Annotated in this window: 52 protein-coding genes, 5 tRNA genes and 1 riboswitch (1 of these 58 running past the window's edge); of the genes, 27 read left to right on the plus strand and 30 right to left on the minus strand. The window is 59.2% G+C overall.

What is annotated here, in order from left to right; all coding sequences use genetic code 11:
* Positions 1 to 391 precede the first annotated feature (391 nt).
* Positions 392 to 1972, plus strand: a complete 1581-nt coding sequence (nadB, locus tag HWX34_RS01095; RefSeq protein WP_178970600.1) for an L-aspartate oxidase — start codon at positions 392 to 394, stop codon at positions 1970 to 1972.
* 75 nt (positions 1973 to 2047) lie between these two features.
* On the opposite strand, the gene HWX34_RS01100 is transcribed toward nadB, so the two are convergent.
* Positions 2048 to 4327, minus strand: coding sequence for a PAS domain-containing sensor histidine kinase (locus HWX34_RS01100; RefSeq protein ID WP_178970601.1), 2280 nt, complete (start codon positions 4325 to 4327; stop codon positions 2048 to 2050).
* A gap of 167 nt (positions 4328 to 4494) precedes the next feature.
* Between HWX34_RS01100 and HWX34_RS01105 the strand changes: the two genes are divergently transcribed.
* The 6 genes from HWX34_RS01105 (at position 4495) to HWX34_RS01130 (ending at position 11310) form a co-directional block, all read left to right on the plus strand.
* Positions 4495 to 5499, plus strand: coding sequence for a TRAP transporter substrate-binding protein (locus HWX34_RS01105; RefSeq protein WP_178970602.1), 1005 nt, complete (start codon positions 4495 to 4497; stop codon positions 5497 to 5499).
* A 65-nt stretch (positions 5500 to 5564) separates the two neighbouring features.
* Positions 5565 to 6158 (plus strand): TRAP transporter small permease, encoded by a 594-nt coding sequence (locus HWX34_RS01110; RefSeq protein WP_178970603.1) that lies wholly within the window; start codon positions 5565 to 5567, stop codon positions 6156 to 6158.
* Positions 6158 to 7486 carry a TRAP transporter large permease gene (locus HWX34_RS01115; RefSeq protein WP_178970604.1) on the plus strand — a complete coding sequence of 443 codons (1329 nt, stop codon included), beginning with the start codon at positions 6158 to 6160 and terminating at the stop codon, positions 7484 to 7486. The genes HWX34_RS01110 and HWX34_RS01115 overlap by 1 nt, the downstream gene beginning before the upstream one ends.
* A gap of 151 nt (positions 7487 to 7637) precedes the next feature.
* Positions 7638 to 9923: an NADP-dependent malic enzyme gene (locus tag HWX34_RS01120; RefSeq protein ID WP_045847196.1), complete on the plus strand. Its 2286-nt coding sequence runs from the start codon at positions 7638 to 7640 to the stop codon at positions 9921 to 9923.
* Positions 9924 to 9998: 75 nt separating this feature from the next.
* Positions 9999 to 10250: a PhaM family polyhydroxyalkanoate granule multifunctional regulatory protein gene (locus HWX34_RS01125; protein ID WP_178970605.1), complete on the plus strand. Its 252-nt coding sequence runs from the start codon at positions 9999 to 10001 to the stop codon at positions 10248 to 10250.
* A gap of 139 nt (positions 10251 to 10389) precedes the next feature.
* Positions 10390 to 11310: a VirK/YbjX family protein gene (locus HWX34_RS01130; protein ID WP_178970606.1), complete on the plus strand. Its 921-nt coding sequence runs from the start codon at positions 10390 to 10392 to the stop codon at positions 11308 to 11310.
* A gap of 66 nt (positions 11311 to 11376) precedes the next feature.
* Here HWX34_RS01130 and HWX34_RS01135 read toward each other — a convergent pair whose 3' ends face one another.
* Positions 11377 to 11991, minus strand: a complete 615-nt coding sequence (locus tag HWX34_RS01135) for a flavin reductase family protein (RefSeq protein WP_218645009.1) — start codon at positions 11989 to 11991, stop codon at positions 11377 to 11379.
* A 171-nt stretch (positions 11992 to 12162) separates the two neighbouring features.
* Here HWX34_RS01135 and dnaE point away from each other — a divergent pair, with 171 nt between their 5' ends.
* From dnaE to HWX34_RS01170, 7 genes are all read left to right on the plus strand, one after another.
* Positions 12163 to 15597, plus strand: a complete 3435-nt coding sequence (gene dnaE, locus HWX34_RS01140) for a DNA polymerase III subunit alpha (protein ID WP_178970607.1) — start codon at positions 12163 to 12165, stop codon at positions 15595 to 15597.
* Between the two features lie 199 nt (positions 15598 to 15796).
* Entirely contained in the window at positions 15797 to 17581 is a 1785-nt protein-coding gene (locus HWX34_RS01145) for an ABC transporter ATP-binding protein/permease (RefSeq protein WP_178970608.1), read from the plus strand.
* 251 nt (positions 17582 to 17832) lie between these two features.
* Positions 17833 to 19452, plus strand: a complete 1620-nt coding sequence (locus tag HWX34_RS01150) for a methyl-accepting chemotaxis protein (protein ID WP_178970609.1) — start codon at positions 17833 to 17835, stop codon at positions 19450 to 19452.
* 358 nt (positions 19453 to 19810) lie between these two features.
* Positions 19811 to 20917, plus strand: coding sequence for a PfkB family carbohydrate kinase (locus tag HWX34_RS01155; RefSeq protein WP_178970610.1), 1107 nt, complete (start codon positions 19811 to 19813; stop codon positions 20915 to 20917).
* Entirely contained in the window at positions 20914 to 21840 is a 927-nt protein-coding gene (locus tag HWX34_RS01160) for a pseudouridine-5'-phosphate glycosidase (protein WP_178970611.1), read from the plus strand. Before HWX34_RS01155 ends, HWX34_RS01160 begins: the two co-directional genes overlap by 4 nt.
* Positions 21841 to 21919: 79 nt before the next feature.
* Complete coding sequence (locus tag HWX34_RS01165) at positions 21920 to 22585, plus strand: HD domain-containing protein (RefSeq protein WP_178970612.1); 666 nt, start codon at positions 21920 to 21922, stop codon at positions 22583 to 22585.
* Between the two features lie 82 nt (positions 22586 to 22667).
* Positions 22668 to 23084 (plus strand): VOC family protein, encoded by a 417-nt coding sequence (locus HWX34_RS01170; protein WP_178970613.1) that lies wholly within the window; start codon positions 22668 to 22670, stop codon positions 23082 to 23084.
* A 148-nt stretch (positions 23085 to 23232) separates the two neighbouring features.
* Here the strand turns inward: HWX34_RS01170 and HWX34_RS01175 are convergent, their stop codons facing one another.
* The 5 genes from HWX34_RS01175 to HWX34_RS01195 form a co-directional block, all read right to left on the minus strand.
* Entirely contained in the window at positions 23233 to 24042 is an 810-nt protein-coding gene (locus HWX34_RS01175) for a MetQ/NlpA family ABC transporter substrate-binding protein (protein WP_178970614.1), read from the minus strand.
* Positions 24043 to 24149: 107 nt separating this feature from the next.
* Positions 24150 to 24836 carry a methionine ABC transporter permease gene (locus HWX34_RS01180; RefSeq protein ID WP_045847186.1) on the minus strand — a complete coding sequence of 229 codons (687 nt, stop codon included), beginning with the start codon at positions 24834 to 24836 and terminating at the stop codon, positions 24150 to 24152.
* Positions 24836 to 25573, minus strand: coding sequence for a methionine ABC transporter ATP-binding protein (locus tag HWX34_RS01185; RefSeq protein WP_178970615.1), 738 nt, complete (start codon positions 25571 to 25573; stop codon positions 24836 to 24838). The genes HWX34_RS01180 and HWX34_RS01185 overlap by 1 nt, the downstream gene beginning before the upstream one ends.
* A gap of 339 nt (positions 25574 to 25912) precedes the next feature.
* Positions 25913 to 26659 carry an endonuclease/exonuclease/phosphatase family protein gene (locus HWX34_RS01190; protein WP_178970616.1) on the minus strand — a complete coding sequence of 249 codons (747 nt, stop codon included), beginning with the start codon at positions 26657 to 26659 and terminating at the stop codon, positions 25913 to 25915.
* 135 nt (positions 26660 to 26794) lie between these two features.
* On the minus strand, positions 26795 to 27082 hold the full coding sequence (locus HWX34_RS01195; RefSeq protein WP_062789713.1) for a metal/formaldehyde-sensitive transcriptional repressor: 288 nt from the start codon (positions 27080 to 27082) through the stop codon (positions 26795 to 26797).
* Positions 27083 to 27156: 74 nt separating this feature from the next.
* Between HWX34_RS01195 and HWX34_RS21470 the strand changes: the two genes are divergently transcribed.
* Positions 27157 to 28329 (plus strand): sulfite exporter TauE/SafE family protein, encoded by a 1173-nt coding sequence (locus tag HWX34_RS21470; RefSeq protein ID WP_178970617.1) that lies wholly within the window; start codon positions 27157 to 27159, stop codon positions 28327 to 28329.
* 1 nt (position 28330) lies between these two features.
* Here the strand turns inward: HWX34_RS21470 and HWX34_RS01205 are convergent, their stop codons facing one another.
* Complete coding sequence (locus HWX34_RS01205; protein ID WP_178970618.1) at positions 28331 to 28933, minus strand: phosphatase PAP2 family protein; 603 nt, start codon at positions 28931 to 28933, stop codon at positions 28331 to 28333.
* A gap of 140 nt (positions 28934 to 29073) precedes the next feature.
* Here HWX34_RS01205 and chrA point away from each other — a divergent pair, with 140 nt between their 5' ends.
* Positions 29074 to 30411 carry a chromate efflux transporter gene (chrA, locus tag HWX34_RS01210; RefSeq protein WP_178970619.1) on the plus strand — a complete coding sequence of 446 codons (1338 nt, stop codon included), beginning with the start codon at positions 29074 to 29076 and terminating at the stop codon, positions 30409 to 30411.
* Here the strand turns inward: chrA and nudB are convergent.
* From nudB to HWX34_RS01245, 7 genes are all read right to left on the minus strand, one after another.
* Positions 30408 to 30860, minus strand: coding sequence for a dihydroneopterin triphosphate diphosphatase (nudB, locus tag HWX34_RS01215; RefSeq protein ID WP_178970620.1), 453 nt, complete (start codon positions 30858 to 30860; stop codon positions 30408 to 30410). The genes chrA and nudB overlap by 4 nt on opposite strands.
* Positions 30850 to 31485 (minus strand): response regulator transcription factor, encoded by a 636-nt coding sequence (locus tag HWX34_RS01220; protein ID WP_178970621.1) that lies wholly within the window; start codon positions 31483 to 31485, stop codon positions 30850 to 30852. The genes nudB and HWX34_RS01220 overlap by 11 nt, the downstream gene beginning before the upstream one ends.
* The gene (locus HWX34_RS01225) at positions 31482 to 32789 is read right to left on the minus strand and encodes a mechanosensitive ion channel family protein (protein ID WP_178970622.1); all 1308 of its coding nucleotides are present in this window, start codon (positions 32787 to 32789) and stop codon (positions 31482 to 31484) included. Before HWX34_RS01225 ends, HWX34_RS01220 begins: the two co-directional genes overlap by 4 nt.
* Positions 32790 to 32816: 27 nt before the next feature.
* A complete protein-coding gene (gene lolD, locus HWX34_RS01230) occupies positions 32817 to 33506 on the minus strand; it encodes a lipoprotein-releasing ABC transporter ATP-binding protein LolD (RefSeq protein ID WP_178970623.1) in 690 nt (229 codons plus the stop codon).
* Positions 33499 to 34746 carry a lipoprotein-releasing ABC transporter permease subunit gene (locus HWX34_RS01235; protein ID WP_178970624.1) on the minus strand — a complete coding sequence of 416 codons (1248 nt, stop codon included), beginning with the start codon at positions 34744 to 34746 and terminating at the stop codon, positions 33499 to 33501. The genes lolD and HWX34_RS01235 overlap by 8 nt, the downstream gene beginning before the upstream one ends.
* A 13-nt stretch (positions 34747 to 34759) precedes the next feature.
* Complete coding sequence (locus HWX34_RS01240; RefSeq protein ID WP_370459652.1) at positions 34760 to 34972, minus strand: hypothetical protein; 213 nt, start codon at positions 34970 to 34972, stop codon at positions 34760 to 34762.
* Positions 34973 to 35047: 75 nt separating this feature from the next.
* Positions 35048 to 35821 (minus strand): C40 family peptidase, encoded by a 774-nt coding sequence (locus HWX34_RS01245; RefSeq protein ID WP_178970626.1) that lies wholly within the window; start codon positions 35819 to 35821, stop codon positions 35048 to 35050.
* 60 nt (positions 35822 to 35881) lie between these two features.
* On the opposite strand from HWX34_RS01245, the gene HWX34_RS01250 reads away from it, so the two are divergent.
* The 3 genes from HWX34_RS01250 (at position 35882) to HWX34_RS01260 (ending at position 38930) form a co-directional block, all read left to right on the plus strand.
* Positions 35882 to 37564: an AarF/ABC1/UbiB kinase family protein gene (locus HWX34_RS01250; RefSeq protein ID WP_178970627.1), complete on the plus strand. Its 1683-nt coding sequence runs from the start codon at positions 35882 to 35884 to the stop codon at positions 37562 to 37564.
* Entirely contained in the window at positions 37565 to 38344 is a 780-nt protein-coding gene (locus HWX34_RS01255) for a hypothetical protein (protein WP_178970628.1), read from the plus strand. It begins immediately after the preceding gene.
* Positions 38345 to 38585: 241 nt separating this feature from the next.
* Positions 38586 to 38930, plus strand: coding sequence for a DUF2325 domain-containing protein (locus tag HWX34_RS01260; RefSeq protein WP_178970629.1), 345 nt, complete (start codon positions 38586 to 38588; stop codon positions 38928 to 38930).
* Between the two features lie 72 nt (positions 38931 to 39002).
* Here HWX34_RS01260 and HWX34_RS01265 read toward each other — a convergent pair whose 3' ends face one another.
* The 8 genes from HWX34_RS01265 to hpnC are packed head-to-tail and all read right to left on the minus strand — an operon-like array spanning position 39003 to position 45566.
* Entirely contained in the window at positions 39003 to 39182 is a 180-nt protein-coding gene (locus HWX34_RS01265) for a zf-HC2 domain-containing protein (protein WP_178970630.1), read from the minus strand.
* Positions 39179 to 39739, minus strand: a complete 561-nt coding sequence (locus HWX34_RS01270; protein WP_178970631.1) for a sigma-70 family RNA polymerase sigma factor — start codon at positions 39737 to 39739, stop codon at positions 39179 to 39181. Before HWX34_RS01270 ends, HWX34_RS01265 begins: the two co-directional genes overlap by 4 nt.
* A 2-nt stretch (positions 39740 to 39741) precedes the next feature.
* The gene (radA, locus tag HWX34_RS01275) at positions 39742 to 41106 is read right to left on the minus strand and encodes a DNA repair protein RadA (protein WP_131354823.1); all 1365 of its coding nucleotides are present in this window, start codon (positions 41104 to 41106) and stop codon (positions 39742 to 39744) included.
* Positions 41107 to 41128: 22 nt separating this feature from the next.
* The gene (locus tag HWX34_RS01280; RefSeq protein ID WP_178970632.1) at positions 41129 to 41728 is read right to left on the minus strand and encodes a hypothetical protein; all 600 of its coding nucleotides are present in this window, start codon (positions 41726 to 41728) and stop codon (positions 41129 to 41131) included.
* A gap of 56 nt (positions 41729 to 41784) precedes the next feature.
* Positions 41785 to 42543, minus strand: coding sequence for an SDR family oxidoreductase (locus HWX34_RS01285; RefSeq protein ID WP_178970633.1), 759 nt, complete (start codon positions 42541 to 42543; stop codon positions 41785 to 41787).
* A 20-nt stretch (positions 42544 to 42563) separates the two neighbouring features.
* Positions 42564 to 43871 (minus strand): hydroxysqualene dehydroxylase HpnE, encoded by a 1308-nt coding sequence (hpnE, locus tag HWX34_RS01290; RefSeq protein ID WP_370459651.1) that lies wholly within the window; start codon positions 43869 to 43871, stop codon positions 42564 to 42566.
* Positions 43872 to 43875: 4 nt separating this feature from the next.
* Positions 43876 to 44721 (minus strand): presqualene diphosphate synthase HpnD, encoded by an 846-nt coding sequence (gene hpnD / locus HWX34_RS01295; RefSeq protein ID WP_178970634.1) that lies wholly within the window; start codon positions 44719 to 44721, stop codon positions 43876 to 43878.
* Between the two features lie 32 nt (positions 44722 to 44753).
* Complete coding sequence (gene hpnC / locus HWX34_RS01300) at positions 44754 to 45566, minus strand: squalene synthase HpnC (RefSeq protein WP_178970635.1); 813 nt, start codon at positions 45564 to 45566, stop codon at positions 44754 to 44756.
* Between the two features lie 130 nt (positions 45567 to 45696).
* Here hpnC and HWX34_RS01305 point away from each other — a divergent pair.
* From HWX34_RS01305 to HWX34_RS01325, 5 genes are all read left to right on the plus strand, one after another.
* Positions 45697 to 45772: transfer RNA gene (locus HWX34_RS01305), tRNA-Ala, on the plus strand.
* A gap of 25 nt (positions 45773 to 45797) precedes the next feature.
* A tRNA-Glu gene (locus tag HWX34_RS01310) sits at positions 45798 to 45873 on the plus strand.
* Between the two features lie 21 nt (positions 45874 to 45894).
* Positions 45895 to 45970 (plus strand) — tRNA-Ala (locus tag HWX34_RS01315).
* Between the two features lie 51 nt (positions 45971 to 46021).
* Positions 46022 to 46097, plus strand: a tRNA-Ala gene (locus tag HWX34_RS01320).
* 53 nt (positions 46098 to 46150) lie between these two features.
* Positions 46151 to 46226: transfer RNA gene (locus HWX34_RS01325), tRNA-Ala, on the plus strand.
* 46 nt (positions 46227 to 46272) lie between these two features.
* Here the strand turns inward: HWX34_RS01325 and HWX34_RS01330 are convergent.
* The 3 genes from HWX34_RS01330 to HWX34_RS01340 form a co-directional block, all read right to left on the minus strand.
* Positions 46273 to 46935 (minus strand): hypothetical protein, encoded by a 663-nt coding sequence (locus HWX34_RS01330; RefSeq protein ID WP_178970636.1) that lies wholly within the window; start codon positions 46933 to 46935, stop codon positions 46273 to 46275.
* Between the two features lie 298 nt (positions 46936 to 47233).
* Entirely contained in the window at positions 47234 to 47857 is a 624-nt protein-coding gene (ribA, locus tag HWX34_RS01335; protein WP_045847162.1) for a GTP cyclohydrolase II, read from the minus strand.
* A gap of 83 nt (positions 47858 to 47940) precedes the next feature.
* A complete protein-coding gene (locus HWX34_RS01340; RefSeq protein ID WP_178970637.1) occupies positions 47941 to 48648 on the minus strand; it encodes a GAF domain-containing protein in 708 nt (235 codons plus the stop codon).
* A 123-nt stretch (positions 48649 to 48771) separates the two neighbouring features.
* On the opposite strand from HWX34_RS01340, the gene HWX34_RS01345 reads away from it, so the two are divergent.
* Positions 48772 to 49851, plus strand: a complete 1080-nt coding sequence (locus HWX34_RS01345; protein WP_178970638.1) for a hypothetical protein — start codon at positions 48772 to 48774, stop codon at positions 49849 to 49851.
* Positions 49852 to 49921: 70 nt separating this feature from the next.
* Here the strand turns inward: HWX34_RS01345 and HWX34_RS01350 are convergent, their stop codons facing one another.
* From HWX34_RS01350 to HWX34_RS01365, 4 genes are all read right to left on the minus strand, one after another.
* A complete protein-coding gene (locus tag HWX34_RS01350) occupies positions 49922 to 51013 on the minus strand; it encodes a polyamine ABC transporter substrate-binding protein (RefSeq protein WP_178970639.1) in 1092 nt (363 codons plus the stop codon).
* Between the two features lie 194 nt (positions 51014 to 51207).
* A complete protein-coding gene (gene hslO / locus HWX34_RS01355) occupies positions 51208 to 52086 on the minus strand; it encodes an Hsp33 family molecular chaperone HslO (protein WP_178970640.1) in 879 nt (292 codons plus the stop codon).
* Positions 52087 to 52088: 2 nt separating this feature from the next.
* On the minus strand, positions 52089 to 52676 hold the full coding sequence (locus HWX34_RS01360; RefSeq protein ID WP_045847157.1) for an MFS transporter: 588 nt from the start codon (positions 52674 to 52676) through the stop codon (positions 52089 to 52091).
* A gap of 127 nt (positions 52677 to 52803) precedes the next feature.
* On the minus strand, positions 52804 to 53631 hold the full coding sequence (locus HWX34_RS01365) for a L,D-transpeptidase (protein ID WP_255496529.1): 828 nt from the start codon (positions 53629 to 53631) through the stop codon (positions 52804 to 52806).
* Positions 53632 to 53844: 213 nt separating this feature from the next.
* Here HWX34_RS01365 and rlmD point away from each other — a divergent pair, with 213 nt between their 5' ends.
* Both rlmD and HWX34_RS01375 read left to right on the plus strand, forming a co-directional pair.
* Entirely contained in the window at positions 53845 to 55434 is a 1590-nt protein-coding gene (rlmD, locus tag HWX34_RS01370; protein ID WP_178970642.1) for a 23S rRNA (uracil(1939)-C(5))-methyltransferase RlmD, read from the plus strand.
* A 335-nt stretch (positions 55435 to 55769) separates the two neighbouring features.
* A riboswitch (cyclic di-GMP riboswitch) is annotated at positions 55770 to 55858 on the plus strand.
* A 61-nt stretch (positions 55859 to 55919) separates the two neighbouring features.
* Positions 55920 to 57005, plus strand: partial view of a putative Ig domain-containing protein gene (locus tag HWX34_RS01375; protein WP_178970643.1) — the beginning only. The gene runs 1647 nt beyond the window's last position; only the first 1086 of its 2733 coding nucleotides appear in the window; its start codon is at positions 55920 to 55922; its stop codon lies off the right edge, out of view.

Consider the following 57005-nt stretch of genomic DNA (forward strand, 5'->3'; position numbering starts at 1 on the left):
TGAACTATACGTCACAGCCCCACCCTCGTCAACACTTTGTGCGAAGAAATCTGCAGATTTTGCTGAGATCCCGCTCCGCCACACGCTAAGTGACTGAGGGTAAAAGACTTATGCAATGAGGGTTTTATGACTGTTTTACTGCGAGTGCGCAGCACGGAGCGTACTGGCGTTCTGGATAGAAGGTGAAAGCTGGTTCCGATATATTGAAACCACCCACTGATTGACCTTCTCAAGCCGATAGCGCGTCTGGACAACAGGGCGACGACGCATTTGCAATGCCTAGTTGGGATAGCTGCATATATATAGCCAACGCAGATGCCGCCTGACGACGGTTCTGCTACTCTTTATCCTTCTGCAAACTGCCCTACTCCGCCTGATGGCGGCATCTGCCATGCTCAAGTTTGATGTATTGATTATCGGTAGCGGTCTGGCCGGCATGACCCTGGCCTTGCATTTGGCTACCACGCGTAAAGTTGGCCTGATTACCAAACGCGATCTGCTGGAAGGCAGTTCGACTTATGCCCAGGGTGGCATTGCCGCGGTGCTGGATACAGAAGACTCTGTTGAAGAACACATTCGCGACACCCTGATTGCCGGTGCCGGCTTATGTAATGAAGAAGCCACGCGCTTTATTGTGGAGCATTCCAAAGAGGCCATTGACTGGCTGATTGCGCTGGGTGTGCCTTTTACCCGCGATGATACCCACAAGACGGGTTATCACCTGACCCGCGAGGGCGGCCACAGCCATCGCCGTATTATTCATGCTGCAGATGCGACTGGAGCGGCGGTGACGTCCACCCTGGGCCAGAAGATCAAGGCGCATCCGAACATTACCGTGCTGGAAGATTTCCTGGCGATTGATCTGATTACCTCACGCAAGCTGGGTCTGGAAGGCAAGCGCTGTTATGGCGTGTATGCACTGGACAAGACGCTGGATCAGGTGGTGACCATTGCGGCACAACACACCATTCTGGCATCCGGTGGTGCGGGCAAGGTTTACCTGTACACAACCAACCCGGATACAGCGACTGGCGACGGCATTGCCATGGGCTGGCGCGCCGGTTGCCGGGTGGGGAATATGGAATTCATCCAGTTCCACCCTACCTGCCTTTACCATCCGCATACCAAGTCTTTCCTGATTTCCGAAGCGGTACGCGGTGAGGGCGGCATTCTGAAGCTGCCAGACGGCACCCGCTTCATGCCAGATCACGACCCGCGTGGCGAACTGGCACCACGCGACGTGGTGGCGCGCGCGATTGACTTTGAAATGAAGAAGCATGGTCTGGATTGTGTATATCTGGATATTTCCTACAAGCCGGCCAACTTCATCAAAGAGCACTTCCCCAATATCTATGCACACTGTCTTGAGCTGGGCATCGACATTACCCAAGAACCCATTCCGGTAGTACCGGCCGTGCACTTTACCTGCGGTGGCCTGGTGACGGACCTGACCGGCCATACTGATGTCGACGCGCTGTATGCAGTGGGTGAAGTAGCTTGCACCGGCTTGCACGGCGCCAACCGGCTGGCCAGCAACTCCTTGCTGGAGTGTCTGGTGATTGGCAAGGCAGCGGCGGAAGACATTCTGGCCGAGCCGGTCATCACCTTGCCGCCTATCCCGGCATGGGATGACAGTCAGGTGACGGACACTGATGAAGAAGTAGTGATTTCGCACAACTGGGACGAGTTGCGCCGTGCCATGTGGGACTATGTGGGCATTGTGCGCACCAACAAGCGGCTGATGCGGGCACTGAGCCGGATTCGCCTGCTGTCCGAAGAAATCAACGAGTACTACAGCAACTTCCACGTCACCAACGATCTGATCGAGCTGCGCAATCTGGTGCAGACCGCCGAGCTGATCGTGCGCTCGGCCCTGCTGCGTAAGGAAAGCCGTGGCTTGCACTACAGCCGCGACTACCCGGACACACTGCCGGAGACGCAGGAAACCGTGCTGGAGCCGCCGCTGCGCTGAGCGCACAGCCCGCAAGGTACACACTGACTGCACTATCAGGAAACGGCACCCGGCGGGTGCCGTTTTTCGTGCAGCTTACACGTCGCGACGCAAAGGCAGGGTGAACCAGAACACGCAGCCTCCGCTCACCCCGGTGCTGACACTGAACTCGCCACGATGAAACTCGACGATGGAACGGCAGATATTCAAGCCAATCCCCATGCCGTCCGGCTTGGTGGAATAAAACGGCGTAAACAGCTCGTTCTTGATGTTATCGGCCAGCCCCGGTCCGTTATCGGCCACCTCCACCCGCCAGAAAGCGGCACCGACGGCAGTGCGCACGATGATGTGCGGGCGGCGGGTTTGCGCCTCCACCATGGCTTCGATGGCGTTCTTCATCAGATTGAGCAATACCTGCTCGATCAACACCGGGTCCATGTCCAGTCGGCAATCGGTGTCATCTTGCTCAATCAGCAATTGTACCCCTGCCTTGAAGGCCATCATTTCCGCCAGGCCGGCAGCCCGCGCCACCACGCGGGATGGATCCACCGTTTCCAGCTGTGGTTCGTGCTTTTTCACAAAGGCACGGATGCTCTTGATGATTTGCCCTGCACGTTGTGCTTGCTGACTGATGGCGGACACGGCATCGCGCACGCCAGTGGGCAATTCCAGCGTATCCGGCAAGCGCCTGGCCAGCCCGGCCGAATAGGTGGAAATGGCGGTCAGTGGCTGGTTCAGCTCGTGCGCCAGACTGGAGGCCATCTCACCCATGGCAATCAGGCGCGAGGTGGTCTGGAAGCGCTCTTGCTGCGCCTGCGCCCGCCCTTCCCGCTCACGCTCTTCGGTGACATCGGTGAGAATCACCAGCCAGGCCGATTCACCACTCACCCACTCCAGCCTGCGCCGCTGCATCTGGAACCATTGCTTGCCATCCTGCAGGGTGAACTCAGTGGCCATGTCGTCCTGTTCCGGATCATGACGCAATCCCGGCAACAACAGGCAGCATGGCGCATCCGGCTCTTCCGCCAGCCACAGATAAGCAAACGTCGGGTTGCCATACAACAGCTGGCCACTGGCCTGGCTGACCACACACACCCCGGCCTGCATGCCGTTAAGCACGGTGAGAAAGCGCTGATGCGAAGCATTGAGCGCCAGACGCTGACGCTTGCGTTCTGTAATGTCAAACAGCGCGGCAATCCAGCCACGGTGGCTACCATCTCGCTCTATCAGCGGGGTGGCATACAGACGGACTTCAATAAACTCGCCATTCTGGCAGGCAAAGCGCAATTCAAAACCCTGTTCTGGTTGCATACCCTGCCGCACGGCATCCATGGCAGCGCGCATTTGCTGATGATCGCTGGCGGGCCAGAACACATGCGGCGGCCGCTGCCCTACCAGCTGCTCTGGCGCATAGCCCAGCATTTCACAGAAAGCCCGGTTCACCCGCAAGATTTCGCCTTGCAGGCTGATGGCCACCAGCCCGCTCTTCATGCAGTCCTCAATGGCCTGCCGTAGCGCCACTTCGGTAGACAAGGCCTGCTCGGCGCGTGAGCGCTCGCGCATGTGCCGACGAATCCGCCAGATGGAATACAGCAAGGCCGCCGCCAGCAGGGTAATCAGGCCGGTGAGCACAGGCAGGGTCAGCCCCAGGCCGGAGCGGTAGCTGACCGCGCGCAGGTAAACGCCGAAGCCGGGCGGATCGAAGCTGGTCTGGTGCGAGATATTGCCGGGATGCTCTGACGGGTCGAACTTGCTGGCCAAGGTGCGGCCACCGACATCGACAAAACTGATGTAATTCTTGGAGGCAATCCACCACGGCACCTGACGGTGCAGCAGCTGATCGAACTGATACACCAGCCGGATGCTGCCCAACACTTTTTCGTTGGCAACGATGGGCACGGCAAGGTCAAAGCGGTATTTGCCATCCGGCCTGCGGTAAGGCTGGCCGTAGGATGAGCGGCGCAAGCGCATGGCACGCCATACCGCATCGTATTCGTCACCATGCAGCACCCGCCCCGGCGCAACCTGACCGTGCTGGTCGCGCAGCAACATGGCTTGTGCGTCGATTTGCTGCACCAGCAACACTTCCGGGCTTTCGCGCATGAAAAACGCGGCATTGGAAATAAAGCGTTCCGGACTCAGTCTGCCATTGGCGATATCCGCCGCCACCCCTTCGGCCCACTCTTGCTGACCTTCCATGTGCAGCCGCATCGACTGTTCCAGCCAGAGTACTTCCTGAATCAGATTATCCCGCTGCTCATCCACCCAATCGCGATACACCAGATAAAACAGGCCACCCAGGGCAAGTACCAGGGCAATCAGGGTGAGGGAGGTGCCCAGCCACAACAGGCGGGGGGAACGGCGGCGGGCTAGCATATCAATCACGTGCATAAATGAGTTAGGGAAAACCCCAATGATGAAGTCCCCAATGGCATGTTGTTGGCGCGCCTTCTACTTTACACGGTATTAACAGCCCGCTGATAAGGGTTGTGATGACAAAGCAAAAACATTCAACGCTAACAGAAATGCAAACGGAGAGACGTATGAAACTGAAGATTGCTGCACTTTTGATCGGAGCTTCTTTTGGTGTAGCCGGCATGGCCCAGGCTGCTGGTGAAATCGTCATCAAGTTCAGCCACGTGGTATCGCCGGACACCCCCAAGGGCAAGGCTGCGGAATATTTCAAAAAGCTGGCGGAAGAACGTACCCACGGCAAGGTCAAGGTACAGGTTTACCCCAACAGCCAGCTTTATAAAGACAAGGAAGAACTGGAAGCCCTGCAACTGGGCGCGGTTCAGATGCTTGCCCCGTCGCTGGCCAAGTTTGGCCCGCTGGGCGTGAAGGAATTCGAAGTTTTCGATCTGCCGTATGTATTCGACAACTACGACGAAGTGAACAAGGTGATGCACGGTGCCATCGGCAAGCAATTGCTGGGCAAGCTGGAAAGCAAGGGCATCAAGGGCCTAGCTTACTGGGATAACGGCTTCAAGAACTTCTCGGCCAACAAGCCGATCCGCACCCCGGCCGACCTGAAGGGCATGAAGATCCGTATCCAGTCCTCCAAGGTGCTGGAAGAAGAAATGCGTTCGGTAGGTGCACTGCCGCAGGTAATGGCCTTCTCGGAAGTGTATCAGGCACTGCAAACCGGCGTGGTGGACGGCACCGAGCTGGAAGCTTCCAACCTGTACACCAGCAAGGCCTATGAGGTACAGAAGCAACTGACCCTGACCCAGCACGGTTTCCTGGGTTACGCCGTTATCGTCAACAAGAAGTTCTGGGACGGCCTGCCGGCTGATATCCGCAGCGAACTGGACAGCGCCATGACCGATGCATCCAAGTACGCCAACGACATCGCCAAGAAAGAAAACGACCGCGCACTGGCCGCCATCAAGGCTTCTGGCAAAACGCAGGTTTACACCCCCACCGTGGCAGAGCGCAATGCCTTTAAGAAGGCCATGCTGCCGGTTCATGCCAAGATGTCCAGCCGTATCGGTCCGGACTTGCTGAAAGCCATTTACAAAGAAACCGGTTTCAACCCCAACAACTGATCAGCCCTGAATCGAGCGTGCGTGCAGCATTGCACCCACGCTCTTTTTGCGAAAAGAGAACAATCATGCTGAAATTCCTCGACCATCTGGAGGAGTGGATGATTGCCCTGTTGATGGGAAGTGCCACCCTCATCACCTTCGTGGCGGTACTCCACCGCTACGGCTCGGGCATCGAAACCCTGCAACCCTATCTGGCCCATATCAATATGGCGTGGGCCCAGGAACTCACCATCTACCTGTTTGTATGGATGGCCAAGTTTGGCGCGGCTTACGGCGTGCGCACCGGCATCCACGTGGGGGTGGACGTGTTGATCAATCGCCTGTCCGACAAGACCCGCGCCAAATTCATCGTGTTCGGCCTGCTGGCCGGTGCGCTGTTTACTGGCGTCATTGCCGTGCTGGGCGGCAATTTTGTCTGGGAAATCGCCCATACCGATCAGACATCGCCTGACCTGGAAGCGCCGATGTGGCTGGTATACCTGGCCATTCCTTGCGGCTCCACTCTGATGTGCTTCCGCTTCCTGCAAGTAGCCTGGAACTTCATCAAGACTGGCAGTCTGCCCAAGCATGACCATGGTCATGTTGAAGGCATCGAAGAAGGTGCCGAGGATCTGGACAACCTGCACCCGCACGACCTGAACCACGGAGGCAAGCACTAATGACCACGCTCATCATTTTCGGTCTGCTGCTTACCCTGATGCTAACCGGCATGCCGATCTCCATCTCGCTGGGTCTGACGGTTCTGACCTTTTTATTCACCATGACCCAGGTTCCGATCGAATCGGTGGCACTCAAGCTGTTCACCGGCATCGAGAAGTTCGAAATCATGGCGATTCCCTTCTTCATTCTGGCTGGTAACTTCCTGATGCATGGCGGTGTGGCCAAACGGATGATCCGCTTTGCCACCACCCTGGTAGGCCACTGGTATGGCGGCCTGGGTCTGGCTGGCGTGGTGTCCTGTGCACTGTTTGCCGCCATTACCGGCTCTTCCGTTGCCACCGTGGTGGCCGTGGGCTCCATCATCCTGCCGGCCATGGTCAAGCAGGGCTATCCGCAACGCTTTGGCGCGGGCGTCATCACCACCTCCGGCGCGCTGGGCATTCTGTTCCCGCCGTCCATCAACCTGGTGATGTACTCCATCGCCACTGCGGGCATGGACGTGACCGGCCCGGATGGCATGAGCGTGTCCACCGCATCGGTCGGTCAGTTGTTCATGGCGGGTGTATTGCCCGGCCTGTGCCTGTCGGTATTGCTGGGCCTGACCACCTGGTACCGTGCCAAGAAGTTTGACTACCCGCGCCTGCCGCGCGCCAGCTGGAGCGAGCGTCTGCAAGCCTTCCGCGAATGCGTGTGGGGACTGTTGCTGATCGTGCTGGTGATTGGCGGTATCTACAGCGGCATCTTCACCCCGACCGAAGCTGCAGCCATGGCAGCGGTATACGCCTTCGTGATTGCCGTGTTCGTTTACAAGGACATGGGACTGAAGGATGTGCCGCGCGTGCTGATCAACGCTGCGTCGATGAGCTCGATGCTGCTTTACATCATCACCAACGCCGTGCTGTTCTCCTTCCTGATGGCCTCCGAGCAGATTCCGCAAGCCATGGCCGCGTGGATGACGGCGCAGGGCCTGGGTGTGGTGGCCTTCCTCTTGCTCACCAACATCCTGTTGCTGGCAGCCGGTAACTTCATGGACCCATCAGCCATTGTGCTGATCATGGCACCCATCCTGTACCCGGTGGCAGTCAAACTGGGGGTGAATCCGGTACACTTCGGCATTCTGATTGCGGTAAACATGGAAGTGGGCATGTGCCATCCGCCGGTGGGGCTTAACCTGTATGTGGCCTCCGGCATCACCAAGATGGGCATTACCGAGCTGACTGTGGCCGTATGGCCGTGGCTACTCACCATGCTGGGCTTCCTGATTGCCGTGACCTACCTGCCCGGGATATCCCTGTGGCTGCCACGAATGTTAGGTATGATGCAGTAATAGCAGGACAGGACAAACAACGCGGCAGAGGTGAAAACCTCTTGCCGCGTACTTTGTCTGACAGGACCATAGCCCCGATAGAGGGTTAGCCCTTATAATATTCAGCTAAATTATTCAAAACGACCATAAGAAACCACCCAGGAGTTCACGAATGGACGAGCAACTGCGCCAAGCCGCACTCGATTTCCACCAGTTTCCTCAGCCCGGCAAGATCCAGGTGTCCCCGACCAAACCGCTGGCTACCCAGCGTGACCTCGCCCTTGCCTACTCCCCCGGTGTGGCCGCCCCGTGTGACGCCATCGTGGAAGACCCGCTCAATGCCTACAAGTACACCGCACGCGGTAATCTGGTAGCTGTCATCACCAACGGTACTGCCGTACTGGGCCTGGGCAATATCGGCCCGCTGGCCGGTAAGCCGGTGATGGAAGGCAAGGGTGTGCTGTTCAAGAAGTTTGCCGGCATCGACGTTTTCGACATTGAACTGAACGAAAACGACCCGGACAAGCTGGTGGACATGATCTGTGCGATGGAGCCGACTTTCGGCGGCATCAACCTGGAAGACATCAAGGCCCCCGAGTGCTTCTACATCGAGAAGAAGTGCCGCGAACGCATGGGCATTCCGGTCTTCCATGACGACCAGCACGGCACCGCCATCGTGGCCGCTGCCGCTGTACTGAACTCGCTGCGCCTGGTCAACAAGGACATCGCCAATGTCCGCGTGGTGGCCTCCGGTGCCGGCGCTGCCGCCATCGCCTGCCTGGACCTGCTGGTCGCGCTGGGCGTGAAGCGTGAAAACATCACCGTCTGCGATTCCAAGGGCGTGATCTACCACGGCCGTGACGAGAAGCTGGACGAATCCAAGCTGCGTTACGCCATTGCCGACAACGGCTGGCGCAAACTGGCCGACGCCATGGTTGGCGCCGACATCTTCATGGGTCTGTCCGGCCCGCGTCTGGTGTCGCAGGAAATGGTCAAGAGCATGGCTGCTCACCCGGTTATTCTGGCGATGGCCAACCCGGAACCGGAAATCCTGCCGCCGCTGGTGAAGGAAGTCCGCCCGGATGCCATCATTGGTACCGGTCGTTCCGACTACCCGAACCAGGTGAACAACGTACTGTGCTTCCCCTTCATTTTCCGTGGCGCGCTCGACGTGGGTGCCACCACCATCAATGAAGAAATGAAGCTGGCCACCGTGCGCGCCATTGCCGACCTGGCCATGGCCGAACAGTCCGACGTGGTTGCCTCCGCCTACGGCGACCAGGAACTGTCCTTTGGCCCGGAATACGTGATTCCGAAGCCCTTCGACCCGCGCCTGATCGTCAAGATCGCCCCGGCCGTCGCCAAGGCCGCCATGGATTCCGGCGTAGCCACCCGCCCGATCCAGGATTTCGACGCCTACGCCGACCAGCTCACCCAGTTCGTGTACAAGACCAACCTGTTCATGAAGCCGGTGTTCGCCCAGGCCAAGAAGGAAAGCAAGCGCGTTGTCCTGACCGAAGGTGAAGACGAGCGCGTACTGCACGCCACTCAGGAAATCGTGCTGGCAGGCCTCGCCCGCCCCATCCTGATCGGCCGTCCGAGCGTGATCGAAAAGCGTATCGAAAAACTGGGCCTGAAGCTGGAACCGGGCAAGGATTTCGAACTGGTCAACAACGAATCCGACCCGCGCTTTGCCGAATACTGGAAGGACTACTACAACCTGATGAAGCGCAAGGGCGTTTCCCAGGAGCAGGCCCGTCGCCGCGTAATCGGCAATACCACGCTGATTGGCGCGCTGATGGTTCGCCGCGGTGATGCAGATGCGATGATTTGCGGTACCTATGGTACTTACCGTCAGCATTTCGACATCGTGGAAACCGTGCTGGGCTACGACAATGCCGACAAGGTGGCCGGTGCCATGAACGCACTGATCCTGCCGACCGGCAACATCTTCATCACCGACACCTACGTGAATGCCAAGCCGGATGCAGTACAACTGGCCGGCATCACCAAGATGGCGTCCGAAGCGATGAAGCGTTTCGGTATTGCACCGAAAGCCGCCCTGCTGTCCAACTCCAGCTTCGGCACCATCAACGGTGAATCCGCCGACAAGATGCGCTCCGCACTGGAACTGATCCGCGAAGCCCAGCCTGACCTGGAAATCGATGGCGAAATGCAGGGTGATGCCGCCCTGGTGGAAGCCATCCGCACCCAGGCCATGCCGGAAACGACGCTGAAGGGTTCGGCCAACCTGCTGATCATGCCGAACGTTGAAGCTGCCAACATCAGCTACAACCTGCTGCGTGTTTCGGCATCCGACGGTGTGACCATCGGCCCCATCCTGATGGGCATGAGCAAGCCGGTACACATCCTGACCCCGATCTCCTCGGTACGCCGCATTGTCAACATGGTAGCCCTGGCTGCCGTGGATGCGCAGGTAGCAGCCAACAACAGCTAAGCTGTCGTCTTTGGTCTTATACTGAACGGGCAAGCCAGTCTTGCCCGTTTTCTATTTCCGACCAGGAGAAATGTCATGAGCGCCGACTTCAACCCGAACGACCCATTCGCCATGTTCCGCCAGTTCTGGCAAACTGCCACTCCTGCCAGCGCCCAGCCCTTTCTCCCACCAATGAGCGAGGAAGAAATCGACCGCAAACTGGCAGAGCTGCGGGTAGTGGAAGGCTGGCTGACCATGAATCTGGGCATGCTGTCCATGCAAATGAAAACGCTGGAAATGCAGCGGGCAGCGCTGTCTGCCCTCAAACCACGCGAAGAAAAAAAGTAAACCAGCGCAAAAATAAAAACGTCACAAGAAAGTTAACCGTCACAAACGGTAACGACCAAGGGACAAGCCGGCCAAAGACGCTGGCACCCGGATAAACAATAATGCACGCCGTGCATGAACGCTTTTAGAAGAACCCTGTGTGAAAACAATCGAATCAGCGTCCCGACCTCACCCGGTCCGACTGCTAGGCCAGTTGGCAAGCGGCAATTTTTCCCAGCGCGACTATCTGGATGAACGCAAGAACCGCATCAAACTGGTCTTGCGCAGTCTGCTGTCACTATCCAGCAGCTACCGCTGGCTGGGTTTTCTCAGTAGCCAGCCCTTGCTGCTGGACTACCTGAAGCTGGCACCACGCCTTTCGCAAAAACTGCACCGCCCCTATTTGCACCGCGGGCTGGGCAACGCCGCCAAGGTAGAAATGCTGCAACAGCACTATGGCCAGGTATTGCAACTGCCGGCAGCGGTGCGCAGCCAATTGTTGTCGCTGGACAATATCTGCATTGCCAGCGTCAGCGGCAAGGATGAAAGCCACTTCAACTGGGTACTGGGACATAACCATTACTTCGACAAGGAAGGCGAACTGTCGCTGCAATTTGTCGATGCCCAGCAAGTGGCGCTAGCCACCCTCACCTTTACCTTGTGCCAGTATCAGGGGCAGCCGGTGGCCCTGATTGGCGGCTTGCAAGGCCCGCGCAAGGAATTTGGCCATGAGTGCATCCGCACCGCCACCAAGGCCTGTCACGGCCTGTTTCCCAAACGGCTGGTACTGGAAGCATTGACCGTCATTGCGCGTGAGATGGGTTGCCAGCAAGTGCTGGCCGTATGCAAGGACAGCCATATCTACAGCTCCTGGCGCTACCGGAAGGAGTTCCAGGCTGATTACGACAGCTTCTGGCTGGATATCGGTGCCGAGAAAATCAATACCGAATACTTCCGCATCCCCTTCCCCATCCCACGCAAGCCGATGGAAGAAATTGCCAGCAAGAAGCGCAGCGAATACAACCGCCGCTATGCCTTGCTGGATGAAATGGCAGAAAAAATCAGCCTTGCACTGCGCTGATGACAGTTTGGCAGATACCAAAAAAGCACCGCAAGGTGCTTTTTTTCTGGGCCTGGTCAGCAACAATCAGGGGCGTGCCAAAGAAAAATCCGCATGCACCAGGGTGTAGGCATCCCCCGCCAGCTTGCCAATGGGGTGCAGTGCCTGTACATCAATCCGGCCATCCTGATACACCGTATCTGCCACATGTACATGGCGGATTTCACCCAGCACCAGCGTGCTGCCACCCGCACCATGGCCAAGGTCGAGACAGCTGTGCAGCACACACTCATAGCGTACCGGCGAACGTGCCACACCGGGGGCCTTCACCTGCTTGCTGCGCACTTTGGCGAGCCCGGCCAGGTCGAACTCATCCACTTCCGCCGGATAGGCGGCACAGGACTGGTTCATTTCCTCCACCAGTTCCTGGCTGACAATATTCACCACGAATTCCCCGGTAGCGCGGATATTGGCCAGGCTGTCCTTGTCGCTGCCATCCGGCTTTTTCAGAATGGTGACGGCCAGTACCGGAGGATTGAGACTGGCGACGGTAAAAAAGGAAAACGGTGCCAGGTTGGCCCCCCCCAGCAAATCCTGCGTGCTGAGCCAGGCAATGGGGCGCGGCAGCACGCTGCCAGTGAGTAATTTGTACAGGCTGGTGCCATCCAGCTCTCTGACATCACAATCCATCTTGCTCACCATTTTGCTGATTCCTGATGCCACCATTCTAATGCTGCGACGCAGCACAAGAAAAGAAGGAATGACAGGCTGGTGACAGACACCATAAACAATGGTGCAGGCTACCGGTACCGGCATGCGATTTATCTTGCCGCACGCATGGTGCAGATGCCGCGCTGCCGGTAAAATGCCGCCATGAACGCACCCCGCTTTATCCATCTTCGCCTCCATTCGGAGTTTTCCATTACCGACGGCATTGTCCGCCTCGACGACGCGGTAAAACGTGCGCAGAAGGACAATATGCCCGCCATGGGCATGTCGGACCTGATGAATCTGTTCGGCATGGTCAAGTTTTACAAGTCCTGCCGCAACAAGGGCATCAAGCCCATCGTCTCGGCCGATATCTGGCTGGAAAACGAAGAAGACCGCGATAAGCCCACCCGCCTGATGCTGACGGTGAAAAACCGTGAGGGTTATCGCCGGCTATGTGAACTGCTGACCCAGGCCTTCACCCACAACCAGTACCGTGGCCGCGCGGAAATCAAGCGCGCCTGGCTGGAACAGGGCGATAACAGCAATCTGCTGTGCCTGTCCGGAGCGCATCTGGGTGATGTCGGCATGGCACTGGCCATGGGCCAGCGCGAAGAAGCCATGCGCCGGGCGCAGTATTGGGAAAGCCTGTTCCCAGGCAGCTTCTATCTGGAAGTCCAGCGCGTGGACAATGCACAGGTGGAAAGCGTGGTGCAGGCTACTTTGTGGCTGGCTGGCGAAACCGGCCTGCCGGTAGTGGCGACCCATCCCATCCAGTTCATGGACCCGGACGACTTCAAGGCGCACGAAGCACGGGTGTGCATTGCCGAGGGCTATACGCTGGGCGACAAGCGCCGTCCGCGCAATTTCTCCGAATGCCAGTATTTCCTCTCCACAGAGCAGATGCTGGAGCGTTTTGCCGATATTCCGGAGGCGCTGGAAAACACGGTGGAAATTGCCAAACGCTGCAATATTTCGGTGGTGCTGGGCAAGAACTACCTGCCGCTGTTCCCCACGCCGGAAGGCATGACGCTGGATGACTTTCTGGTGTACGAAGCCAAGCGCGGGCTGGAAGTGCGGCTGGAGCAGCTGTTTCCCGACCCGGCTGAGCGTGAGGCACGTCGCCCGGAATACGATGCCCGGCTGAAGTTCGAGTGCGATACCATCATCCAGATGGGTTTCCCCGGTTACTTCCTGATTGTGGCGGACTTTATCCAGTGGGGTAAGGGCAATGGCTGCCCAGTGGGCCCGGGCCGGGGTTCCGGTGCCGGTTCGCTGGTGGCCTACAGCCTGAGCATTACCGACCTCGACCCGCTGCGCTACGCCTTGCTGTTCGAGCGTTTTCTGAACCCGGAACGGGTATCCATGCCCGACTTCGACGTGGACTTCTGCCAGGAAAACCGCTGGCGCGTGATCGAATACACCCGGCAGAAATACGGCGAAGAAGCCGTCAGCCAGATTGCCACCTTCGGCACCATGTCGTCCAAATCGGTGATTCGCGACGTGGGCCGGGTGCTGGACCTGCCCTTCGGCCTGTGCGACCGCCTGTCCAAGCTGATTCCGCTGGAGGCCAACAAGCCCCTTGGCCTGGAAAAGGCCATGGAAGTGGAACCGCAAATCGGTGAAGTCATTGAATCGGAAGGTGCCAATGAGCTGATCGAACTGGCAATGAAGCTGGAAGACCTCACCCGCGGCATCGGCATGCACGCCGGTGGCGTGCTGATTGCCCCAGGCAAGCTGACCGACTTCTGCCCGCTGTACATTGCCAGTGCCGATGGCGCTTCGCCGGTGTCGCAGTTCGACAAGGATGACGTGGAGCAGATCGGCCTGGTGAAGTTCGACTTCCTGGGCTTGCGCAACCTCACCATCATCGAACTGGCCCAGCGTTACATCAAGCAGGTCAGCAATGAGGACGTAGACGTTGCCCATCTGCCGCTGGACGATGCCGACGCCTACAAGATTTTTGCCAGCGCCAACACCACCGGCGTGTTCCAGTTTGAATCCTCCGGCATGAAAAAAATGCTGGTAGAAGCCAAACCCAGCAAGTTCGAAGAAATTATCGCCTTCGTGGCGCTGTACCGTCCGGGCCCGATGGACCTGATTCCCGACTTCATCCAGCGTATGCACGGCGCCAAGTTCGAATACCTGCATCCGCTGCTGGAGCCGGTACTGGCCCCCACCTACGGCATCATGGTGTATCAGGAACAGGTGATGCAGTCCGCCCAGGTGATTGGCGGCTACTCGCTGGGTGGTGCCGACTTGCTGCGCCGCGCCATGGGCAAGAAGAAGGTGGAGGAGATGGTGGCGCAGCGCGCCATGTTCGTGCAGGGCGCGGCCAAGCAGGACATTCCGGAATCCAAGGCCAACGAAATCTTCGACTACATGGAGAAGTTCGCCGGCTACGGTTTCAACAAATCGCACGCCGCCGCCTATGCGCTGGTGGCCTACCACACCGCCTGGCTGAAAGCACACCACTGCGCCGCCTACATGGCGGCCACCATGTCTACCGAACTGGACAATACCGACCAGCTCAAGGTGTTCTATGACGACGCCACTGATGCCAAGAACGGCCTGCGTTTCTTGCCACCGGACGTCAATCACAGCTTCTACCGCTTTGTGCCGGTCAGCCGGCAGGAAATCCGCTACGCGCTGGGTGCCATCAAGGGCAGTGGCGAATCGGCCGTAGACCATATCGTCGCGGTGCGTGAAGCCAGCGGCCCTTACACCAGCCTGTTCGACTTCTGCCAACGTACTGACAAGAAACTGGTCAACAAGCGGGTGATCGAAGCGCTGATCCGCGCCGGAGCCTTCGACAGCATAGAGCCCAACCGCGCCCTGCTGTTTGCCAATGTCGGCCTGGCGATGGAAGCGGCCGATCAGGCCCATGCCAATGCCAACCAGGGCGGTCTGTTCGACATGTTTGGCGATGACGTGGCCCCGGCAGTGGAAATGGTGGCCACCCGGCCATGGAATGACGCCGTCAAACTGGCGGAAGAAAAACTGGCCATCGGCTACTACCTGTCCGGCCACCCGTTCTCGGCCTATGCGCAGGAAGTGCGTGCCTTCATCAAGACCACACTCTCGCGCCTGACCCCGCGCAAAGAGCCACAGCTGCTTGCCGGTTTTGTCACCGGCATCCGCGTCAAGATGGGTAATCGCGGCAAGATGGCCTTTGTCGAACTGGACGATGGCAGCAGCAAGCGCGAAATCGGCCTGTTTGGCGACAGCTACGAAGTCAACCGCAACAAGCTGAAAGAAGACATCGTGCTGGTGGTGCAAGGCAAGGTGAGCGAGGACAGCTTCTCTGGCGGCCTGCGCATCATGGCTGACCGCATTTATGATCTGGGCGAAGCACGCAGCTGCTTTGCCCGCGGCCTGTCCTTGCAGATGAACGGCAATGCCGATATCAACCGCTTGAAAGCCTTGCTCACCCCCTATCGGGACGAGGAAAACGGCGGCCTGGTTCGCATCAGCTACAGCAATGCCCAAGCCCGTGGCGATGTGGCCCTGTCACAGGGCTGGGCCGTGCGGCTGGATGACAGCCTGCTGCTGGCCTTGCAGGACTGGCTGGGCGACAGTGCGGTGAAGATATTGTGGTAAGGCCAACCTGCATTCCGACATCACGCAGCGGCAGACTGGCAACAATTATTCATCATTAAGCGCCTGCTACCGTTTGGCAGCGGGCAGGCAGCATCGTAAGCTGTGCTGCTGCCCACAAGGCAGCGTCTCACCATCCACCCATGCCGTGTGCTTGCGCTGTGCCGGCACACGGCATGTCTGATTGCATCAAAGGGGAAACATGGACTGGAATCAGGAACTGGGCAGCAGCCTGGTGTGGGTAGCCAAAGCCTATGGCATTACCTGCCTGCTGTTTGTCATTGCAGTCTGGAGCCTGACCCGGCTGACCAGCTGGGGCCGGCAATTCTGGCACCTCAGTGGCGGCTATTTCAGCCTGCGGCGTAGCGCCAAGCCACTGTTGGCCATTGCGCTGATTCTGCTTCTGACTCTAGCCGGTGTGCGGCTGGACGTGGTGCTATCCAACTGGAGTAACGGTCTATACAACTCGCTGCAGCAACTGAATGAAAGCCTGTTCTGGAGTTTTGTCCGCATCTTCTGCATCCTGGCCAGCCTGCATGTGCTGCGCAGCCTGTTCAGTTTTTACGTCAACCAGAGCTTTTCCATCCACTGGCGAGCCTGGCTGAACGAACAACTGCTACAAAGGTTGTTGAATCAGCAAGCCTTTTACCGCCTGCAATACCTGCCGCAGCATAGCGACAACCCCGACCAGCGTATCCAGCAGGATGTCAGCAGCTTTGTCGACAGCTCGCTCGGCCTGTCAATGGGCGTGGTCAGATCACTGGTTTCCACCCTGGCCTACACGCTGATCCTGTGGAATTTGTCCGGTCCCTTGCAGTTGCTGGGGGTGGAAATACCACGCGCCATGGTGTTTGCCGTGTTTGTCTACGTGCTGATTGCCACGGTACTGGCGGTGAAGATAGGCCGCCCCTTGGTGCGCTTGAACTTCCTGAACGAGCAATACAACGCCAACTATCGTTACCTGCTGGTGCGCTTGCTGGAATACGCAGAGAGCATTGCATTCTATGCCGGTGAAAAAGTGGAAGGCATGCTGCTGCGCAGCCGCTTTGGCCAGATCATCCACAACAACTGGCGCATCGTGTTCCGGTCGCTGAAATTCCAGGGCTTCAACCTGATTGTCAGCCAGACCGCGGTAGTGTTTCCGCTCATCGTGCAGGCCCATCGCTTTTTCACCAAGCAGATTACCCTGGGCGACCTGATGCAAACCTCACAGGCCTTTGGCACACTGCACGACAATCTGTCCTTCTTCCGTAATGCCTACGACGACTTTGCCGGTTATCGCGCGGTGCTCAACCGTCTGTCCGGCTATTGCGACTCCATGCGGGAAGCGGCCAGCCTGCCACGTCCGGCCATCAGCCATCAGGGCAAACGGCTGGCACTGCAAGCCTTCAGCCTGCACAGCCCGGCTGGCGACTGCCTGCTGGACAATGTCTCGTTGGAGATTCCGGCAGGCAGTGCGCTGCTGATTCGCGGTCGTTCCGGCTCCGGCAAAACCACGCTGCTGCGTAGCCTGGCCGGCTTGTGGCCCTACAGCAAGGGGCAAATCACCCTGCCGGCAAGCGGTGTGATGTTCCTGTCGCAAAAGCCTTACCTGCCGGGCGGTAGCCTGCGTGATGCGCTGTACTACCCGGCCACACCACCACAAGGCAATAGTGCAGAGCTGGAACAAGCACTTCACACCATCCAGCTGGGCCATCTGCTGGGCAAGCTGGATGAAGAGCGCGACTGGAGCCACAGCTTGTCGCTGGGCGAACAGCAGCGTCTGGCCTTTGGGCGTTTGTTACTGAACAAACCGGATATTGCGTTTTTGGATGAGGCCAGTTCAGCGCTGGACGAGGGGCTGGAAGATGCCATGTACCGGCTGTTGCGCGAGCAGTTGCCTGCCACCACGCTGGTGAGCGTCGGCCATCGCAGCAGCCTGCTGCAATACCATCAGCAGCAATTGCAGATTCTGGGCCAGGGCCGCTGGGAGATACTGACAGCATAAATCCACCCGTCTTCAGCTACACGACCGCACGGTGCAAGCCGCTGCGGTCTTTTTTTGCCTGTTTTTCCGGAATTTCTACTGGTATCAAAAGCAGATATTTGGGCTTTTTAAACCATAACTACATAATCATAAAAAAATTAAAAACTTTTCTGCAAACGTCATGACGAGCTGCTATAGGTACATTTACGTAGCACGGTTACATATGCCAATGACGAATAACAACAAGATCAACACTTGCAAGGAAAACACTCATGACCATCATCCGCCGCCTTATCCTCACCCTTGCCATTGCCCTGCTCGCCCTCTTGCTGGTGGGTGGCTTTGGTGCTTATCAACAAAAACAGGCCAGCAAGCGCTTTGAAGACACTGTCTCCAATCTGGCTCCCAGCGTGCGTGATCTCAACGGCATGGTGTATGCCTTTATGGATATTCGCGGCGCGGTAACCAAACATTCTGTCTCCCACACACCAGGTGAAAAGGCAGCGGCAGAAGCGATGTCCGGTGAGGCGGACAAAAAGCTGGAGGATCTGTTCAATGACTACGAAAAGAACCTGATTTCAGATGATCAGGACCGCCAACTATTGCAGGATGACAGAGTTAAGTTGGCAGCTTACCGTGCAGAACGCAGCAAATTCTTTGAATTATCTCGAAGTGGCAAACAGGATCTGGCCGACGCCATGTTGCGTGATGGCTCACTGAACACAACCAGCACGGCTTTTCGCAAAGCCTTGAACGACCACACCGAATACAACCTTAAACTGGCTTTCGATACATTGGAAACCAACAAGGCCGCCTATAACAGCGCCTTGCTGCAAACCGCTGGCGTGATCGGCGCTGTCTTGCTACTGGTACTGTTCATGGGCTTCACCCTGTTCCGTACCATCAGCCGGGGCCTGTCTTCTATCCAGCAGACCATGCAACAGGTCAGCCAGTCGCTGGATTTCACCCAGCGCGCCCCGGTCATCAGCCAGGATGAAATCGGCCATACCGCCACGGCCTTCAATAATCTGCTGGCCGGCTTGCAGACCAATCTGAAATCCATTCTGGAAGGAGCCCGCTCGGTAGCGGCTGCCTCGGAAGACCTGTCGCAAACTGCCACACAAGTTGCCGCAGCCGCCGATGCGCAGTCTTCGTCTTCTGCCAATATGGCCGCAACCATCGAACAAATGACCGTCAGCGTGAATCACGTGGCCACCCGTGCCGAAGAATCGCGCGATCTGGCACACAGCGCAGGCACGTTGGCACACCAGGGCTCCACCACCATCAGCCAGACCATTCACGACATCCGCGACATTTCCAGTGCAGTGGACAACGCAGCTGGCAGCATCCGCGAACTGGACACCTACAGCGCCCAGGTAGACACCGTGGTGGGGGTGATCAAGGACATTGCCGACCAGACCAATCTGCTGGCACTCAATGCCGCCATTGAAGCTGCACGGGCAGGCGAAATGGGACGTGGCTTTGCTGTGGTGGCCGACGAAGTGCGCAAGCTGGCGGAACGCACCAGCAGCTCTACCCAGGAAATATCTTCCACCATCAATGCCATGCGCGACCGATCGCGCCAGGCCACCGAGCAGATGCATGCCGCCGAAGAACTGGTACGCAACGGCGTAAGCCGTGCCGACCATGCCGACCACGCCATCAAGCAGATTGGCGATGCCACCGGCAATACCGTGCACATGGTCACCGAGATCTCCGATGCCATCAAGGAACAGGGCAAGGCCACCAACAATATTGCGGTACAGGTAGAACAGATTGCCCAAATGACGGAAGAAGCCTCATCAGCAGCACAGGAAGCCGCCAGCAGTGCCCGCCATCTGGACGAACTGGCCCGTCATCAGATCAGTACCTTGCAACTGTACCGCCTATAAAACACCTTCCTTGCAGTCGTGGCCGCCAATGTTACGCTGGCGGCATTTTTTTTGCAGTTGGCCAACAGAACAAAAAAGAAACCCGCCCGGATGCCGGACGGGTGATTCACCGTAAGGGTGAAAGTCTGCCCGAGCCAGTCGCAGCCAGGGCAGTAAGGTATTTATAGCCCTAACAAGCACGAACAAAAAGCCTGTCACACCGTCGTACAGCTTGCACTGCCAGCGTCGTCGCGCCTTGCCCCAGAAACACGCCCTTGCTGTCAGCGGCACTGAGCGCGGCGGCCTGCCCTCTATACTTGACCAGAAGCTGGCCTGGCCATTAATATAAACAAATGTTTTACAAACAAACATAAGTTTAATGACCGAACGCGAACTGGAAATCCTGCAATGGCTGCGCCAGAACCCGCTGATTCCGCAGCAGGAACTGGCAGACCAGCTAGGTATCAGCCGCTCAGCCGTGGCTGGCCACATCATGAAGCTGATGCAAAAAGGCCAGATTCTGGGCAAAGGCTATATCCTGGCCGACAGCCCTTATGTGGTGGCACTGGGCGGCGCCAATATGGATATTCGTGGCTGTACCACGGCCACGCTACGCCAGGGTGACTCCAACCCGGGCAAGGTCAGCTGCTCTGCCGGTGGCGTGGCGCGCAATATCGCGGAAAACCTGGCCCGACTGGGCGCGGATTGCCGGCTGATCAGCGCCGTGGGGGATGACCTCTATGGCCGTGCGCTGCTGGAAACCACGCAACGCGCCGGGGTTGATGTCCGCCACGTCCTGCTGCTGCCGGACGCAGCTACATCCACTTACTTGTCGATACACGGCCCGGATGGCGACATGGCCATTGCCATCAATGACATGGATATCCTGAACCGGCTGGATGCCACCCGCCTGGCACCACAGCGCGAACTCCTGCGCCACGCCGGGCTGATTGTGGCCGATGCCAATCTCTCGGCCGATGCCCTGGCCTGGCTGTTTGCCGAAGCCGGCGACACCCCGGTGTTCATGGACACCGTGTCCGCCTTCAAGGCCGACCGTCTGCGCCCCTGGCTGGGCCGCATCCACACCCTCAAACCCAACCGGCTGGAAGCCGCCCGCCTGTCTGGCCTGCCACTGGATACGCCAGACCAGGCCGCTGCCGTCGCCAACTGGTTTCATCAGCAGGGCGTGCAGCAGCTGCTTATCAGCCTGGCGACAGACGGGGTGTTTTACAGCCATCTGGATGGAAGCCATGGCTGGAGCCCAGCCCCTGCCTGCGACATCGTCAACACTACCGGTGCCGGCGATGCCCTGATGGCCGGGCTGGCCTGGGGCGCGCTGCAAGGCATGCCGTTCCACCAGGCCGTCGAGTTGGCCCAGGCTTGCGCCGCCCTTACCCTGAGCTGTGCCGCCACCAACAACCCCACCCTGTCACTGACAGCCGTACTACAGCTGTGTCCCAATTTGCCTTATCCGGAGCAATCATGAGCCAACACCCTTACCTGGACATCCATCCCGAAGTCGCCGCTGCGCTGGCAGCCGGTCAGGCCGTCGTGGCACTGGAATCCACCATCATTTCCCACGGCATGCCCTACCCGCAAAACGTGGCAACGGCATTGCAAGTGGAAGCCGAAGTACGTGCCCATGGCGCGGTACCGGCCACCATCGCTATTATCGATGGCCGCCTGAAAGCAGGCCTCAGTGCCGATGAAATCGAACTCTTGGGCAAGCGTGGCCGGGAAGTGGTCAAGGTCAGCCGCCGCGACCTGCCCTTCATTGTGGCAGGCCGCCAGACCGGTGCCACCACCGTTGCCTCCACCATGATCATCGCCGCCATGGCCGGGATACACGTGTTTGCCACCGGTGGCATTGGTGGCGTGCACCGGGGCGCGGAACGCAGCTTCGACATTTCCGCCGACCTGCAAGAACTGGCCCAGACCCCGGTCACCGTGGTGTGTGCCGGGGCCAAGTCCATTCTGGACCTGGGGCTGACGCTGGAATACCTGGAAACCCACGGTGTGCCGGTCATTGGCTACCAGACTGCCACCCTGCCCGCCTTCTTTACCCGTGAAAGTGCATTCAAGGTGGACTACCGCCTGGACAGCCCGGCCAACATTGCCGCCGCCATGCACGCCAAATGGGCAATGCAGCTGAAAGGCGGCATGGTGGTGACCAACCCGATTCCGCATGAATACGCGATGCCGTCGGACAAGATCGACGCCGCTATCGAACAAGCATTGCAAGAAGCCAGCGATCAGGGCGTCAGCGGCAAGGAGTCCACCCCCTTCCTGCTGGCACGGGTATGCGAGCTGACCGGCGGCAACAGTCTGGCGTCCAACATCCAGTTGGTACTGAACAATGCGCGCCTGGCCGCCGCCATTGCCCGCGACTACTGCCAGCTCAACGCCTGACACCGGCCACGCTGCCAGCATGGTTGACGTGTGCTGGCAGCAGCGGTGTAATCCTCGCCCCACCCTCTGGAATGCCGCCATGTCACCGCTTGACCTCACCCCGCAGCTGCAACACTGGCAACAGCTACTGATCGGCTTATTGCAACAACAAGACCCGGATGCCGACGGTGCCCATGACCTGACCCACTTTCACCGGGTATGGGCAGTGGCACGGCAGATTCTGCCGCATCACCCGCAGGCCGATGCCCTGGTAGTGCTGGCTGCCTGTTATTTGCACGATCTGGTCAATCTGCCAAAAAATCACCCGGACCGGGCACAAGCCTCCAGACAAGCTGCCATCAAGGCCAGCCAGCTGCTGGCGGATGCCGGTTTCCCGGCCGACAAACTGGCTGCCGTGGTCCATGCCATCGAGGCGCACAGTTTTTCCGCCAATATCCCGCCGCAATCCGACGAAGCGCGCATCGTGCAGGACGCAGACCGCATGGACGCGCTGGGTGCCATTGGCCTGGCGCGCATGTTTTACACCTCAGGTCGCATGGGTCGGCAGCTGGCACATCCGGACAATCCATCAGGTGATGGCCGTGTGCTGGATGACCGTGAATACGCGCTCGATCACATCGAAGTGAAGCTGGAAAAACTGCCATCCATGATGCAAACCGAGGCAGGCCGCGCCATGGCGGCCGAGCGGGTGGCGCGCCTGCACGCCTTCCGCCAGCAGTTTATCGAGGAGTGGCTGGCGCGCTGAGGCCGTACTTCACCGGATGGGCAAGCCAGGTGGCTGCGGCGTATGATGGGACAAAAGCTGTCAATAACAGAGGAGATGTCCCATGCACTATCACAACACACGTCTGCTGGAACAGGTCCACGTGGTGGTGGCAGATCTGGCTGCCAGCAAACGCTTTTACCAGGCCGTACTGCATGAACTGGGCCGCACGCTGAGTGCGGAAGGGGCGGACTACTTCCGCGCGGACGAACTGCTGGTAACGGCCGGCAAGCCGGAGCAGCGCAGCCACGTTCACCTGGTATTCCGTGCCGCCGGGCCGCAGTTGCTGCCAGGCTTTGTGGCAGCGGGCCTGGCTGCCGGTGGGCGGCCTGCCCCCAACCTGGTCCTTGGTGATGACAACAATCGCTGCAGCCTGCTGGACCCGGATGGCAATCCGGTCCATGCCCTTGTTGATCAGTCCCCGGTCAGCGACAAGCCCGGCCTGCTGGATCACAAGGCACCTTTCACCGTGTGTGAATAAACCCGGCACGCCTGCAGCCCGCTATCTGACCTGACCATAAAAAAACGGAGGGCATTGCCCTCCGTACAAGTCTTGTAGCCAGGAGTGTTACAAGAAAACCTGTCTGCCCCATCACGATCCGGACGGGGCCTCATGCATGGGTTACGGCTTATTTCCAGCTTTGCGGGAATTTGTAACCGGCATATTTCTGTTTGGCCCAGTTGCTGAAGGCCTTGCTGTTGTACGCAGCAATCACATCGCGTGCCCACGGCTTGCCTGCATCGGCAGCACGCACCACACCCCAGTTGACATAGGCGTAGCTCTTTTCCTGGAACACGGCCTCGGTCAGCTTGATGCCGGAGCTGGTAGCGTAGTTGCCGTTGATGACGGCAAAGTCCACATCATTGCGCGAGCGCGGCAGCTGGGCGGCTTCCAGCTGGACAATTTTCAGCTTCTTCACGTTCTGGGCGATATCACGCTCGGAGGCGGTCAGCGGGTTGATACCCGGCTTGAGCTTGACCCAGCCCAGATCGCTCAACATCACCAGTGCACGGGCAAAATTGGACGGATCGTTCGGCGCGGAAATGGTGCTGCCTTCCTTCACGTCCTTGAGCGACTTCAGCTTGCCCGGATAAATGCCCAGCGGAGCCGTCGGCACCTGGAATACTTCCTTCAGGCTGAGCTTGTGCTCCTTGACGAAGTTGTCCAGGTAAGGCTTGTGCTGGAATACATTCACATCCAGCGCACCTTCCTGCAGCGCCATATTGGGGCGTACATAGTCGGTGAATTCCACCAGCTTCACAGCATAGCCCTGCTTTTCCAGGATGGGCTTGATCGACTGCTTCACCATGTCGCCAAAGTCACCCACAGTGGTGCCAATCACGATTTCCTTTTTGGCAGGGTCGGCCGCCAGTGCCGGACCGGCAATGGCCAGACCCAGACAAGATACGGCCAGTGCCTTGATGACGAATCTACGCATGTGAACTCCTTGCAATGATGGATAAGGGAATACAGCTGGCCTGCCCGTCAGGCAGCACACCAGCCGGTTTGCCGGGCTGACGCTGTCGCCCGGTCTGTAGGATTGATTCAGCGCTTGTCCAGTCGGGCCGCCAGCCGGTTGCCCAGCAGCTGGATGATCTGCACGATCACCACCAGCAACAGCACCATGGCCACCATCACGTCGGTCTGGAAACGGTAGTAGCCATAGCGGATGGCCAGATCGCCAATGCCGCCGCCACCCACCACCCCCGCCACGGCGGAATAACTCAGAAAGCTGATGGTGAGAATGGTCAGGCTGGAAATCAGCCCGGAACGCGCCTCGTTCAGCAGCACCTTGATGATGATTTGCAAGGGGCTGGCCCCCATGGCCTCGGCCGCCTCCACCACGCCGCGCGGAATCTCGCGCAAGGTTTGCTCCACCAGCCGGGCAAAATACGGAATGGCAGCAAAAGACAGCGGCACGGCAGCCGCCACCGGGCCGATGGTACTGCCTACCAGCAGTCGGGTCAGCGGCACCAGCGACACCATCAGGATGATGAAGGGGAAGGAGCGCACCAGGTTCACCGTCCAGCCCAGTACACCATTGACCAGACGGTTGGCAAACAGCTGGCCCGGCTGCGACAGATACAGCCAGATACCCAAGGGGCCGCCCAGCAGAATGGCGGCAGCCAGTCCCACGCCCAGCATCAGGCCGGTTTCCTGACAGGCCTGCCAGATTTCCGGGGCCATGCCGGCCAGGTCGGCCAATGCCGCAGCAAAAGTCATTTCTTCCATCACGCGGCCTCCAGCAAAGAACGGGCGAGGTCTGAACGGGCATCCACCGTGCCATCGCTCACCTCCACCACTTCCACCACCTGGCCGGCGTCCAGCACGGCCGCGCGGTGGCAGATGGAACGCACCACATGCATTTCGTGGGTGACAATCACCACGGTCACGCCAAAGCGCTGATTGATGTCGCGCAGGCAGTCTAGAATGGACTGGGTGGTTTTCGGGTCCAGTGCCGAAGTGGGTTCATCTGCCAGAATCACCTTGGGGCGTGGAGCCAGTGCGCGGGCAATGCCTACCCGCTGCTTTTGTCCGCCAGATAGTTGCGCCGGATAGTGCTGGGCACGGTCGCTGAGGCCGACTACTTCCAGGCATTCGGCAACGCGCTGGGCAATATCCCCCCTGGACCAGCCGGCAATTTCCAGCGGAAAGGCGATGTTGTCGGCCACGGTACGGTTGGCCATCAGGTTGAATTGCTGGAACACCATGCCCAGATGCTGGCGGGCACGCCGCAAAGCAGGCGCGTTCATGGCGGTAAGGTCCTGTCCGTCCACAATCACCGCGCCGCTGTCCGGGCGCTCCAGCAGATTGATCAAGCGCAGCAGGGTGGATTTGCCGGCACCGGAAAAACCGATCAGGCCGAACACTTCTCCAGCGGTAATCGAGAGCGAGGTATCTTGCACGGCGTCGAACCAGCCGCCATCTGGGCGGCGAAAACGCTTGCGGATGTTTTGCAGATGAATCATTCAAATACTCCGGAATGCATAAAGCCCGCCGATGACGCTGGCGGGCTTTATGCATGGAATCTTTGAATGCTGAAAAGATTATATAAGCAGAAACTGAAGTAATACGGGGTCTGCTTACCCACGCTTTAGCTGTTTTACGCCCGCAAGCTGTGTCAAATCGGCGATTAATTTTGGGTATTGAACATCAATTTTCGCTTTACGTCAAGCGCAGTGCAGTATTCCTGCCCGAAAAGCGCAAGCTTTGCAGTAAAACGGAAATTTTGCTGCTGATAAATCAGGATTACGGCATGGTTTTATCAATCGCCAAATACTGATGTTTTATATCGAACATCCGTATTTTCAGGCTGGCAGCAGCGATGCCGTCAGCGGCAAGTGGTCGGACAAGCGCGACCAGGGTGGGCCGCGCAGCACATCGGCACTCAGCACCCGCAGGCCACGTACATAAATACGGTCCAGCGGCAGCACCGGCAGCCGTGCCGGAAAGCTTTGCGCATAATGACCGCGATGGGTGAGAAACACCTCCTGCAAGCCTGCCTGTTGCAGGCGCTCGCTTGCCTCGCCCTGCCAGTCGTTGAAGTCGCCGGCCAGAATGATGGGCGTTTCCGGCGCAATGGCCGCCTCGATGTAATGCAGCAGATCGGTGTATTGCTTGCGCCGGTCGCGGGCCAGCAAATTCAGGTGCGCGCACAGCGCGGCCACCGGCCTGTTCCAGCCACGTGGTAACAGCATGCAATGCAGCAAGCCACGGCTTTCAAAGCGGCTGACCGACAGGTCGCGGTTACACCATTCGATGATGGGATGACGGGTCAGTACCGCATTACCGTGGTGACCATGTTCATAGGCGGCATTCAGGCCGTATACCACCTTGTGATCCAGCCGCCTGGCCAGATAGTGATGCTGGGCCTGCACCGGCCAGCCCTCATGGCGCAGCGAACGCAGCAGGTTCTTGCCTTGTACTTCCTGCAAGAACAGCAAATCCGGCGCCTGCATTTCCAGCGCATGGGCAATTTCGTTGACCCGGACATGGCGGTTCAGCGGAGACATGCCCTTGTGGATGTTGTATGTGGTGATTTTTAGCGGCGTCATGATCTATCCATAGCGCAAGCATGCTCGCTGACGCCAGCCCCTGGCGCAAATAAATGCGTGTTTTCCATCGCGGCAGATGGCCCGCTCCATGCGTGGGCATGCCGGGCAGACTGACGGTGGTCGTACATGCCAGCTTTATTTCAGATAGGAGCGCACCAGACGCATGACCTGGTCGGCTTCCTGCTGCCGTTCCGGGTCGACGTCGGCACCAATGGCGGCGGGGGCCAGCAAATGCTCGCGCAGATGGCCTTCCAGCACCTCGGCCATCAGGCCGTTGACCGCACCGCGTATGGCAGCGATCTGCTGCAATACCGCCATGCATTCCTGCCCTTCTTCCAGTGCCCGCTCGATGGCTGCTGCCTGGCCCTGAATACGACGTACTCTGGCCAGTAGCGGTTTTTTTCCCTTTACGGTGTGTCCCATTGCGATTTTCTTTCTCAAAACATACTGGGGGGTAGTATATTGCGGGCATTCTCATTCTGACACGCATCCGCATCATGCCACCACTCGCCGAACTGATACAGCAAGGTTCCGCCAACCTCTGGCTGTTCATTCCATCCGCCATCCTGCTGGGTGCCCTGCACGGGCTGGAGCCCGGGCATTCCAAAACGCTGATGGCGTCTTTCATCATTGCCATTCGCGGCAGCATTGCCCAGGCCGTGTTACTTGGCCTGTGTGCGGCCCTGTCGCACTCGCTCGTCGTCTGGCTGCTGGCGGCAAGCGCCCTGCATTATGGCAACCAGTTGCTGGTGGAACAGGCCGAGCCCTGGCTGCTGTTGCTCTCCGGCATCATTGTGCTGGGCATTGCCAGCTGGATGGCCTGGCGCACCCGCTTGGACAATCTGGCAGCCCAGGCCTGGCAACGTGCCCCGCACGGCGGCAAGATGATCAATACCGGCCATGGGCTGGTGGAACTGGTGGTGGAGGGCAAGGACAGCGCGGCCCGCTTCCGTCTGTATTGCTATAGCGCACGGCTACGGCCACAAAAACCGGACAGTGAGGTGCAGTACCGGCTACAAGTGCGACGGGATGACGGCCGGCAAGAGGACTATCTCCTGCAAGCTCAAGGAGGCTATCTGCAAGCCGAGCGCAGCATTGCCTTGCCGCACCAGTTTTCCGTCACCTTGCACATGCTGCATGGCAACCATGGTCATCAGTTTGCCCTGCGCTTTGGCCCTCCGGCAGCGCGGCGCTATCACCAGAGCGGCCAGAGCGCCGCAGCGACCGGCAAAGGCAGCATGTTGGCCCGCCCCGCGCGCGCAGCAGTCCAGGCCGAGCCTGCACAGCCTTATCAGGATGCCCACGAAAAAGCCCATGCCGAGGAAATTGCCCGGCGCTTTGCCGGCAAAACAGTCAGCAATGGCCAGATTGCCCTGTTCGGGCTGACAGGCGGCCTGATGCCCTGCCCGGCCTCAGTCACCATCCTGCTGATTTGCCTGCAACTCAAGCGGGTGGCGCTGGGGCTGACCATGGTGGCGTCTTTCAGCATAGGCCTGGCCATTTCACTGGTCAGCGTTGGCGTGGTGGCCGCCTGGGGCGCACGTCGGCTGGGGGAGAAGTTTCATCAGCTGGATGGCGCCATACGACGCCTGCCTTATCTGTCCAGCCTGATGATGGTGGTGATTGCTGCGGTGATGATGCTGCAAGGTGGTTTGCAGCTGGCGGGCTGAATCAGGCCTTGACCCAACCCAGCGCAATCGGCTTGGCCAGCAGGCAACGATAGCTGCGGTTGAGGCCATCGAGCACACGCTGGCCAAAGCGCGGCCAGGCTGCATGCATGGCCAGTGCATAGGGCAGTGACAGCAGCAGGCCGCCCAGAATGTCCAGCGGCCAATGCACACCCAGATAAATGCGTGACAGCCCCACCAGCACGGTCAGCAACAGCAGCAGTTGGCCCAGCCGGGCCTTGCCAGCCAGCCAGAAGGCAAAGGCGGTGGTGGCAAAGATGGTGGTGTGGTCACTGGGAAAGGACGGGTCGGCCGCATGGTCGATGAAACGGTAACCAAGGCCAATGGCAAAGGGGCGCGGGTGATCCCACAGCATGCCGATCAACTGGTTGCCCAGCAGAGCCAGCGCTACGCTGAACAGTACCTTCAAGGCCCGTTCGCGCTGTGTGGTCTCGCCCCACAGCCACATCAGCAGCAGCAACACCGGAATCAGCAAAATCAGGTATTTGGCAAAGAAGATGGCCAGCTTGATCATCAGCCCGGACGAGGCCGGCGTGGCGTTGATGAGCAGGAAACAAGCCTGATTGAAGCTTTCCAATGCAAACATGACAGTATGATGACAATTAACAGAAAAACGGATTGTAACGGTACTGTCGCATGCTGTCCTTGCCTGTTTTGTGACGAAGTATGTCTGACGCATGCAAAATGCTGATAGTTTGCCAACACCACATTGCTCCCAGGAAAGCCATGCCCCCCAACAACAGCACACCGTCACGGCCCGAAGCGGTCTCGCTGCGCGAGGCAAGTACATTCTGGCTGAAACTGGGTTTCATCAGCTTTGGCGGTCCGGCCGGGCAAATTGCCCTGCTGCATCAGGAACTGGTGGAGCGACGCCGCTGGATTTCCGAGCGCCGCTTTTTGCACGCGCTCAATTACTGCATGTTGTTACCCGGCCCGGAGGCCCAGCAACTGGCGACGTATATCGGCTGGCTGCTGCATCGTACGCCTGGCGGCATCGTGGCGGGTGGGCTGTTTGTGCTGCCTTCGCTGCTGATCCTGATTGCCCTGTCCTGGGCCTATCTGGCATTTGGTCAGCTGGGTGTGGTGGCGGGCATGTTCTATGGCATCAAGCCCGCCATTGTCGCCATCGTGCTGCATGCTGCGCTACGCATTGGCCAGCGTGCCTTGAAAAACCGTCTGCTATGGGGCCTGGCGCTGGCTTCCTTTATCGCGCTGGTCGGGTTTGGGCTGCCCTTTCCACTGATTGTGCTGAGTGCAGCCTTGATTGGTGCGCTGGCGGGCAAACGCTACCCGGCGCTGTTTGCCGCCGCAGGCGGCGGACATGGTGTGCCGCATCCATCAGCCGGACCGGCACTGATAGACGATGACACCCCGCCCCCCGCCCATGCCCGCTTCAGCCGTGGCGGGCTGTTGCGTATTGTGCTGGCAGGCAGCCTGCTGTGGTGTGGCCCGATGCTGGTGCTGATCAGCCTGCTCGGCTGGAACCACCCCTTCAGCCAGATGGGCTGGTTCTTCACCAAGGCAGCCTTGCTGACCTTTGGCGGGGCGTATGCGGTGTTGCCCTATGTCTATCAGGGCGCGGTGGTACAGCATGGCTGGCTGAATGCCGGGCAGATGATGGATGGGCTGGCGCTGGGGGAAACCACACCCGGCCCGCTCATCATGGTGGTGGCCTTTGTCGGCTTTGTCGGTGGTTTCCAGCATGCAGGGGGCATGGCACCGGGGCTGGCAGGCGTGTTGGCTGCCAGTCTTGTGACCTGGTTTACCTTCCTGCCGTCTTTCCTGTTTATTCTGGCTGGCGGGCCGTTGATTGAAAGCAGCCATGGCAAGCTGTCACTCACTGCACCACTGACTGCCATCACGGCGGCGGTGGTGGGCGTGATCGCCAACCTGGCCCTGTTCTTTGGCTGGCATGCGCTCTGGCCGCAGGGCTGGCAGGCCGGACCGGACTGGCAGGCCATCCTGCTGGCCGTGGCTGCGGCGCTGGCATTGCAGCGCTACAAGGTGGGAGTGATCAAGGTGATTGCCGCCGCGGCCGTGGCGGGCTGCTTGCTACACAACTAGTCGGCAGGCAAGCCCAGCCGGGCCGGCAACTGGCGGATGGCTGCGGCATTGGAGGGAGAAAACACCAGCTCGGCGGCCTGTTGCCAGGACAGCCATTGCTGGGATACATGCTCTCCCGCAGCCAGCCGCACCTGTTGCGGCGCGTCCAGTTGCAGGCCAAACACGTACTCATCGTTATGTGTCACGCCATCCGGGTAACGATGGCGCCAGTGTGGGTAGATTTCGTAGCGGTTGTGCAGTTGCCAGTCGCTCAACTGATGCTGGTCGGCATCCAGTCCGGTTTCTTCCAGCACCTCGCGCCGCGCGGTCTCCAACAGGGTCTCGCTGCCTTCACGACTGCCAGTCACCGACTGCCAGTAACCGGCCCGGTCGGCACGTTCAATCAGCAAGACTTCACCGGCTTTGGTGTGAATGACCACCAGCACGGAAACCGGTTGCTTAGTGCCCATCGCCACGACTCCCTGCTGCATCGGCCTTGCTGGCTGCCAGCAGGCCAGCCAGCTCCACCGCAGACTTGACGCCCATTTTTTCGAATACGCGGGCGCGGTGTACTTCCACTGTCTTCATGCTGATGGAGAGCTCCTCGGCAATCTGCTTGTTCAGCTTGCCCAAAAGGATAAGCTGCATCACTTCTTTCTCGCGTTCGGTCAGTTGCGCCAGCATGCTGCCCACGCGCTGGCGACGGTCATGGCTGGCGCGGTTGCTTTCATCCTGCAACAGCATTTTTTCCACCCGGGACAGCAAAACTTCGTCATCGAACGGCTTTTCCATGAAGTCCAGCGCGCCCAGCTTGATGGCGGCCACTGCATGCGGTACATCGCCATGGGCGGTGAGCATGATGGCGGGCGGACAGTAATCCAGCCCGGCCAGACGCTCCAGCAGCATGATGCCGGACATGCCGGACATTCGCAGGTCGACAATCAGGCCATTGAAGCCGGTATCCGGGCCGGTGGCCAGGAACTCCTCGGCACTGTCAAAGCCGCTGACCTGATAGCCCTGACCGTCCAGCAGCCAGATCAGCGCCTGCCGTACCGCGGCATCGTCATCCACAATCGCCAGTCGTTTGCCTGTCATCCCTGCTCTCCCTGGCCGGGCAAGGCCGCGGCCACATCGCTGACAATACGGACATCCCGCTGCGGATAGGGAATCTCGATGCCCAGTTCCTTGAAGCGCCGCCAGATGGCCAGATAAATTTCCGAACGCAAGCCCATGAAGCCGTTTTCCGGGTCTATCACCCAGATGCCCAGCTCCAGATTGATACCGCTGTCGGCAAAGGCCGTGACAAAGGCTGCCGGTGCCGGATCGGTTTTCACCCGTGGATGAGCCGCCGACGCACGCAACACAGCCAGTGCCTGGTCCAGATCGGTGCCGTAATCCACCTGGATGGGCAGGCTGATCCACATCGACTTGTCCGAGTAGGACTGGTTGATCACGGTATTGGAAATCAGCGCATCATTCGGCACCAGGGCTTCCGAGCCATCGGCACTTTTCAGTACCACATAGCGCGAAGTGATACGGGTGACATAACCTACCCGGTTGTCCACCATCAGGCGGTCGCCAATACGGATGGAGCGGTCCAACAGAATGATGAAGCCGGATACATAATTGCTGGCAATCTTCTGCAAGCCGAAACCCAGCCCCACACCGACGGCACCGCCGAATACCGACAGTACGGTGAGGTCTATCCCCACCACCGGCAGGGCGATGAGCACCGCCACCACAATCAGCAGGGTGCGGGCCATCTTGGCAAACACGATGCGCAAGGACAAGTCCATGTGCTTGAGCGCCATTACCCGCGCCTCTATTACCCGGCTGACCCACAAGGCCACCACCACGATGATAGACACCCACAGCATGGCATTGAGGATGGTGAGCAGGTCCAACCGCGATTTGCCGACGGAGAAGGAAACCGACTGCAGCCAGTCGAGCATCACATCGTCAAAACCGATGGCCCAGCTGACAAAACCCAGCCACAACACGGTGGCAATGAAGTGTTCGGAGTTACGTTCGAACTTGCCCTGCGGCAGCGCCTGACGCATCACTGCGGTAAACAGCCGTATCACCCCCAGCCAGAACAGCATGGCGGTAAACAAGGGCAGCAGGTGCGGACGGGTGTGCATCACCGCCACCCAGCCCATGATGCACAACAGCATGGACAGCAGCGCCGCCAGCGGCAAGACCAGCCGGAAGGCTGTATAGGGGATGAAACGGTCGTAACGCTCCGGGTGATGCATGAACCAGCGGCGGAAAGTATTGCGTGCGGCGAACACCCCCAGTAACAGGCATAGCACACCCAGCACCAGCTGGGTCAGCCCGGGGCCGGTCTGCAAGGCCTGCAATACCAGGTCAAAATCCATTTCTTCACGCACAAACAGCATTGTTTTCTCCGTATCGCGCAGAACGACTCAGACGCTCAGCGCTGCGTCCTGCAAGCGGCCTTCCACCAGTCGCAGCGTACGCTGCGCCCGGCCTGCCAGTTCCAGGTCGTGAGTAACGATCACCAGACTGGTGCCCAGCCCGGCATTCAGCTCCAGCATCAGGTCGAACACCTGACGGGCGGTCTGGTAATCCAGATTACCGGTAGGTTCATCAGCCAGCAGACAGGCCGGTTCGGTCACCAGCGCGCGGGCAATGGCGGCACGCTGACGTTCGCCACCGGACAACTCGCCCGGCTTGTGCTGCAGACGCTGAGCCAAGCCGACCCGCGTCAGCATGCTGGCCGCACGTTCTTCGGCTTCCTTGCGCGGCTGGCGGCGAATCAGCAGGGGCATCATCACGTTTTCCAGCGCCGAAAATTCCGGCAGCAGATGATGAAACTGGTAAACAAAGCCCAGCGACTGATTGCGCAACACGCCACGCTCGGCCTCGGACAGCCCGGCCAGATCGCGCCCCAGCACTTCCACACTGCCCTGGCTTGGGGTATCCAGCCCACCCAGCAAATGCAGCAGCGTGCTTTTGCCCGAGCCGGAGGCACCGACAATGGCCAGCCGTTCGCCCTTGTCCACGCTCAGCGATACATCGGACAGCACGGTCAGGTTAAGCCGCCCCTCACTATAGGTTTTGCCCAGATTGTGGCAGTTCAGCACATTACTCATAACGCAGCGCCTCCGCCGGCTGGGTGCGCGCGGCACGCCAGCTCGGGTAAATGGTGGCCAGCAAGGCCAGCAGCAGGGCAATCACGGTAATGGTGCTGACATCGCCCAGCTGAACATCGGAAGGCAGGTAGTCGATCATGTACACCTCGCTGGACAGCAGCTTGGTGCCCAGCACGCGTTCGATCAGCGGCACGATCACATCCAGATTCAAGGCCACCAGCACACCGCCGGCCACCCCGGCCAGCGTTCCGCTGACCCCGGCTACCGAGCCCTGAATCATGAAAATCTTCATGATGCTGGACGGTGCGGCACCGAGGGTGCGCAGAATGGCAATATCCGCCTGCTTGTCGGTCACTACCATCACCAGGGTGGAGACCAGATTGAACGCTGCCACCGCCACAATCAGGGTGAGGATGATGGTCATCATGCGTTTTTCGATTTGCACCGCACGGAAGTAATTGGCATTGGTATCGGTCCAGTCGGTTACCTGATCCTGCTGGCCCAGCGCTTGTTGCAGATTGGCTTTCACCAAGGGAGCCAGCATCGGGTCGTCCAGCTTCAGGCGGACACCGCTAACGGTATTGCCCAGCCGCGACAACACCTGCGCGTCCTGCAGATGGATCATGGCCAGCGAGGCGTCGTACTCGAACATGTCCACCTTGAAGATGCCGATCACGGTGAACTGCTTGTAGCGCGGAATCATCCCGGCGGGTGTGACTGTCCCTTCCGGAGTGAACAGCGTCACCTTGTCGCCCATCCCCACATTCAGCTGCCGCGCCAGCTCCACCCCCAGCACGATGCCGAAGCTGCCGGGCTGCAAGGCCTCCAGCTTGCCGCGCACCATGTGGCGTCCCACATCCACCACCTTGTCTTCCAGCACCGGCTCGATGCCGCGCACCAGGCCGCCCCGCACATTGCCATAGGCGGAAAACAGCCCCTGGCCATTGACGAAGGGCGCTGCCGCCTGCACATGCGCGTCGCGCTCGGCTACTTTGGCCACGCTTTGCCACTGCGGCAGACGGCCGTCAAAGGCGGAAATTTCCACATGGGAAGCCACGCTGAGAATGCGGCCACGGATTTCCTTCTGGAAACCGTTCATCACGGATAGCACGATGATCAGTGCTGCCACACCCAGCGCGATGCCAACAATGGAAATCAGGGAAATGAAGGAGATAAAACCGTTGCGCCGTTTGGCGCGCAGATAACGCAGCCCGATCAGGACTTCGAATGGCCAATGCATGCCAGAATGCCTTTCAGGGCTGGTAGGGGTTGTGCAGGCTTTGCATCAGACGGACCAGGAAGTCTTTCACCTGCATCTCGTCACAGCCCATCAGAATGGCATCTTCCAGCGCGTCCTGCGCCATCTGCTGCAATTCTTCCAGGTTCTCGTTCATGACCTTGATCTTTTCCACGCAGGCCACAATGCCGCCCTGCGGATCTTTCCATACCGGTATGTCGATATTCATTGCCATGGCTGGCTATTCCTGAAAACGCAATGCCCGCACAGGCGGGCATGGAGGTGATGACCAACCGCCAGCTTGTCAGTTGGCGGGTTTCTTCTTTTTGCCGTGGCCGGATTTGGCCGCCTTGGCAGGCTTGTCAGCCTTGCCGCCATGCGCGGACTTGCTGCCCTTGCCGGCTTTTTTCTTGCTGCTGGCCGCTTCGGCCACCGGCTTGCACTTCTTGCCCTTGCGGCACTTCATCTTCGGCGCCGCAGCAGCCCCGCTTCTGGCCGCCACACTGTCATTGGCGCTATCCACTTCGTCTGCCGCAGCCACGGTGTTGACGTTGCTGCGATTGATGCGGCGGGCACCGTTCCAGCGGCTTTGCCAGTAGCTCTGATTCAGGCTGACCACTTCGATGTTGCGCCCCGTGCGCGGCGCATGGATGAACTTGCCATTGCCCATATACATGCCGACATGGGAATAGGCAAAACCACGGGTATTGAAAAAGACCAGGTCCCCGGCCACCAGTTCACTTTTATCGACAGGCTTGCCAATGCGGGCCATTTCGGCGGAAGTACGCGGCAAATTGACCTTGAGGGATTTCTGGAATACATAACGGACAAAGCCGCTGCAATCCAGGCCGCTGACCGGAGAATTGCCACCAAAACGGTAAGCAACACCCAACAGGCTCATGGCCTGCAGCAGCAAATCCCCTACAGCATCCTCGCCAGGCGAGGCATACTTGGCAATGGGGTCTTCCGAGGCCTCGACCTTGGGCCGTGCTTCCTGCGCAGTTTTTTCAGGTGCGGCCTGGGCAAAAACCATGACGCCAGCAAGCATCACGGCGAGTAATCGGAGTTGCAATTTCATAGGCCGCACTCTATCGGACAGGGACGGGAGTGTAAAGCCAACTTGGACACCAGATAGCCCATGCTCAGAGAAACTCTTGTTGCAATGCGTGACCTTCCACGCCTGAAGGAAATCAGCGGCATTCTCATTCGCCACGGTCTGGGGGAGTTTGCCCAGCGCCTGCGCCTGCCGCGCGCCATGGAAAAAGCCGGCGAATGGCTGAACCTGCATTTGCCGGATGCCGACGCCGGCCTGCCCACCCCGGTGCGGGTGCGGCTGGCCTTCGAGGAACTGGGCCCTACTTTCATCAAGCTGGGGCAGATCCTCTCCACACGGGTGGATGTCTTCCCGGCCGAGTGGATTGCCGAATTCGAAAAACTGCAATCCACCGTACCGCCGGTGGACCCGGCCTCGGTAAGGCTGCTGGTGCAAAAAGCGCTGGGCAAGCCACCGGAAGAATTGTTTGCCAGCTTTGACGACAAGCCCATCGGCTCGGCCTCCATCGCCCAGGTTCACTTTGCCACCCTGCACGATGGCAGCCAGGTGGCCGTCAAGCTGCGCCGCCCCGGCATTGTCGACAAAGTGGATGCCGACCTGCGCATTCTGGCGCACCTGGCCACGCTGATCGAACTGGAATTCCCCGACGCCCGCCGCTTTCAGCCGGTAGAAATCGTCAGCCAGTTTTCCCGCTCGCTCAAGCGCGAGATGGACCTGGCGGTGGAAGCGCGCAATATGGAACGCTTTGCCCGTGATTTTGCCGACGATCCGCAAGTGGTGGTGCCCAAGGTGTACTGGGATTACACCAATCCGGCAGTCAATGTGCAGGAACATATCAACGGCCTCTCCGCCAGCAAGCTGGACCAACTGGCCCTCAGCGGGCTGGACCCGGTGCTACTGGCCAGCCGCGGTGCGGATGCAGTGCTGAAAATGATTCTGCTCAACGGCTTTTTCCACGCCGACCCGCACCCCGGCAATGTGTTCTTCCTGGCGGAACACCGCATCGCCTTCATCGACTTCGGCATGGTGGGACGCATCAGCCATGGCCGCCGCGATGAAATCGTCGACCTGCTGGCGGCACTGGGTGAGCGCAACGAACACGCGATGATGGATGTGTTGATCGAGTGGACCGGCAGCACACCGGTGGACGAGCCAAAGTTTGCCTATGACATCAGCGAGTTCATGTTCCAGTACGAGCATGTGCCGTTGAAGAACCTCAACATCAGCCAGTTGATCAACGACATCATGGCCCTGATCCGCGACCACGGCATTCTGCTGCCACCAGACATGGCCATGCTGTTCAAGGCGCTGATCACGCTGGAAGGGCTGGGCCGCCAGCTGGACCCGGATTTCCAGCTGGTGGAACACATCACGCCCTTTGTGCGCGAACTGATCGTGGCGCGCTACCACCCCAAAACCCTGCTGAAGCGCGGCAAGCTGACCTTGCAGGAAACGCTGGGCATGCTCACCGGCCTGCCGCGCGACATCCTGCGCTTGTCCAAGGACATCCGCCAGGGCAAGTTCCGCATCAATCTGGACTTGCAGCGGCTGGACAGCTTTGGCAAACAGCTGGACCGCAGCACCAATCGCCTGACCATGGCCATTGTCACCGGCTGTCTGATCATCGGCTCGTCCATCGTCATGACAGTGAACGCCGGGCCCAAGCTGTTCGGCCTGCCCTTCTTCGGCTTCATCGGCTTCATGATTGCACTGTTCAACAGCGTATGGCTGATCTGGTCGATCTGGCGCTCAGGAAAGGAGCTGTAAATGCGTCTGCTGTTACTTGTTGCGCTGTTGCTGGCCAACCGCGCCGCCCAGGCTCTGCAATTTGTGGAGCTGAACTGGCGTGCGCCCAGCGAACTGCAAGAGGCCTTGCAGCCACAACTGCGGCCGGATGAACGGCTGAGCGCGATGGACAACAAGCTGATCATCGACGCGAGCCCGGCACGGGAAGCCCAACTGGCTGCGCTGGCCAGACAACTGGACGTGCGCCCGGCCAGCCTGCGCCTTGAAGTCAGCCAGTCCGGCAGCAGTGCACAAGCGCAATCCGGAGTGCAAGTGCAAGGCAATATCAGCATCGGTCGCATCATGCCCGGTCAGCCGGGTAGCAAGCTTGCCCTGTCCGCTCAGCAAGACAGCCGCGCACAATCCGGTCAAGTTCTGCAAAGCCTTACCGTGCTGGAAGGACGCAGCGGCTTTATCCAGCTGGTGCAAAGCCGTCCCCTGCCCTGGCTGCTGCTGACACCGCAAGGCAGCCTGGTGCGTGGCAGCAGCATGCAGGATGCCATTACCGGCTTTTATGCTCGTCCGCGCCTGAACGGGCAGCGGGTCAGCATCGAACTGGCCGTCAGCCAGCAGGCCTTCAGCGGGGCACAACGCAATGGCAGCCAGCTGTCCACTACGGTGGAAGGCAGGCTGGGTGAGTGGCTGGAGGTGGCCCGTACCACGCAGGACAGCCAGGGGCGGGAAAGCCTGCTGATCGGCAGTGGCCAGCGGCAAGAACAGCAAAGCAACAGCGTGCGGATTCGGGTACTAGCCTTGCCCTGACAGCCGCTAACAAACACCCGGCTGCTGCGTTGCGCCTCCTTGCCATATTTTTATGTACTGCCTGCATCGGCGCGCCTTGCCCAAGGGGCGCTACGCTATTTTGTTAGCCGCGCCAAGTCGTCCGTCCGACGGGCAGGACAGACAGTCGGCAACGCGTAGATGACAATGAAATGTGCAGGGGCTTGCATTTGCAAATAGTAATGATTATCATTTGCAAAACTTATCCGAACAGGAGCCACTCATGAACGCAATGCTGGTAGGCGCAGATACCCTGGGCAACATCCCTTCCGTCCTGCAGGAACATGGCATCCAGATTCACCGCCACCTGAGCGGTCGCAACAGTTCGCACCAGCGCAAGCTGGACCGCCTGCCGGCAGGAACTGACTTGCTAATCCTGTTTACCGATTTCCTCGGCCACAACGTAATGCGCCACTTCCGCTCGCTGGCGGCAGAACAGGATATCCGCTTCATTGCCTGCCGCCGCTCGGTGTGTGCGCTCAAGCAATCGCTGACCGGTGCCGGGCTGTGCGAACAGGCTTGTGCCAGCTGTCCGCAGCGCAAGGCCCAGGACAAGAAGGCCCACTAGGCTAGCCGCCCCATGAAAAAGCCGACCTTGAGGTCGGCTGGCAAGTACAGGCTGTTCAAGCCACGAGGCGGGCTATTCGCCACGCCCGGCCTTGCGCGCAGACTGCTGCAATACCTGCAGCTGATGCGAAAACTGGCGGCAGTTGCCACACATCCACAGATGTACACGCAGCCGTATGTGATCCCACTGGTTCAGCGGTTGGTCCAGCCCTTGCGATATCAAACGGCTGGCTTGTCGGCAATTGATGTTCATGCCCTGGCCTCCCCGGTCCAGCGAATTTCGAAACATTCGCGCAGACTCATGCGTGCGCGATACAGCAGTACTGAACAGTTAGTCGCAGTAATGTCCAGATTGTTACAGATTTCGGCAATGTCCAGCCCCATCACCTCGCGCATGACAAAGGCCATGGCGGTGCGGCGCGGCATCAACTCGGAACAGCGTTCGAACACTTCCCAGAACTGACGGGACATCAAGGACTCTTCCGGGCCGCTCCAGGCCTTGATCTTGTCCTGCCAGTGGCCATCCTTGCTGAACAGGCCGTCAAAATCGCTATCGTCGGTTTCATCCTCCAGCGATTCAAACAGCACCTCCTTGCCCTTGCGGCGCAAGCGGTCCACCAGCTTGAAGCGCAGGATGGAAGTCAGCCAGGTACGCAGGCTGGATTTGCCGTTGAAGCTGTCACCAGACTCCAGTGCTGCCAGCACGGTTTCCTGCACCACCTCGTTGGCGGCATCACGATCCCGCAACTGGGCCAGCGCATAGCGCTGCAGGTAGCTCAGTTCCGCTTCCAGGTCTGCATGGGAAATCATGCTCAGTCTCCGCGACAGTAATCAACCGCATGCTCCAGCCGGTCGACGGTAATCACTTGCAAACCTTCAATCGGCTGACGCGGCTTGTTGGCCGTGGGCACCAGCGCGCGGGTAAAGCCCAGCTTGGCCGCCTCTTTCAGGCGCTCCTGGCCGCGTGATACCGGACGCACTTCACCAGCCAGCCCCACTTCGCCAAACACCACCAGTTTTTCTGGCAAAGGCTTGTTACGCAGGGACGACACCATGGCCAGGATGACGGCCAGGTCGGCCGCCGGTTCGCTGATCTTGACCCCGCCCACCGCGTTCAGGAATACATCCTGATCGAAACAGGCCACGCCGCCATGACGGTGCAGCACCGCCAGCAGCATGGCCAGCCGGTTCTGTTCCAGCCCCACGGTGAGGCGTTTGGGCTGCATGCCGTGACAGTCATCCACCAGCGCCTGCACTTCCACCAGCAAGGGGCGTGTACCTTCCTGCGTGACCAGTACGCAAGAGCCAGGCACATCGTCGCGGTAGGACGACAGGAAAATGGCCGAGGGGTTGGACACGCCCTTGAGCCCGGTTTCGGTCATCACGAACACACCCAGCTCGTTGACCGCGCCAAAGCGGTTCTTGATGGCGCGGATCATGCGGTGGCTGGAATGGGTATCGCCCTCGAAATACAGCACGGTGTCCACCATGTGCTCCAGCACACGCGGCCCGGCCAGCGAGCCTTCCTTGGTGACATGGCCTACCAGCAAGATGGTGGTACCGGTCTGCTTGGCCATGCGGGTGAGCTGGGCCGCGCATTCGCGCACTTGCGATACCGACCCCGGTGCCGAAGTCACTTGCTCGGTGTACAGGGTCTGGATGGAGTCGATCACCGCCACTTCCGGCTGCTCTTGCTTGAGCGTTTCCAGAATGGCTTCCAGGCGGATTTCCGCCAGCAGGTTCACCTGGCTGGGGTCGACCGCCAGCCGTGAGGCCCGCAAGGCGATTTGCTGCGGGGACTCCTCGCCCGACACATACAGCACCTTGCGCCGCTTGCCGATTACCGCCAGCGCCTGCAACAGCAGGGTGGATTTGCCAATGCCGGGGTCGCCACCAATCAGGATGACCGCACCGCGTACGATGCCGCCGCCCAGCACGCGGTCCAGTTCGTCGATGCCGGACGGGTCACGCGGGACTTCCTCGGTCTTGACCTCGGACAGCACTTGCACGCGGGCATTGGTGGTAGACCAGGATTGAAAACGCGGGTTGCTGCTGGCGGGCGTGGAGACGGCCTCTACCAGGGTGTTCCAGGCGGAACAATGCGGGCACTGGCCCTGCCATTTCGGCACTTGGCCGCCGCACTCGGTGCAGCTGAAAACAGTTTTGGTTTTTGCCATCAGGAAAAGCGCAGGAAGGGGTTCAACCGGGATTGGCGTTGTTGGCGTCCTCTGCCGGAGCCTCGCCACCGGCGGCCGGCTTGTTGCCATTGAGTTTCTGGATGATGTTGAGCAGACGTTTCTGGTCTGGTTCGCCGCTGCTGCTGGCCTTGGATTTGGACTTTTCACCACCGCCATTCTTGCGAATGGCCGCCAGAACGGCGGCCACTTGCGGATCGGTCTTGGCTTCTTTGTCCGCCTCTTCGCTGGTCAGTGGCGGCGGCGCATTGGCCACCGCGCCTTTGGGTGCCGAGGCCGTACTGGATGACTTGCCTTCCGCAGGCGAACTGGTGCCAGCTTTCGCAGCAGACGCTTCGGCATGACCGGCGGCACTGTCTGCCGGTGGTTCCATGGTTTCCAGCTTGTTCTTGGCCATGTATTCGTTCATTTCACGCCAGCCGGCGTAAATGGCTGCGGTATCGGCGTCCGGATTACGCCGGAAACACTCTTCCAGCGAGCGGCCAGTCTGACGACAAGCAGCACCCAGTGCCTTGTGTGCCTCTTTGGACAGGCCGGATACATTATTGACCCAGTTGCAGCCGGCCAGCACCGCCAGCAAGGGCAGAATCCACAGACTCTTCATGCATTACCCCCATTTGCCATCCGCCACAGCCGCACAGGCCACGGAGCAGATGCAGCTTATTCGCCTTTTTTACTGCGCAGGTCCAGCTCGATGATTTCGCCGCTGCGGCCCTTGCTGTCAGCCGACAGCCAGTACAGCAGATAGGGCATCAGTGTGGCCAGGTCCGCCCGTTCGCTCTTGGCTTCGCCCGGGTGGGTGCGATTGCGCTGCGGCGAATTCACCGGTCCCGGAATCAGCTGGTTGACGCGCAGATTGGGGTAAACGTCCCATTCATCGGCAGCAACCTTGGTCAGGTAGTTCAGCCCGGCCTTGGATGCACCAAAGCCCCCCCAGTAGGCAGCAGGATGCAGGGAGTGGCTTTCCCCCATGAACAGTACGGAGGCATCCGGCGACTCTTTCAGCAGCGGCAGGCAGGCACGGCTGAGCGCAAAGGGTGCCACGGTATTGATGCGGTACTGATTCATCCACTCGTCAATGCCCTGATTGGACAAGGGCGACAAGGCATAAAAATGCGAAGCGCAGTGCACGATGCCGTCCAGGCGGCCCAGCGTCTGCTTGATCTGGAAAGCGGCATTGCCCAGTTGCTCGTCTGTTGCCGTCAGCAAATCCAGCGGAATGGCTGCCGGCTCCTTGCCGCCTGCGGCCACGATTTCATCGTAGACCTTCTCCAGCCCTTTTACGCTGCGCGCCAGCAATACGACATCCGCACCATGTGCGGCAAACGTCAGCGCGGCTTCCCGGCCTACCCCTTGCGTTGCGCCCGTCACCAGAATGACGCGGCCTTCCAGACAATTCTTGGCAAATGTTTGGTTCATTTTGTTTTTTCAGCTGCGAGTCACCTGTCGGCAACTCTTGATGATGGCAAATCCTGCATTAACTGGCGGGCCGCACTCAGACCGCTGCGCACCGCACCTTCCAGCGTGGCGGGATAATCAGGGCACAGCCAGTCCCCCGCCAGATAAACCGATTGTACCCTGCTACGGCAGTGTGGTCTTGTCAGACCCACGCTTGACGCAAAGGTGGCGCGCTTCTCCACGATCAGTTGCCGCTCCAGCGGCACCAGCCCGTTGAGCGCCGGCAACAGCAGCTCGACATCCGCCTGCACCTTGTCCAGCAAGCTCGCGCGATCCAGGCTGCGCACAGCTGGCGGCGGTGCACTGATGACAGCCGCCAGCAAGCCTCGCTCACCCGACAGCGCCTGGCGGTCAAACAGCCAGTCCAGCGTGCCGCCCTGCAAACCCGTCATGGGAACCGGCATGGTGATGTCGGCATCGTAGCGCAGGTATGCGGTATATATCGGCCAATAATGAAATGCCTTGATCTGACTGTGCAGTTGCGGCTCTTGCAGCAGTTCGGCCGCATGATATGGCGCTACTGCGAGGATGGCGGCATCAAACAGCTCGCCATCCACCATAACGCCCTGCGCTGCCGGGCTGATCTGCGCCACCCGCACACCCGCACGCCATTGCAGGCCCTGTTCGCGCAGCCAATGCAAAGCCGGGCCAGGAAACAAGGCGGTCAGATCGCTACGCGGCAACAGCAGGTCGCTAGCGGCACGACTCGCCCCCAGACTGTCGCGCAGCGTGGTGGCCAGAATCTGCATGGAAGCCAGCTCCAGCGGGGTATTGAGCGCCGACAGCACCATGGGCCGCCAGAACTGCTCCACCAGATGGGCCGACTGCCCTTGCGCGGCCAGCCATTGGGCCACCGTCATGTCTTGCGGCAAGCGCCAGCCTTGCCAGCGCAAGCCCTGCAAGGCGCGGGCCAGTTGCCATTTGTCCCACCAACCAATACCGCTTGCCGTCAGCAGGCCGGCCAACACATGCAAGGGGGCAGGCCAACGCGGGCATTGCATGCGCATGCCGCCCTGGCGCTGCCAGACCAGCGGCAACCGCAGCATGGCTGTTGCCTCGTCAACGCCCACCTTGCGCATCAGTTGCAGGCATTCGCGATAGGCACCAATCAGGATGTGCTGACCATTGTCCAGCAGGCTGGCGCCACTATTCAGGCGGCGGGCCCGCCCGCCAGGTTCGCGCCCGGCTTCAAACAAGGTCAGCGCGGCTTGGCCGGCCAGCTCCACCGCGGCGGCAAGCCCGGCCCAACCCGCACCGATAATGGCAATTTTCGGTCTGGCGTTATTCACACCATCAGGCCTTGTAGCCCAGCGTCCAGGTGCGCCATGCCAGCCACAGCTTGCGTACTGGCGTCAGCGACAGGCGCTGGTTCAGCACCTTGGCCGGGCCATCCAGCTGGATTTCTTCCAGCGTGGCGCGGTAGATGGCGGCCATCAGCAGGCCGGGACGCTGGCTCTTACGGTCCACCGCGGGCAGCAGCTCCCAGGCGCGGCGGTAATATTCACGCGCACGCTCAATCTGGAAGCTCATCAGCGCAGCAAATTCCGGGCTTTCCTTGTAGTGCATCAGGTCGCTGGCCGGCACATTGAAGCGCTGCAGCTCCTCTACCGGCAGGTAAATGCGGCCACGGCGCGCGTCTTCGCCCACATCGCGAATGATGTTGGTCAACTGGAAGGCGATGCCCAGTTCATGCGCGTATTTCAGTGTCTGGCGGTCCTGATAGCCGAAAATCTGCGCCGCCAGCTGGCCCACCACGCCTGCCACACGATGGCAGTACAGCAACAGGTCCTGGAAGCGGTCGTAACGGGCAAAGTCCAGATCCATCTGCATGCCGTCGACAATCTCCTCCAGCAGGTTCTGCGGCAGGTCCAGCGCGGCGGCATGCGGCTTGAGCGCCAGCATCACCGGATGCTCGGGCTGGCCGTGGTACAGCTTTTCCACTTCACCCCGCCACCAGGCCAGCTTGGCACGGGCAACGTTTTCGTCGTGACATTCGTCCACCACATCGTCCACTTCGCGGCAGAAGGCATACAGTGCGGTGATGGCATCGCGGCGGTCTTCCGGCAAGAAGCGGAAGCTGTAGTAAAAGCTGGAGCCGCTGCTGGCGGCCTTGTCCTGACAATACTGCTGCGGCGTCACACGCCTCTCCTTTGTATGTGTATGGTTGCTTCTTATTTGGCGCGCAGCGCACGCCACAGCATGTAAACCCAGTCGCGCCAAGTCAGCACCGGGCGCTGGCGGAACACATCACCGCCACTGTCGTGCAGTTTTTTGAGGATGCGCTCGCCACCCATGATGATGAGGCGAAGCTCCAGACCCAAGCGCCCTTTGAGCACCTTGCCCAGCGGGGCACCAGCTTGCAGCATCTTGCGGGTGCGTTCGATCTGCGCCAGCATCATCGGCCGCCACAGGCCGGTGGCATCGCGCCCGGCAATCTGTGCTTCGCGGATGCGGAATTTTTCCAGATCATCCAGCGGAATGTAGATGCGGCCCTTGTTCCAGTCCACCGCGACATCCTGCAGGAAGTTGATCAATTGCAGTGCTGTACAAATACCATCGGACATGGCCAGGCTGCGCGGGTCGTTCTCGCCATATAGCGCCAGCATCAGCCGCCCTACCGGGTTGGCTGAGCGACGACAGTAGTCCACCACTTCGGCAAAGTTCTGGTAACGGGTTTTCACCACGTCCTGACTGAAGGCCGACAGCAAGTCATAAAACGGCTGCATTGGTAGTTGGTGCTGGCTGATGATGGTGGCCAGATTACGCATCAGCGGCATGGCCGGGATGCCGCCATCGCGGATGACATCCAGCTCGTCACGCAAGTGGGCCAGTTCGCGCAGGCGCTCGTCAGGCAGTTTGTCACCTTCGTCCGCCACATCATCGGCATAGCGGGCGAAATGATAGATGACATGCACCGCACGACGCATGCGTCGTGGCAGCAAGATCGACCCGACCGGGAAGTTTTCGTAGTGACCAACCGACATCGGCAATCCAACCCTGTCATTGCAGAACGGGTGATTATAGCGCAGGGCTGGCGGTAAATTTTTTTTCGCAGATCCCTTTACAGCCGCGGACAGCCTGTCTATACTGCGCCCCACTGTGAACGACAGACACGGGGCTATAGCTCAGCTGGGAGAGCGCTTGCATGGCATGCAAGAGGTCAGCGGTTCGATCCCGCTTAGCTCCACCAAAGGTCTTTACAGGTTTTGCCTAGGGTCCCCATCGTCTAGAGGCCTAGGACATCGCCCTTTCACGGCGGTAACCGGGGTTCGAATCCCCGTGGGGACGCCAAGAATTCGATGTAGTACCCGTGGGGGTATAGCTCAGCTGGGAGAGCGCTTGCATGGCATGCAAGAGGTCAGCGGTTCGATCCCGCTTATCTCCACCACAATTCAGATACTGATGACATCGCCTGACGGGTTTCATCAGTCCAGCATTCGGGGGTATAGCTCAGCTGGGAGAGCGCTTGCATGGCATGCAAGAGGTCAGCGGTTCGATCCCGCTTATCTCCACCACTACACAGTCAGCTGGCCGATGGCTCCAGACCATCAGACAGACAAAGCAATACGGGGGTATAGCTCAGCTGGGAGAGCGCTTGCATGGCATGCAAGAGGTCAGCGGTTCGATCCCGCTTATCTCCACCAACACAAAAGCCGGAATCACACGATTCCGGCTTTTTCTTTGCCTGCGTCAAACGGCTGCCGTCCCCGGCGGCCCCAGCAGCGGCACCAGCTGTGCCAGCCTTGCCTGTACCTGCAACAGCAGCGGATGCTGCGCCATGCCAAAGCCCTCGCCAACCAGCGCCAGCACAAAGCGGATGCCGTGCAATACCAGCACGGCGGCTTCTTGCTCTTGTGGCAGCAAGACATTGTCACCAGGCCGTTGCCGTCGCCGCCGCTCCGCCACCCGCGGCGCAAATGCTGGCGATGGCAGTTCTCCGGCCTGCCTGCTGTACAAGCGATAAGGCAAGGGCCAGTCATCCACCACAACGGGCTGTCGCCCGGTCAGCTCCTGCAGCACCTGTCCCCATTCCTCAACCAGACGCACCAGGCGTTCCAGCCCGCTCCTGGCCTGTCCTCGGCCACCCTGCATCATCTGCTCGCGCAAATGCTGGACGCGCCGCAGCAGAAAACGCAGCTTGGCCAAGGCCAGCTGACGCGCGTCTTCATCCCGTCCGCTACCGGCACGTCGTGCCAGATCATCCAGCATGGCCACCCAGTCCAGAAACTCGGTCAGGGTGGCACTTTCCTTTACATCATCCCCATCAGGCATGCGCCGTGACGCTTTGGTGCGGTGGGCTTGCGGTTCAGCCATGGCGTTGAACCAGACATTCTGCTTGGCGGTGATTTTCATCGCGATGCCTCACTTGGCGGACTGCCACCTTATCTTCAATTATTTCTTGTTTTATTTTAAACCTATCGGCCAGTATCACAAATACTTGAACCGGAGCACAGCAAGCGCGGCACCCTTCTGCAATTCACAGGGCAAGGACGGGAGAAGATGGCAAGAGACGGGAGGGCTGCGGACTCAATCAGCAGGTCGGAAGGGCCAGCCATGGAGGGGTCTGCGAAAACGTATCAAATGAGTTTGTCAGCAGAATAATGCCAGCGCATGGCGCTGGCATCGGGGAAGTGCGGCAAAAAAGGAATGATCAGGAGAACAGCATGTGGCCCAGCTTGGCAGCCTTGGTATCCAGGTAACGATCGTTATGCGGATTGCGCCCCACCATCAGCGGCACCCGTTCCACTACGTCGATTCCGGCAGTCTTGAGGGTTTCCAGCTTGCGCGGGTTGTTGGTCATCACCCGCACGCTCTTGATATTCAGCGCATCCAGCATATGGCGCGCCACGCGGAAGTCACGCATGTCCGCCGGGAAGCCCAGTTGCTCGTTGGCTTCAACCGTGTCCGCCCCGCCATCCTGCAATTTGTAGGCGCGGATCTTGTTGATCAGACCGATACCACGACCTTCTTGCCGCAAATACAGCAAAGCACCACGGCCTTCCTTTGCAATGGCTTCCAGCGCAGCTTCCAGCTGGAAACCGCAATCGCAACGCAAGGAGAACAGTGCGTCACCAGTCAGGCATTCCGAATGCAGGCGTGCCAGCACCGGCTCACCATCGGCCACGTCGCCCATGGTGAGCACCACATGTTCGCGCCGGCTGTCCTGCTCCTCAAAGCCGTGCATGGTGAACACCCCGAATGGCGTAGGCAGCTTGCAACTGGCCACGTAATCAACAACGGGTTCAATCTGCGGGTTGGGGTATTGCGCGGCCATGCTTGCTCCGGAATCTGTTCGGGAAACTTCGCGCTTGCTTCGCGAAGCCATGTGGTGGGGAATGTTCCGTAACTGAGGGCAATTTACGCCTTTTCAAGCGGCGGCATGGCAGCAAACGGTGCGGCCAGCACAATGGCCAATGCTGCCAGCCATACCTGACGGCTGGCATCAAAGTAGCCCAGCTGACTGGATTCGGCATCCAGAATACCCAATACCCGGTCATGCTCATCCACGATGGGCAGGCAGACTTCACTCTTCACCTTGGGGTCGCATTCGTAGTAGCCACCACCTTCGGCGCGCCAGGCGGCGACATCGTCAATCAGCACGCCCCAGCCGGTCAGGCCAACACGGCTGTTATTGCTGCCTGCAGCAAATTCTTCGGTCAGCGGGAATTCAGCCCGGCTGGGCAGGCCCTGGTAGGCCAGCTTTACCAGACGGGCATCCTTGCCCTCACCGGCGCGGCGATAAATGCCCAGCCAGTCTGCACCGATCCTCTGGTTGACCGAATCGACCAGTGCATTGAAATTGGTCAGCAAGCTGCGTGCAGCTTCGGTTTCGCCGCCAAACCATACCGACAGGTCGTACGGTTCATCAGCCAGCTCCTCCACCAGCGAGCAGGTACCATCTTCGCTCAACTCGGGCACCTGGTAGCGGAACAGATCGCGCTGCACCGGGGGTTTTTCCACATCCAGCACGGCCTGCAAGGTCATGACGGCAATTTGCAATTCGGTTCGATCTAGCTTCAGGCCCTGTTCACGCAGGTAGTCGGTCAGCTGGCGGGTCGGTATCATCAATACTCCTGGCATTGCTTGGAACACAGACAGCCAAACACGGCCAGGCTGCCTGATAAAACGCGTTAGCATACCAATACTGCCAACAAAAGTCGCCCTTCCCTCTGCCTGCATCGCTGCCTCATGACTGCCATTCATATCCGGTTTTCCCCCTTGCGTATCCGCGCGGGTCATCACGCCATCTCCCTGCTACGGCAACACAGCCTGTCCGCCGACAAGGTGGGCAGCCTGCCCGGTGCTGCCGGAGGCCCCAAGGCAATTGGCTTGTGCGGGCTGGATCAGGCGGTGTTCGGCTGGCTGGCCGCCAGTCCGCGTCCGCGCGAGCTGGTGGGCGCATCCATCGGCAGCTGGCGCTTTGCCTGTGCCATGCAGGCCAATCCACAACAAGCCCTGGCCCGGCTGGCCGAACGCTATACCGCGGAATGCTATGCCGACAATGTCGACATCACCGGCATTACCGCACAAACCCGGCTGATGCTGCAGGACATCCTTGGCACGGACGGCCTGCAAGCCATCCTGCAGCATCCGCATTACCGTTTATCGTTGCTGCTGGTGGCATCGCACGGCTTGTTACGGCACGAAACACCGGCCTTGCTACTGCCCGGTCTGGCCCTTTGCGCCACGCTCAACGGCCTTGGCCGCAACTTGCTGCGCCACTGTTTCAGCCGGGTGATTTGCCATGATGCCCGCAGCAACTTGCATTTTGCCCCGCACGATGGCCTGCCCACTCGTTTACTTGCGTTGAGTGAACATAATCTGGCTGCGGCGCTGATGGGCAGCGTGGCCATACCGGGGGTATTGCACGGGGTAAGCCTGCCGGGTTCGGCAGCTGGCGTGTACCGGGATGGCGGCTTGCTGGATTACCACCTGGACCTGCCCTTTGTCTGGCAAGATGACATCACACTCTATCCGCACTTCGGCCCGCGCATCGTGCCGGGCTGGTTCGACAAATTCCTGCCCTGGCGGCAACACCAGCCGTCCCATCACGGCAATACCCTGTTGCTTTGCCCTTCCGCTGACTATCTGGCACGGCTGCCTGGCGGCAAGCTGCCTGACCGCAGCGACTTCAAACGCTATCGCGGCCAGGACAAGCTACGCCAGCAACAGTGGCGTACAGCCTGCAGCGAAAGCCAGCGCCTGGGGGACGCCTGGCAGGAATGGCTGGCGCGCGGCTGCCCGCTGGATGTAGTGGAAGCGCTCTAGTTATTGCGGCTGGATGACCAAAGAAAAAGCCCCCGTTCGGGGGCTTTTCTCTGAGGTCAGGCAATATGGCTCAACCGGCACGGCCCAGCTTGAAGTTCTGCCACAGACGCGAATAAATGCGCAGGGTTTTCGGGTCCACCGACTTCATGATGAAGCCCTTCTTCACATCATCCGCAGTCGGGAAGATGCTGCGATCGGACAGATATTTCTTGTCGATGAAAGGACGCGCAGCCAGGCTGCCCGGTGCATAGGTCACCTTGTTGGCATTGGCAGCAGCAACATGCGGGTCCAGCGTGTAGTTGATAAAGGCCAGGGCGTTGGCAACATTGGCGGCATCCTTCGGAATGGTCATGCTGTCCACCCAGAAGGCCACGCCGGTCGACGGCATCAGTACCTTGATATTGACACCACGCTTGGCTTCTTCGGCACGACGTTTGGCAATGTTCAGGTCACCGCCGTAGCCCATGGCCAGGCAAACGTCACCATTGGCGATGTCGTTGATGTAACCGGAGGAGGAGAACTGGGTGATGCTGCTACGGATGGCAGCCAGTTGCGGTGCCACGGCCTTGTAGTCAGCCTCGTTGTTGCTGCCTGGCTGCTTGCCATAGTAGTGCAATACTTTGGGCAGGACGTCGGAGGCCGAATCCAGAATGCTTACGCCGCAGGATTTCAGCTTGGAAGCATATTCCGGCTTGAACAGCAGGTCCCATTCATTGGCCGGCAGCTTGCCGCCCAGAGCCTTCTTCACCTTGTCTTCGTTGATACCCAGGGTAATCACACCCCAGAAGTAAGGCACGGCAAACTTGTTACCCGGGTCGGAGGCCTCCATCAGCTTGAGCAGGGCCGGGTCCAGGTTCTTGTAATTGGGGATCTTGCTCTTGTCCAGCGGCTGGAACAGGCCACCCTTGATACCGACTTCCAGCACATTATTGGACGGTACGGTGATGTCGTAGCCGGAATGACCGGTCACCAGCTTGGCATTCAGGGTTTCCATGCTGTCGTAGACGTCGTAACGCACCTTGATACCGGTTTTCTTGCTGAAATCCGGCACGGTGGTCGGTGCAATGTAATCAGACCAGTTATAAATGTTTACAACGGGTGCGCCAGCCTGAGCTGCCAGTGCAGTGGCAGCCAGCAGGCCGCCAATAATCATTTTTTTCATTGTTTCCCAACTCCTTCGGTACAGGTTTGTTGCATCATGCCTGTTTAGCATATCAGTACATTTGTGATCAAATCTACCATTTCCTTAAACAGCCTGCGTCTGCTGCTTGCGAAAAATGCCATGCAAAATGGAAAAAGCCGCCAAATATGGCGGCTTTCATGCCAGCAAGCAAGCTTGGCCTGGCAGTGCACAACTTAATGTCGCGCTTCGCGCACGGCGGCAACCAGGTCGTAATCGAACAGTTCGTTGGCGTCCTCTTCATCAAACACATAGTGCTGGTTGCAGTAGTCGCAGACAATTTCCACACTGCCCTGCTCCACCAGCACTTCGCCCACTTCCTGACCGCCCAGCATCTTCAGCATGTTGCCCACGCGTTCGCGGCTGCAATTACAGGCAAAGCTGACGCCTTCCGGCTCGAACACCCGCACGGTTTCTTCATGGAACAGGCGGTGCAGGATGTCCGCCGCCGGCAGGGTCAGCAATTCATCGGCTTGCAATGTGCCGCCCAGAATGCGGACGCGGTCCCAGCCTTCCGGCTCGCCATGGCCATCCGGCAGGCGTTGCAGCAACATGCCGGCTGCGGTGCTGTCATTGCTGGCCAATACCAGGCGGGTATCCAGCTGCTCGGAACGCAGCATGTAGTTTTCCAGCATCTGGCCGATGCTGTCACCCTCCAGCGCCACAATGCCTTGCCAGGTTTGCGACTTGTCCAGCTTGGGTTCCAGCGTGATGACAAACTGACCGGCACCGCCCAGCAAATCCAGAATGGGAGCTTCGGGCAGGTCGCCATCCCACTTGGCAGTGGCGCGCACCGTGCGGTCATGGTTGCACTCCACCACAGCCAGGCGCAGCGGACCGCTGCCATGCAGTTGCAGGATGAGGGCACCGTCAAATTTCAGGTTGGCCGACATCAGCTGCGCAGCCGCCATCATCTGGCCCAGAATGTTCTTGAGCGGTGCGGGATAGGCACGACGGGCCAGCACCTGTTGCCAGGCACCATCCAGACGCACCAGTGCACCGCGCACCGGTGCGCCATCAAACAGGAATCGTTGCAAAGTATCGTGTTGGCTCATGTTTATTCCTTGGCGGTGTCTTCTGCCACTTCTACGGTATAGACGGTCATCGGCAAGCAGGAATTGACGTCGAATTCACAACCGGCGCGCACGCCCAGCTCGGCGATTTCACGTGCGGTCAAATCCTGCTCGTAAGCGGCAAACATCGCACCCATGGCGAATTTGCGGCCCGAACCTATCGCCCAGAATCGCGAAAACTGGTAGATCTCGCGCATGGGGTAAACACCGAAAATACCGTGGGGATTGGCAATCACCACCATCATCTGACTGGATTCATAAGGGTCTTCCTCGTCCTCTTCCGGACGCAGGTAAAACCCGTCTTTCAATTTGGGATGCAGCTTGCGAAAGGTATCGAAAATACCTTTGCGGCTGGAGAAGTCCTTTTTCTTCAGTTCCTTCAGCGCACCTTGCAACACCAGGTCATGGGCGGCGGAACCGGAAATGGCAAGATAACTGTCTCCATGCTGGAAAATCTTGTTATGGAAACAGTCGTAGTTGGCCAGTAGCTTCTGGTCATCACCAAAGGTGGTCTGGCTGTCGGCGGCAATGGCAATCTGCCCGCCTTTTCTTACTGCCACAATGGTTGTCATTGCCGGATGCGCCTGCTTGCAAGGGAAGGGGCTAATATAGGGCCGCATGGCAAAAATGCAAGCCTGTCCGGCAATATGCAACAAGCCGACTGGCGTCGGCTTGTAACCATGGCTACCCGAACCTTGCTTACAGCACCACGGCAGGCTTTTTGACAGGCTTGAGCTTGTTACCCGCCGAGTTATAAGACTGCGGTGCGGGCAGGGTTTGCGGCTCGGCCTGCTGCTCCGGTATTCCCCCCTTGGGCGGCAAGGACAGCCAGCGCACGGCGGCCAGTTCACCCGGCACCCCGGGCTGGTGCTTGCAGGTCAGGCACACCGGCTTGCCGCTGCGCTCTTTCAAGGCCTGATCCACCCGACGCCCCACCACGGCAACGCCGTGCGTACGCTGCCACTCCAGCAGGCTGTCTGCCAGATGGGGGAAGGACGGGTCATCCTGCTTGTAATGGTTTTTATAGGCGGTGAGCCACAAATCGCCAGCCAGGTCCTGATTCAGCAATACCGTCTGATAGGCGATGGTGACCGCCGCGCCTTTTTGTACGGCATCGGCCAAGCTCAGTGCATCCGGGTTCTTCAGCCGGATGCAGCCATGGCTGCGAAAACCGGGGACGGAAGCCGGCGCATTGGTGCCGTGAAAGCCCAGGCCCAGGCGCGCCTCGCCAAAGCGAATGAAAACCGGGCCAAGCGGATTATCCGGCCCCGGCGGTACGACGGTGAGCACTGGCTTGCCCTGGTTCTTCTGCTCTTCCTGAATGGATTTGGGCACATGCCAGCTGGGGTCACGGTACACCCCGGTAATGGCATAGCTGCCAATCGGCGTCTGGGTCAGCATCTTGCCGACAGCCACCGGGTAAATTCTTTGCAACTGGCCATCCTGATAAAAAAACAGGCGGGCCTGCGGCAGATTCACCACCAGATGCTGACCGGACTGACTCAGCTGAATATCAGGTTCGGGCATGCTGGCAGCCATGACCGACGCAGAACAGGACACCCAGACAGCAGCAGGAACAAGAAAGGAAAGCGACAACTTCATTGCGCACCAGACCCATGGTTTTTCACGAAAAACATGATAACAGAAATCAGCAAATCCCCGCCCCGGCAAAAACCCCTGCGCAGCAGCGCATATTTTGAGAAAATCCCGGTTTTACGCCTGATTTCCCACATCAATACAATGACTCAGCAACAGACCATTGCTCTGGTCGAATCCCTTGACCACGAAGGCCGCGGGGTCGCCCACGTCGACGGCAAAACCATTTTCATCGACGGTGCATTACCTTATGAAAAGGTAATATACAGCGCATACCGCAAAAAACCCACGTACGAAAACGCCGACACCACCAGTGTGCTGAAGGAAAGCTTCATGCGCACCACGCCGCGTTGCCCGCATTTCGGCACGTGTGGCGGCTGTTCCATGCAGCACGTGGAATTCACCGCCCAGGTGGCCATCAAGCAGCGCGTGCTGGAAGACAACCTCAAATTCATCGGCAAGGTGAAGGCTGAGCGCATTCTCACTCCGATTGCCGGCCCTACCTGGCACTACCGTCACCGCGCACGCCTGTCCGCCCGCATGGTGCCGAAGAAAGGTGGCGTGCTGGTGGGCTTTCACGAAAAGCACTCCAGCTACATCGCAGAAATGAGTGAATGTCATATTCTGCCGAAAAACATCTCTGACATGATCATGCCGCTGCGCGAGATGATCGCCAAACTGTCGATCAACAGCCGCATGCCGCAGGTGGAAGTTGCCGTGGGCGACAAGGTGGACATCCTGGTATTCCGCAATATGGATGCCATCAACGCCGCCGATGAAAAGCTGCTGCAACAATTTGCCGACACCCACCGTCAGCCGGATCGCCCGGTACAGATCTGGCTGCAGCCCGGCGGCCCGGACACCTGCTACCCCATCTACCCGCTGGACGCACCACGCCTGACCTACAGCCTGCCGCAGTACAGCGTGGAAATGCCGTACTACCCCACCGAGTTCACCCAGGTGAACCCGCAAATCAACGCAGTGATGGTATCGCGTGCGCTCGGCTTCCTCGACCCGCAACCGGGTGAACGCATTGCCGACATGTTCTGCGGCATCGGCAACTTCACCCTGCCGATTGCCCGCTCCGGTGCCACCGTACACGGCATGGAAGGCAGCCAGGCACTGGTGAAGCGCGCAGTGGAAAACGCCACCCACAACGGACTGCAAGACAAGGTGAGCTATGAAATGGCCAACCTGTTTGAAGTCACGCCGGAAAGCTTTGCCGCACTGGGCAAATTCGACAAGATGCTGGTCGACCCGCCGCGCGACGGTGCCATCCAGCTGCTCAAGGCCATGACCGACGACACCGCGCCGCAACGCATTGTCTATGTGTCCTGTAACCCGGCCACGCTGGCGCGCGACGCCGGTGTGCTGGTGCACACCAAGGGCTATACCTTGAAGGCCGCCGGTATCATTAACATGTTCCCGCACACCGCCCACGTCGAGTCCGTCGCCTGGTTCGAAAAAACCGGCCCGGCCAAGAGCCTGAAGGAAGTGGCGGAAATGGAAGCCGCGGAAGAAGCCATCCGCGAAGCCAAGCGTCTGGCCCGCAAGCAGCAGGAAGCCGAGGCAGAAGCCCGTAAACAGGCGGAACTGGCGGAAAAAGCCGCCGCCAAGGAAGCCCGCCGCCAGCACTACCTGGCCAACAAGGACTACTACGACGCCCGTAGTGCTGCCCAACAGCAGGCACGCGATGCCGCTGCCGCTGGCGAGGATGTTTCCAGCAAGGAATAAGCTGTTTTTGGTGTTTGCCTGTAGCGTTCGACCCCAGTTGTCACCCGGAGCGAACGATGCAGGCGCACCTGACCGACAGCTATATAGCCAGAATCAAAACCCCGGATTCACGTGTTGAACTCAAGGACACGCGGATACCGGGGTTTGTTTTTGCCTGACTTCATCCTGGCTTCAGTATGACAATGAAATAATTTGGAGTCGGGTTTTGCTGAGGTATAGCCTTGGATAGCGTATGGTTTTACAGCATTCATCAACAACCCTATAATATATGTGGTTTAACAACGACATATCAGAAATTAACAATTGTAAATAAAGAAAAATCGCCACTAGAATTAGCTCATTACAGGCAAACCCGGTGAAAGCCGGTGACGCAAAACTAAAGGGACTACCGGAGGCCTTGCTCCCATGTCAGCCAGTTGCCCGCCACGCGACGCGCGGCCGCATGTGCACCTTTGGATTTGCCAGATACCACTGAAGGAAAGCACATGAGCGCCTCCAATACCCTCTCTCGCCAGTCGAACAACCCGCTGGACAATGCTTCTGGCTCGCAGACTGCCGACACGATATTGACCGGTCTGGCCAACAACGTATTGCACGATATTGCGCTACCTCTGCAAGGTGCCATGCTGCGTTCGGCGCTGCCTTTTGTCAGTGCCGCAAGCGTTAGCACCACAAGCACGGCATCCACTGCCGCTTTGGCCACTTCCACCACGACCAGCACCACCGCGGTGAAGACTGGCAGCACCGCAGCCCCCAGCTGGATTGCCACGCTGTCCGATGCCGCCCTGAAAGCCGACATGAACGCCATGTCCGGCAATGTGACTGAAGCAGGTCTCGCCAAGATGGTGACCGACCTGGCAGCCGAACTGACCAGCAGCAAGAGCACGCTGTCCTCCAGCCAGTTCAACGACCTGAAAACCATTGTCACCAATCTGAATGTCGGTGAGACGGCGTCGTCTTACTCCCAATACACCCTGAATGCGCTGGTAAACGGCAATGCAGCCAACAGTAGCTGGACCGGTGGCGCGGCCAGCTCCAGTTCGCTGGGTAATCTGTCTGCCGGTTCGAGCGCAGCACAGCTGAATAACCTGAACGGCAAATGGCTACTCGGTACCGACCTGCCTACTTCGACCGCCACGGTTGACGGCAGAACGTTCAATATCAATTACAGCACCAGCAAGGCTGGACTGTTCGGCAGCAGTGGCCCGCTGGCCAGCGATATCAACCAAGGCCAGTTGGGTGATTGCTACTTCCTGTCGTCGATTGCCGAAGTGGCCATCCAGAATTCCGGCATCATCCGGAACATGATTACCGACAACGGTAACGGCAGCTATGGCGTGGCATTCCATGTCAAGGGCGCGACTGAATACGTCACCGTCAATAATGTGCTGCAAACCGGTTGCAACTCTGGGCCCAATATGTGGGCCACCTTGTTGGAAAAGGCTTACGCCCAGTTGCAGGCAATCAATGTCACCACGGGTAACAGCTATACCGGCAACAGCTTCACGGCCATCGGTAACGGCGGTCTGCCGGAATATGCACTTGAGTCTATCACCGGTGCTTCGCAGATC

This window comes from Aquitalea sp. LB_tupeE (genome assembly GCF_013391415.1).
Classification (GTDB): Bacteria; Pseudomonadota; Gammaproteobacteria; order Burkholderiales; family Chromobacteriaceae; genus Aquitalea.

Excerpts from the sequence above, each read along its gene's own strand:
- HWX34_RS01125 (WP_178970605.1), top strand. The coding sequence starts at position 9,999 with ATGAGCGCCGACTTCAACCCGAACGACCCATTCGCCATGTTCCGCCAG.
- HWX34_RS01160 (WP_178970611.1), top strand. The coding sequence starts at position 20,914 with ATGAGCCAACACCCTTACCTGGACATCCATCCCGAAGTCGCCGCTGCG.
- HWX34_RS01270 (WP_178970631.1), bottom strand. The coding sequence starts at position 39,739 with ATGATTTCCCATGCAGACCTGGAAGCGGAACTGAGCTACCTGCAGCGC.
- HWX34_RS01350 (WP_178970639.1), bottom strand. The coding sequence starts at position 51,013 with ATGAAAAAAATGATTATTGGCGGCCTGCTGGCTGCCACTGCACTGGCA.
- HWX34_RS01235 (WP_178970624.1), bottom strand. The coding sequence starts at position 34,746 with ATGCATTGGCCATTCGAAGTCCTGATCGGGCTGCGTTATCTGCGCGCC.
- HWX34_RS01260 (WP_178970629.1), top strand. The coding sequence starts at position 38,586 with ATGAACGCAATGCTGGTAGGCGCAGATACCCTGGGCAACATCCCTTCC.
- lolD (WP_178970623.1), bottom strand. The coding sequence starts at position 33,506 with ATGAGTAATGTGCTGAACTGCCACAATCTGGGCAAAACCTATAGTGAG.
- hslO (WP_178970640.1), bottom strand. The coding sequence starts at position 52,086 with ATGAGCCAACACGATACTTTGCAACGATTCCTGTTTGATGGCGCACCG.
- HWX34_RS01340 (WP_178970637.1), bottom strand. The coding sequence starts at position 48,648 with ATGATACCGACCCGCCAGCTGACCGACTACCTGCGTGAACAGGGCCTG.
- HWX34_RS01180 (WP_045847186.1), bottom strand. The coding sequence starts at position 24,836 with ATGGAAGAAATGACTTTTGCTGCGGCATTGGCCGACCTGGCCGGCATG.
- ribA (WP_045847162.1), bottom strand. The coding sequence starts at position 47,857 with ATGGCCGCGCAATACCCCAACCCGCAGATTGAACCCGTTGTTGATTAC.
- HWX34_RS01255 (WP_178970628.1), top strand. The coding sequence starts at position 37,565 with ATGCGTCTGCTGTTACTTGTTGCGCTGTTGCTGGCCAACCGCGCCGCC.
- HWX34_RS01100 (WP_178970601.1), bottom strand. The coding sequence starts at position 4,327 with ATGCTAGCCCGCCGCCGTTCCCCCCGCCTGTTGTGGCTGGGCACCTCC.
- HWX34_RS01220 (WP_178970621.1), bottom strand. The coding sequence starts at position 31,485 with ATGACAGGCAAACGACTGGCGATTGTGGATGACGATGCCGCGGTACGG.
- hpnC (WP_178970635.1), bottom strand. The coding sequence starts at position 45,566 with ATGTCGGTTGGTCACTACGAAAACTTCCCGGTCGGGTCGATCTTGCTG.
- dnaE (WP_178970607.1), top strand. The coding sequence starts at position 12,163 with ATGAACGCACCCCGCTTTATCCATCTTCGCCTCCATTCGGAGTTTTCC.
- HWX34_RS01280 (WP_178970632.1), bottom strand. The coding sequence starts at position 41,728 with ATGAAGAGTCTGTGGATTCTGCCCTTGCTGGCGGTGCTGGCCGGCTGC.
- HWX34_RS01360 (WP_045847157.1), bottom strand. The coding sequence starts at position 52,676 with ATGACAACCATTGTGGCAGTAAGAAAAGGCGGGCAGATTGCCATTGCC.
- HWX34_RS01120 (WP_045847196.1), top strand. The coding sequence starts at position 7,638 with ATGGACGAGCAACTGCGCCAAGCCGCACTCGATTTCCACCAGTTTCCT.
- HWX34_RS01330 (WP_178970636.1), bottom strand. The coding sequence starts at position 46,935 with ATGAAAATCACCGCCAAGCAGAATGTCTGGTTCAACGCCATGGCTGAA.
- HWX34_RS01345 (WP_178970638.1), top strand. The coding sequence starts at position 48,772 with ATGACTGCCATTCATATCCGGTTTTCCCCCTTGCGTATCCGCGCGGGT.
- HWX34_RS01105 (WP_178970602.1), top strand. The coding sequence starts at position 4,495 with ATGAAACTGAAGATTGCTGCACTTTTGATCGGAGCTTCTTTTGGTGTA.
- HWX34_RS01190 (WP_178970616.1), bottom strand. The coding sequence starts at position 26,659 with ATGACGCCGCTAAAAATCACCACATACAACATCCACAAGGGCATGTCT.
- HWX34_RS01165 (WP_178970612.1), top strand. The coding sequence starts at position 21,920 with ATGTCACCGCTTGACCTCACCCCGCAGCTGCAACACTGGCAACAGCTA.
- HWX34_RS01155 (WP_178970610.1), top strand. The coding sequence starts at position 19,811 with ATGACCGAACGCGAACTGGAAATCCTGCAATGGCTGCGCCAGAACCCG.
- HWX34_RS01195 (WP_062789713.1), bottom strand. The coding sequence starts at position 27,082 with ATGGGACACACCGTAAAGGGAAAAAAACCGCTACTGGCCAGAGTACGT.
- HWX34_RS01205 (WP_178970618.1), bottom strand. The coding sequence starts at position 28,933 with ATGTTTGCATTGGAAAGCTTCAATCAGGCTTGTTTCCTGCTCATCAAC.
- HWX34_RS01365 (WP_255496529.1), bottom strand. The coding sequence starts at position 53,631 with ATGCCCGAACCTGATATTCAGCTGAGTCAGTCCGGTCAGCATCTGGTG.
- HWX34_RS01170 (WP_178970613.1), top strand. The coding sequence starts at position 22,668 with ATGCACTATCACAACACACGTCTGCTGGAACAGGTCCACGTGGTGGTG.
- chrA (WP_178970619.1), top strand. The coding sequence starts at position 29,074 with ATGCCCCCCAACAACAGCACACCGTCACGGCCCGAAGCGGTCTCGCTG.
- nudB (WP_178970620.1), bottom strand. The coding sequence starts at position 30,860 with ATGGGCACTAAGCAACCGGTTTCCGTGCTGGTGGTCATTCACACCAAA.
- HWX34_RS01285 (WP_178970633.1), bottom strand. The coding sequence starts at position 42,543 with ATGAACCAAACATTTGCCAAGAATTGTCTGGAAGGCCGCGTCATTCTG.
- HWX34_RS01145 (WP_178970608.1), top strand. The coding sequence starts at position 15,797 with ATGGACTGGAATCAGGAACTGGGCAGCAGCCTGGTGTGGGTAGCCAAA.
- HWX34_RS01250 (WP_178970627.1), top strand. The coding sequence starts at position 35,882 with ATGCTCAGAGAAACTCTTGTTGCAATGCGTGACCTTCCACGCCTGAAG.
- HWX34_RS01240 (WP_370459652.1), bottom strand. The coding sequence starts at position 34,972 with ATGAATATCGACATACCGGTATGGAAAGATCCGCAGGGCGGCATTGTG.
- radA (WP_131354823.1), bottom strand. The coding sequence starts at position 41,106 with ATGGCAAAAACCAAAACTGTTTTCAGCTGCACCGAGTGCGGCGGCCAA.
- HWX34_RS01150 (WP_178970609.1), top strand. The coding sequence starts at position 17,833 with ATGACCATCATCCGCCGCCTTATCCTCACCCTTGCCATTGCCCTGCTC.
- HWX34_RS01225 (WP_178970622.1), bottom strand. The coding sequence starts at position 32,789 with ATGCTGTTTGTGCGTGAAGAAATGGATTTTGACCTGGTATTGCAGGCC.
- HWX34_RS01135 (WP_218645009.1), bottom strand. The coding sequence starts at position 11,991 with ATGGTGAGCAAGATGGATTGTGATGTCAGAGAGCTGGATGGCACCAGC.
- rlmD (WP_178970642.1), top strand. The coding sequence starts at position 53,845 with ATGACTCAGCAACAGACCATTGCTCTGGTCGAATCCCTTGACCACGAA.
- HWX34_RS01185 (WP_178970615.1), bottom strand. The coding sequence starts at position 25,573 with ATGATTCATCTGCAAAACATCCGCAAGCGTTTTCGCCGCCCAGATGGC.
- HWX34_RS01110 (WP_178970603.1), top strand. The coding sequence starts at position 5,565 with ATGCTGAAATTCCTCGACCATCTGGAGGAGTGGATGATTGCCCTGTTG.
- HWX34_RS01175 (WP_178970614.1), bottom strand. The coding sequence starts at position 24,042 with ATGCGTAGATTCGTCATCAAGGCACTGGCCGTATCTTGTCTGGGTCTG.
- HWX34_RS21470 (WP_178970617.1), top strand. The coding sequence starts at position 27,157 with ATGCCACCACTCGCCGAACTGATACAGCAAGGTTCCGCCAACCTCTGG.
- HWX34_RS01265 (WP_178970630.1), bottom strand. The coding sequence starts at position 39,182 with ATGAACATCAATTGCCGACAAGCCAGCCGTTTGATATCGCAAGGGCTG.
- nadB (WP_178970600.1), top strand. The coding sequence starts at position 392 with ATGCTCAAGTTTGATGTATTGATTATCGGTAGCGGTCTGGCCGGCATG.
- HWX34_RS01115 (WP_178970604.1), top strand. The coding sequence starts at position 6,158 with ATGACCACGCTCATCATTTTCGGTCTGCTGCTTACCCTGATGCTAACC.
- HWX34_RS01245 (WP_178970626.1), bottom strand. The coding sequence starts at position 35,821 with ATGAAATTGCAACTCCGATTACTCGCCGTGATGCTTGCTGGCGTCATG.